This is a genomic window from Microbacterium sp. X-17 (genome assembly GCF_039615055.1).
This window is the reverse complement of the sequence record NZ_JBDHNI010000010.1, coordinates 56,813-112,492: the sequence shown is the minus strand read 5'-3', so window position 1 is coordinate 112,492 and position 55,680 is coordinate 56,813. Positions and strand designations below refer to the sequence as shown.

The window sequence follows — 55,680 nt, the reverse complement described above, 5'->3', positions numbered from 1 at the left end:
TGAGGCGACTGGCGAGGCCGTCGCGCCCGAGGGCTCGGGCGACGAGTTCGCAAACGAGGCTGTGAGCGACGAGCTGGCGGGCGAGGAGGACGCGGTCGGCAAGAACGCGGACGACGAGGCTGCGGCTGACGACGCTGCTGCCGACGAGGTTGCTGCCGACGAGGCCGCTGCCGCCGCGATCGACGACGCAGCCACCGAGGATGCGGTGGCTGATGAGGCCATCGACGGCGAGGCCGCGTCCAGTGAGGCCGCGACCGACGCCGCCCCCACCGACGAGACCACGGAGGACGAGCCGCACGATGGCGCTGTTTCGACGGACGAGTGACGCTGTGACGCCGTTGGCTGGTGTCGATCTGGTGCTGGCCGACCTTGATGGGGTCGTCTACACGGGGCCGAACGCCATCCCGCACGCCGTCGAGAGCCTGAACGGCGTGGCCGAAACTGTCAAGGTCGGTTACATCACCAATAATGCCTCGCGGACGGATGCGTCCGTGGCGTCGCACCTGCGCGAGCTGGGCCTCCACGTCGAGCCGCGCGACGTCGTAACTTCGCCGCAGGCCGCCGTCCGGCTGCTGAGTCAGCACGTGCCGGCGGGATCCACGATCCTCGTCGTCGGCGGGGACGGGCTGGTGGACGAAGTCCAGAAGGGCGGGTTCTCGGTCACGCGTTCGGCCGACGACGACCCGGCCGCGGTCATCCAGGGCTTCTCACCCGACATCGGGTGGGCGCAGCTAGCGGAGGCGTCTTTCGCGCTGCAGGGTCGCACCGATACCGAGCGTCCCTGGATCGCGACGAACACGGACTGGACGATCCCGGTCGAGCGCGGCATCGCGCCGGGCAACGGGACGCTGGTCTCCGCCGTCCACACCGCTGCCGGGCGGCTCCCGCTCGTCGCTGGGAAGCCCGAGGTGGCGATCTTCGAGGAGGCCGTCGCCCGGTTCGAGGCGACGAAGCCGCTGTTCATCGGCGACCGGCTCGACACGGACATCCTCGGCGCGAACCGTGCGGGGATCGACTCCGTGCTCGTGCTCACCGGGATCGACCGCGCCAAGCAGCTCCTCGCGGCGGACGCCGACTCGCGGCCGACCTACATCTTGGGCGATCTGCGCGGGCTGGATGAGCCGTATCCGGAGGCGAAGACCGCGAGGAACGGCGCGGTCACGGTCGGGAAGTCCACCGTCGCCGTCGAAGGCAACGATGTCCGTATCGTCAGCGAGGGCGACGACGAACTCGACCTGCTCCGGGCGGCGTGCCGCGCGATCTGGGATTCGGGGCGCGCGATCTACGGGCTCGAAGTGCCGGAGCGGCTGTACGGCTGACGCCCGGGGTGCCTCGGCGCGTCGTCAGAGCGCGGCGGCGTGCTCCACGATGCGGTAACACCGGCGCACGCGGTCGAGCCACCACTCCCGGCGGTCGTCCGGCGCGGCGAGGCGGTCGAGCTGTGCCGTCGACACCCGCGGGCGGGTGACGGGGATCGCGCCGTCCACGGGGACGAGCGGCGTCTCGGCGACGTCGTGCTCGAACATCGCGACGGTGCCGAGGCCGCAGTCGAATTCGAGGCCGGGCACAGCGGCGGCGAGGTGCGCGCCCATCGCGATGCCGACCGATGTGTCGAGTGCGCTGGAGACGACGACCGGGAGGCCGGCCTCCGCCACGATCCGCAGCGCCGAGTGGATGCCGCCGAGAGGCTGGGCCTTAATGACGAGCAGGTCTGCGGCGCCTGCTCGCGCGACCTCCAACGGGTCGCTCGCCTTGCGCACGCTCTCGTCGGCGGCGATCGGGATGTCCATGTAGCGCGTTCGGCGGCGAATCTCGGCGAGCTCCTCCACAGTCGCGCAGGGCTGTTCGACGTACTCCAGGTCGAACGGGGCGAGCGCGTGGATGGCGTGCTCGGCCTCGTCCACATTCCACAGTGCGTTCGCGTCGACGCGGACGCGGCCCTCCGGACCGAGGTGCTCGCGGACCGCGCGGACGCGGGCGACGTCGTCGGCCAGGGTCAGGCCGGGCTCGGCGACCTTCACCTTGGCGGTGCGGGCGCCCGGGTATCGGTCGAGCACGGCGGGCACTTCGGCGGCCGCGACGGCCGGGACGGTGGCGTTGACGGGGATTCTGTCGCGCAGTGTCGCAGGGGCGGTGCGCCAACCGAAGTCGATGGCGGCGTGCAGCCAGGCCGCGGACTCCTGGTCGTCGTACTCGACGAAGGGGGAGAACTCCGTCCAGCCTTCCGGGCCCTCGAAGAGGACGGCCTCCCGGACGGTGATGCCGCGGAAGCGCGAGCGCATCGGGAGCCGGACGACGCGCGCTGTCCCTAACAGGTCGGTGAGTTCGGGCAGCATTCCACAAGTTTGGCACGCGACCCGAATTCGTATTGCGCTCGACCGTAGGCTTGTGGCATGTCTTCGGCAGTATCAGACCTCTTCGACCCCGCGGTGTGGACGGACGTCCCCGGATTCGGGGAGCTCACCGACATCACGTACCACCACGACGTCAGCGGGCGCATCGCGCGGATCGCGTTCGACCGGCCGGAGGTGCGCAACGCCTTCCGCCCGCACACGGTCGACGAACTGTACGCGGCGCTGGACGACGCCCGCACGAACCCGAAGATCGGCGTCGTGCTGCTGACGGGCAACGGGCCGAGCCCGAAGGACGGCGGCTGGGCGTTCTGCTCCGGAGGCGACCAGCGCATCCGGGGCCGGGACGGGTACAAGTACGCCGAGGGTGAGACGGCGTCCGGCATCGACGCCGCGCGCAGCGGCCGGCTGCACATCCTTGAGGTGCAGCGGCTGATCCGGTTCATGCCCAAGGTCGTCATCGCCGTCATCCCGGGGTGGGCGGCAGGTGGGGGACACTCGCTGCACGTGGTGTGCGATCTCTCGATCGCGAGCGGGGAGCACGGCAGGTTCAAGCAGACCGACGCCGATGTGGGGTCATTCGACGCCGGCTACGGGAGCGCGTACTTCGCGCGGCAGGTCGGGCAGAAGTTCGGGCGCGAGGTGTTCTTCCTGGCCCGCGAGTACTCGGCGCAGCGCGCGTACGAGATGGGGGCGGTGAACGCGGTCGTCCCGCACGCCGAGCTGGAGTCGACGGCGGTCGACTGGGCGCAGGAGATCCTGACGAAGTCGCCCACGGCGATCCGGATGCTCAAGTTCGCCTTCAACGCGGTGGACGACGGGATGGTCGGGCAGCAGGTGTTCGCGGGGGAGGCGACGCGGCTGGCGTACGGGACCGACGAGGCGGTGGAGGGGCGCGACGCGTTCCTGGAGAAGCGGGAGCCGGACTGGTCGCCGTTCCCGTGGCAGTACTGAGCGGGAGCGGGAGCGCGTGAGCGGAGGGTGTGGATGGGTTCAGCGGTGAGGACGAGGTGACGCGGCCGTATCGCGTGGTGGACGCTCGCCGGACGGGGGAGGTCTTCGCGGCGTTGAGGGAGGCGCTGTCAGAAGGGGGAGCGGCTGTCGTGCCGCGGAACGTGGGGGCGGAGGACGCGCGACGGGACGACGCGGGCGGCGCAGACGGCGCGTGGCCCAGCGCTACGGACCAGGCTCCGCAGAACGTCGCGCTCGTCATCGAGACGTCCGGCTCGACCGGGGTGCCGAAGCGGGTCGCCCTCTCCGTCGACGCGTTGCTCGCCAGTGCGGCGGCCTCCGCCGGTGCGATGGGAGGCCAGGGACAGTGGCTGCTCGCCCTCCCGGCGCACTACGTGGCAGGGGCGCAGGTGCTGATCCGCTCGCTCGCGGCCGGGACGGAGCCCGTCGTCTATGGCGAGGGTCACTTCGATCCGCTGCGGTTCGCTGGACTGGCCGGCGAATTGACCGCTGACTTCCGCTACACGTCGCTCGTCCCGGTGCAGCTCGCGCGGCTCGTCGAGGCGGCCGAAGGCGGAGCGCGCGAGGTCGGGTCCGCGTTGCGCAGGTTCGACGGCATCCTCGTCGGCGGGCAGGCCCTCGACCGCGGGCTTCGGGAGCGGGCCGAGGCGCTGGGGGCGCGGGTCCTGGCGACCTACGGGTCGAGCGAGACGGCAGGCGGGTGCGTCTATGACGGGGTTCCGATCGGGCCGACCGTGGTCCGGGAGGTGGACGGCCTGCTGGAGATCAGTGGGCCGACACTCGCGGAGGGCTATCTCGGCGATCCCGAACGGACGGCGGCGGCGTTCCACGAGGAGGACGGCGTCCGGTGGTACCGCACGGGTGACCTCGGGGAGGTGCGCGACGGGCACGTGACCGTGCACGGGAGGTCGGACAACGTCATCATCTCGGGTGGCGAGAAGGTGCTGCTGGACACCGTCGAGCGGCTCGTCCGCTCGTGGGACGGGCTCGGGGACGCGGTCGTCGTCGCGGCGGAGGACGCGCGGTGGGGACAGGTCCCTGTCGTCGTCACGACAGGCGGCGCCGAGCTCGCCGGACTCCGGCGCCTGGTCGCCGAGCAGCTCGGGAGGGCGGCGGCGCCCGCCCGCATCGTCACCGTCGGCGCACTCCCGCACCTCAGCAGCGGCAAGCCGGACCGGGTCGCGGCCGCACGGCTCGCGCGTGGCGACTCCGCCGAACGGCCTGGGGCATAGCGGTTGTTGTTACGATTCGCACTGTGATGAGCCAGAACAACCCCCGAATGCAGCGGATGGCGCCGCCCCCGGCGCGCGGACCTCGTGGCGGGAGGAGCGGGCGCCCGGGCGCCAAGGCTTCGGCCGTGCGTCCGGCCACGGCATCCGACTGGATCGCCGGTGCGCGACTGCGGACGCTCCCGCTCGCCGTGGCTCCCGTGCTCATCGGCGTCGGCGCGGCGAAGGTCATCGAGGGCGCCGGCATCTGGCACCCGATCCGCTCGCTGCTCTGCCTGGCGGTCGCGGTGCTGCTCCAGATCGGCGTGAACTACGCCAACGACTACTCCGACGGCATCCGCGGCACGGACCAGTACCGCGTCGGGCCGGGGCGCCTGACCGGCTCGGGCAAGGCAGCGCCCAAGAAGGTGCTCAGCGTCGCCCTTACCTTCTTCGGCCTCGCGGCGGTCGCGGGGCTCATCCTCGTCCTCCTCACGCAGCTCTGGTGGGTGCTCATCGTCGGGGCCGCGGCCATCGCGGCGGCCTGGTTCTACACCGGGGGCAAGCGTCCCTACGGGTATTACGGCCTCGGCGAGGTGTTCGTCTTCGTCTTCTTCGGGCTGGTGGCCACGGCGGGGACGACATACATGCTGGCCAAGTCGGTCAACCAGGAGGCCTGGCTCGGTGGCGTGATCGCCGGGCTCATCGCCTGCGCGGTGCTCATGGTCAACAACATCCGCGACATCGAGCCCGACCGGCTCGCCAAGAAGCGCACGCTCGCCGTCCTGCTCGGCGGCATGGCCTCCCGGATCGTGTACTGCGTGTTCCTGCTCGTGCCGTTCGGCATCCTCGCGGTGCTGGCGCTGTTCTACCCGTTCGCGTGGTTCGGGATGTTCGCGCTGCTCGCCGCGCTTCCGGCCTGCGTCATCACGCTGTTCGGGAAGGCGCCGCGCGAACTCATCCTCGCGCTTCAACTCACCAGCCTCACCGGGCTGCTCGTGGCGCTCGCGCTTGGCGCGGCCTACGCCTTCTGACCGGGAGCGCTCTGACCGGCCGCATCGACGCCGGACGCCGGCTGACCAGTGCCGTGGGCCTCGCCCGTGGCGGCCTCCGCCTGCGCGGCGTCGATCGCCTCGTCCTCGGCGTCGTCCGCTGACGGAGCCGGCTTCTCGCGGTGGCGCGCCGCGTACAGGTCGGACGCGACCGCGTGGCGCTGCTTGGCGAGCAGGATGTACGAGAGGCACAGGCCGATGAGGGCGGCGGCGATGACGGACGCGTACCAGACGATTCCGAGCAGAAGCAGGATCACCAGCGGCACCGCGAACAGCACGAGGCGCAGCACGGTGTAGGTCAACCAGGAGGGAATCCGCTTCACCCTCCCAGCTTAGGCAGGCTCGCTGAGAGTTACGATGTAGGCATGGTTCGCCTCTGGATAGTCCTCGGCGTCGCAGCCGCGGTTTTCTACATCTATTCGGTGGCAGACTGCGCTCTCTTCGACCGTTCCAGGGTGCGCGGCCTACCCAAGCCCGTGTGGGTGCTCGTCATCGTCCTGTTCCCGATCATCGGCGGGATCCTCTGGTTCCTGATCGGCCGCGGCCGACGACGCGCGGAGGTCGCCCGGAGGATCAGCGCCCCGGACGACGACCCCGCGTTCCTCGGCAAGCTCCGGATCGACCACGACCAGGAGGAGCGCATCCGCCGGCTCGAGAAGGAGCTGGCCGACCTCGACGACAACGGTCCCGACGACCAGACCGGCCGACGGGATGGGTGACCCGCGGGTCTCGGAAGAGCCCGCGGAGGTCGAGCAGACCGGGAACCCGGCGACCGACTACGCTCTCGCGCTCCTCGCCGGCTTCGTGGAGGCCGGCGTCGCCGACATCGTCGTGAGCCCGGGATCGCGCTCGCAGGCGCTTGCGCTCGCCGCGGCCGAGCTCGAACGTGCGGGGGCCGCACGGCTGCACGTGCGGATCGACGAACGGGTCGGCGGCTTCCTCGCGCTCGGGCTGACCCGGGAGACCGGCGCGCCGACCGTTATCGTCACGACGAGCGGCACGGCGACGGCGAACCTCCATCCGGCCGTGCTGGAGGCTCACGAGGCGGGTGTCCCGATGATCGTCGTCACCGCCGACAGGCCGAGCGAGCTGCGCGGCATCCGCTCGAACCAGACCACGCGGCAGGACGGGCTGTACGGGACCGTCGTGCGCGCCAGCCATGACGTCACGGCGCCCGTGGGCGCGGACGGCGAGTCCGAGGAGGCGCGGGCGCTTGCGCGTTCCGCCGTCGAGGAGGCCGTAGGCGCGGCGACCGCGGATCCCGGGCCGGTGCACCTCAACGTCGGATTCCGTGAGCCGCTGTCGGTCGCAGTCCCGCCTGTGCACGGAGTCGCCCGCGGCGACCTGCCCGCGACGGCCGGACCTGCGGCGCTCGGCCGTGAGGTCGTGGAGTTGCCGGAAGGCCCCTTCACGGTCGTCGTCGCGGGAGCGGACGCCGGAGACGCGGCCGCGGAGCTCGCGCGCGCGGGCGGCTACCCGTTGCTCGCGGAGGTGTCGAGCGGCGCCCGTTTCGGGCCGGAGCTGGTGGTCGCGTACCGCGAGCTGCTGCGGGACGAGTCCTACGGGGGCAGGGTCCAGCGCGCCGTCGTATTCGGGCATCCCACGCTCAGCCGGGAGGTCCCGGCGCTGCTCCTGCGCGACGACGTGGAGGTGTTGGTGGTCGCGCCGACCGGCCGGGAAGCGTACAACCCGGGCCGGCGTGCACGGGTCGTCGGCGGTGTCAGCGCGCCCGCGGACGTCGACCTCCGCAGCCCGGAGGTGCGGTCGTGGGTCGGGAGCTGGGTCTTCGCGAGCAGGCGCCTGACCGAGGAGGCCGAGCGTGCGGCGGACCCCGCGGCGTCCGCCCCGGACGTCGAGAAGGCGCGGTCGTACGAGCCGGCCGACGCGCTCGCGTTCGCCCGCGCCGAGCTGGCCGCGGTCCGCGCGCCGATCACCCGGCCGATGCTGGCGGAAGCGCTCTGGCGCTACACCTGGCCGCACGACCGGCTCGTGCTGGGAGCGTCCCGCCTCATCCGCGACGCCGACCGGCTGGTGCCGGGGAAGAAGATCGTGGTGCACTCCAACCGCGGGCTCGCGGGCATCGACGGGACGATCGCGACGGCCACGGGCATCGCGCTGGCCGCCGAGGCGCGGGCGGTGGAGGCCGGCGCTGCTGCGGGGGTGACCCGTGTGCTGCTCGGCGACCTCGCCCTGCTGCACGATGTGGGAGCGTTGCTCGGCGGGGCGGGGGAGGCGCGCCCGCACCTGCAGGTCGTGGTCGGCAACGACGGCGGCGGGACGATCTTCGACGGGCTGGAGGTCGCGGCGACTGCGCCGGCCGAGGCGTTCGACCGGGTGCTGTACACGCCGCAGACGGTCGACCTGTCGGCGCTCGCGCGTGCGTACGGGTGGGAGTACCGCGTTGCGCGCACCAAGGGCGAGCTCGACCAGGCGCTGTCGGCGCCGCCTGCCGGGGCGAGCATTCTCGAGGTGCCGCTTCCGCGCTGAGTGGGTCCCGACCGTCGGGGCGGAACCCTACAAGCTGTCCGGGTCCAGATTCAGCGCCGTCGACGCGAGCAGGTACTGGTTTCCGCCGTCGCCGGGCAGGTCGGGGTTGAGCCAGAGCAGCCATTCCACCGGGATCCCGAACCGGTCCGCGACCGCCGTCGTCGTGTCGCCCTGGGCGACCTCGTAGCGTCGAGGGGCGCCGCTCGCGGTGGTCGCCGTCACCGCGCCGGCCGCGTTGGTCCTGGCTCCGGAGTCGACCGGGTGCACGTTCGATGGGCGCACCGGGACCGACCAGCGGACCGTGTCCACCGCGAGCACCTTGTTCGGGCCGAGCTCCTGCGGGACGCCGTCGAACGAGGCCGCGGAGGAGTAGGTCACGAGCGTGCCGAGGTACGACGGTTGGCCTGCGCCGGCCAGCAGTGCCGTGGATGCCGGGGCGGCGGCGGAGGTCGGGCCGCCGAGCTGATGGTCCCCGATGCCGTGGTAAGTCAGGCCGTCGCCGACGCGCGGCGCGATGTCGATGAAGGTGACCGACACGGGGACCGGGACCGTCGAGGTGAAGTTCGAGTACTGCGCCGAGTACGTGTTGTCCCCGTTCGAGACCACCCGGTAGTGGAAGTGGATGCTGCCCTTGGGCGACGCGACGCTGGCCTCCGCGACCACGGTGCCGGCCGGGACCGGCGTCAGGGTCGGCGCGGGCACCGGCGTCGGTGTCGGCGTGGGCGTGGGGGTCGACGTCGCCGCCCCGTAGCTGCGGTTCTCCGCCATCGCCGTCGAGGTGGGCTTCGGCGTCCGCGAGTTCGTGGGCGCGGCGCCCGGCTTGCCTCCGCCCGCGAACAGCGCGCAGCCCGCCAGCACCGAGACGACGGCGACGGTGGTGACCGCCACGGCCGCCGCCCGTCGAGCGCGTGCGGCTTTCGACGCAGTGAGACCCCGGAATATTCGATTCAGCACGATTTCCCCCTCGCAGAACCCTAGCGGGGTTGGAGAGGGTCCACAACGAAGATGAGGAGGGCTTGGCGCATCACTAACATGACCGCGTGCACATGATCTTCCGGACGATGCTCCACGCGTTCCTCTCCCGGTTCGGCGCCCGCCTCGGCCACTGGGACGTGGCGCGCACCCGCTTCCGGGTGCTGCCGACGGACCTCGACATCCTCAAGCACATGAACAACGGCGTATACCTGTCGATCGCCGACATCGGGCGGTTCGACCTGCTGCGCAGGAACGGCGTCTGGGCGATCTTCGAGCAACGCGGCTGGTATCCGGTGGTCGCGTCGGAGACCATCTCGTTCCGCAAGTCGCTGGAGCTCTGGCAGTCGTTCGTGGTCGAGTCGCGCATCCTCGGGTTCGACGAGAAGGCCGTCTACGTCGAGCAGCGGTTCACGGTCGGCGGCGAGATCTACACCCAGGCATTCATCCGTGGCCGCTTCCTGAAGCGCGGCGGCGGGGTCGTCTCCATCGAGGAGCTGCTGGAGGCTGTCGGGCCCGCGCCGACCGATGTCACCGTCCCGGAGTGGCTGCTCACGTGGGGCGCGGACGCCGCGCTGCCGTCGACGCGCGCCGAGGCGCCGAGCGTATGGGGCCAGTGAACGGCGCAGCTCAGGCCGGACCGAACGCGAAGACGCCCTCCGGGTCGTAGTCGGCGCGCGCCTCCGTGAGCCGGGCGCCCACGTCGGCGGGCCAGGCGGCTGCGAACGTCGCCGGGTCGGTCAGGTCGGCCGCCCAGTTGACGTTGGTGACGGCGGAGATGCGGTGCTCCAGGGCGCGGGTGATCGCCTCGGCCGCCGCCGGCGCGGTGGAGTCGAAGGTCGCCGGATCGCCCGCGATGGCGCTCAGGGTGTAAGCGCTGTCGCGTCCGCCGACCGCCGTGCCGTCGTTCGTGTCGCGCCGGGCGGCACCGCCGAGCTGTCGGATCTCCAGGGCGAGGAAGGGCGACTCCACCCGCGGGCCGGCGACGTCGAGCAGGGCGTCGGCGTCCGCGGTGTCGAAGTCGTCGAGCATGAAGCCGCGGATCCAGGCCGGGGCGCCCTCCTCCGGGTCGTTGTGGATGGTCGCGACCGCCGTCGTCGGGAGCTCGCCGACGAAGTCGAGGAAGACCGGCGCCGCCGCGCGGATGGGAGCGAACAGTCGCTCGCCCTCCGCGGCATCGCCCGGGTACGCGAACCGCACGCTTAGCACGGTGCGCCCGCGCAGCGGCGGAGGCGGCCCGTCGACGTCGGGGATGCGCAGGAGCACGACGGAGGTCGTGGCCACCTCCCCGAGCGCACCCGCCCAGTCCACCCAGGCGCGGAAGGCCGGCTCGATCGCCTCGCCCTCGAAGAACACGCTGCCCGCGTAGAGGGTGGTGAGCGGCACCAGCTCCAGCGTCATCTCGGTGACGACACCGAGGCCGCCCTTGCCGCCGCGGAGCGCCCAGAACAGCTCAGGGTGCGAGTCGGCGTCGGCCGTCACGACCTCGCCCTCCGCGGTGACGACGCGGAAGCCGCGCACCCAGTCGGCGGTGAAGCCGTGCGTGCGGGCCAGCGGGCCGAGGCCTCCGCCGAGGGTGTAGCCGACCGCGCCGACGCTGGTCGAGGACCCGGTGACCGGGGCCAGCCCGAACTCGGCGGACGCGGCGATGACCGGCGCCCAGCGGACTCCCGCGCCCAGCCGGACGAGCCGGGACGCGGCATCCACGTCGATCGCGTCGAGCGCGCGGGTGGAGACGATGAGACCGCCGATGATCGGTGCCTCGGCGCCGTGGCCGGTGGCCTGGACGCGCACGGGGAGGCCCTGCTCGCGGGCGAAGCGGACGGCCTCCGCGACGTCGTGCTCGTCGGCGACGGCGACCACGACATCCGGGTCGTGGCGGACGGTGGGATTGAAACAGGCGACCTCGGCGGCGAGCCCCTCGTCGCCGCGCACGTAGACGGTTCCGTGGACGCGGTCGCGGAGGCGCGCGACGGCGTCGGCTTCGATGTCGGTTCCCATGAGGCGAACCTACGGGAGTCCACCGACAGGCCGCCAGACCCGTCCTCGGCGCCGGTGTCGGCCGCAGTCAGCCGCGTGACGTAGCATGCCGTGCATGACCGCCGTGCTCCCTGCCGGCGCCCAGTCCGGGCGCGCCGTGGAGACCGTGTACCGTCCGGCCGGGCCGCTGGACCTCTCCGGCACGCTGGGCCAGCTCGGCCGCGGTCCGTACGATCCGACGACCACGTGGGACCTCGGCGGGATGTGGCGCACCTGGCGCACCCCGGAGGGGCCGGCGACGCTCCGCGTCCTCCGGCCCGCTGCCGACGGCAGTGTCGCGGCGGCGGCGTGGGGTCCCGGCGCGCACTGGGTGATCTCGGCGGTGCCCGGGCTGCTCGGCCGCGGCGACGATTGGTCGGCGCTCGACGTCGGCTCGCATCCGCTGCTTCGGCAGAGCCTGCACCGCAACCCCGGGCTCCGGCTGACGCGCACCGGGCTCGTGCTGGAGGCGCTCCTCCCCGCGATCATCGAGCAGCGGGTCACGAGCCTGGAGGCCTACCGGTCGTGGGCGCGGCTGCTGCGCTGGTACGGCGAGCCCGCGCCCGGACCCGCCCCCGACGGCATGCGGGTGGTCCCGACCCTCCACCAGTGGCGCGGCATCCCGTCGTGGGACTGGCATCGCGCCGGCGTCGACCCGCGGAGGGCGCGCGCCGTGCAGGGAGTGCTCGCGGTGGCGCCGTCGCTGGAGCGGGCGATCGGCGCCGCCGCCTCCCTCGACGCCGCCGAGACCGCCCTCCGCACCATCTCGGGCGTCGGGCAGTGGACCGCGGCCGAGACCCTGCAGCGCTCGCACGCGCATCCCGACCTGGTCAGCGTCGGCGACTACCACCTGGCGCATCAGGTCGGCGAGGCGCTCACCGGCTCGCGCGTGGACGACGACGGCATGCTCGAACTGCTGGAGCCGTGGCGCGGCCAGCGTCAGCGCGTCGTGCGGCTGATCCTGGCCAGCGGATTCCGGTTCCAGCGCCGGGGGCCGCGCATCACCCTCCAGGACCACCGCTGGCATTGAGCGGCGGCCCGGCGCGGCGCTGGGGAGTTCAGCCGGTGGTGCCGTTCCGCTGAGCGGTCTGGTGCTCGACGCGGATGTCGTGGTCGAGTTCGCGGCACAGGGTCTCGTAGTGCTCGCGCATGGCCGGGTAGTAGTCGTCCCACTTCGGCAGCGGCTTGCCGTTGTGCGCCGCCACGAGACGGTCGAGGTAGTAGTCCCAGCCGATGCAGTAGTCGGCCGAGGTGCCGATCGCGCGCAGGCGCTGGCCGAAGGTGACGGTGGTGTGGCCGCTGGCCTCCGTCAGGTGCACGAACATCACGAGCGAGTCCGGCGCCTTGCCGACGTCGACGTGGAGGCGGTGCGGGGCGTCGCAGAGCATGACGGCGACGTTCTGCCACTCGGCCTCGTCGCCCTCGGCGTTCATCCGGAACTTGACGGCGCCGGTCGAGCCCGTGCCCGTGTACTCGCCGATCCACTCGGCGAGCCGGGGCGATCTGCTGAAGTAGGTCCACACCTCCTCGATCGGAGCTTTGAAGATGCGATCGAGCACCACGTACACTCCGTCGTCCTTGCGTACGAGTCGTCCTGTCGGCTGCGGCATCATGGTGACCTCCTACAGAGTCCCCCTCGTGATCCACACACTAGTCACCGGTTCGCGATTACGGCAGGGGCCACGCCTGGGTGTCGGGTGCGAGTCCTTCCGGTCCTCGAAGGCGCGGCGGTCAGCCCTCCAGGACGGCCATCGCCGCGTTGTGGCCGCCGAGCCCGCTCACCGCTCCGCCGCGGCGCGCGCCCGAGCCGCAGAGCAGGATGCGCGCGTGCCGCGTCGCCACGCCCCAGCGCTCGGCGGGGGTGCGCAGGTCGTCGTCGTCCTCCGCGAACGGCCAGGAGAGCGGGCCGTGGAAGATGTTGCCGCCCGGCATGTTGAGCGCGTGCTCGAGGTCGCGGGTGGTCTTCGTCTCGATGCACGGGTTGCCGTCGCCGTCGGTGAGCAGGAGGCTCTCGACCGGCTCGGCGAGCACCGAGTTCAGGGAGGCGAGCACGGCGTCCTGGAGCCGCTGCCGGGTGGCGTCGTTGTTGTCGTCGGTCAGCCAGCGGTCGGGGGTGTGCAGGCCGAACACGGTGATGGTCTGCGCTCCGCTCTCGGCGAGCTCGGGGTCCAGGATGCTCGGGTCCGCTAGCGTGTGGCAGTAGATCTCGCACGGCAGCAGCTCGGGCATGACGCCGCGCAGCATCCCGTCGTGCGCGGATTCCAGCTGCGTGAGCGTCTCGTTGATGTGGAAGGTGCCCCCGAACGCCGCGGCCGGGTCCACGGACTCGTCCCGGAGCCGCGGCAAGCGCTTCAGGAGGAGGTTGACCTTGACCTGGGCGCCCTCCGCGCGCGGACGCGGCGGGTCGGCTGGCTCGCCCAGGAGGCGGTCGAGCACGTCCGGGGCGACGTTGACGAGCACGGTGCCGCCGTCCACCCGGCGCTCGTGGCCGTTGCGCGTGTAGGAGACGGTACCGTCCGGGCTGATGGAGGTGACCTCCGCGCCGGTGACGATGCGCGCGCCGGCCTCGCGGGCGACGCGGGCGAGCTCGCCGGTGACGGAGCCCATGCCGCCGACCGGGACGTCCCACTCGCCGGTGCCCTGACCGATGACGTGGTAGAGGAAGCAGCGGTTCTGGGACAGGTCGGGGCTGTCGACGCTGGCGAAGGTGCCGATCAACGCGTCCGTCGCCGCGACGCCGCGCACGAGATCGTTCTGGAGGCGCGACTCGATGAAGCCGCCGATCGGCCGCTCGATGAGCGCGTCCCAGAGCTCGTCGTCGCCGACCAGGGCCTTCGCCTCGCTGCGGGTGAGCAGCGGCTCGGTGACCGTGGGCCAAAGCGCGCGGGCGACGGCTCCCGTCGACTCGTAGAAGCGGTCGAACGCCTCGGCGTCGTCTGCGGCGCCGATCCGGGCGAAGGACGCGGCGGTGGCCTCCGCGTCGGTGTTGTCGATGAGGAGGCCCGCGCCGTCGGGGTCGCCGGGCACGGGCGTATAGGAGGAGTAGCGCCGCCGGGCCAGCCGGATGTCGAGGCCGAGGTCTTCGATGATCCGCTGCGGCAGCAGGCTGACGAGGTACGAGTAGCGCGACAGCCGCGCCTCCACACCCGGGAACGCCTGGGCGCTGACGGCCGCGCCGCCGACGTCGTCCAGCCGTTCGAGCAGGATGACGCTGCGCCCTGCCTTGGCGAGATAGGCGGCGGCGGTGAGGCCGTTGTGCCCGCCGCCGACGATCACGACATCGTGGCTCGCGGCTGCGGGGGAGGCTGCGGGGTCGGTCATGGCTCAGAGCCTAAGGGATGTGCTCGGGCGGCACCTCGTCGTCTGCAGACGCAACTTCGCGAATTGCGAGGCTGCTCGCGCGCCGCCACTCCCGTGAGCGTCTGGCGACTATCGCCCACAGCTCATCGTCTACCCCACTAGCATTAGAGTTTTAGGTTCTCGATGCAAGATGTGTGAGCTCGGTGGTCGAGGTGTCGTTCTGAGTGTGAGAGGGAGTTTCAATGAAGTTGCACGTGCGAGGGGTAAGAATTCGCACCCGAAGGGCAAGCGTCGACGTGTGTTGAGGCCCGTGGGGATTGGCGTAGTCTTGGCCGCTGTGGCAGCCATTGGGGTGTCACTACCAGCGCAAGCGGTTGTGGGTTCGCGGTGCGGTTTCGCGACCCTTATCGGTGTGCGGGGTAGTACCGAGCCCGCGGGTTCAGGAACCACTAACGGAGGACGGACCTACGCTTCGGACGGGTTGGGAAATGTGATTCGCAACTTCGCGATTGGGATGCAGTCTGACCGCAACATCCCGGTCCATGTGGAGGCGCTGAACTACCCGGCTGTCGTTCTCGACCCAGGGAACACACAAGCAGCGTCCTATGTCGGTAGTCTCAGCGTCGGCCAGGCCAATCTCATGGCAGAGATCGAGAACCTTGCGGCAGCCTGTCCTCAAAACGAATATTCTGCTGGCGGGCTATTCGCAAGGCGCTGAAGTCATCAGGCTCGCTTTGACTGGTGGATCTTTGTCCGCCTATGCGAAGTCGCACATTCGATCGGCTGTTCTCTTCGGCGCGCCGACCTTTCACGCGGGTGAGGCATGGAACGCGCCCGGCTCCGGGTCATCGAGCGGTCTCCTCGGCGCAGCTGGGAACCCTGGCTACGCTTCGTACAAACAGCTGACGTACGTGCCTCCCTCGTACAACCTGGGTTACCTCCCGGTCATTCGTTCGTACTGTCTTCCGGGAGACTATTTTTGTCAGACGAATCTGACAGGCCAGGGCATGTCGGTTCACGAAAGCTATCTCACATCCGCGTTCCTGCTTCAGGCCCAACTCTTCATGATGGGATGGCTCACCGACAACAACTAGACCAACGTCCACCATTCATTTGACAGACCTGCCGGGACAGTGCGGTCTCTACACGGTCTGGGGTGGCTCAGCCGTTTTGATGAGGGGAGAAGGCGATGTCTTTCGACATGGAGGATGACCTCTTTCGAGCAAGAGCCGAACCTGCGGTTCGTCGTCCTGCTGGTGCGGGGAATCTCGTTGCGACGATCTTGTTGCTGATTCTCTTGATCGTCGTCGGCGCTGTGCTCTCGTTTTTCGTGATTCTTCAGCAGACGGGGATTGCTGCGTGCAGCGCCAACCCGGCAGTGTGCGACCATGAGCTCCTCGGAGTCACGACCTGGATTACGCCAGCTGTTGTCCTCGTCGGAATCGTTCTCTCGATTGTCTCGGTCGGTCTTCGTAGACCCGCCTCCCAGCGGCGCACATGGTGGGTGCCCCTTCTTGGCCTTGGGCTCACCGTCATTGCCTTCGTGGTTGCCTCGATGCTGGTGGCCGAAGCCACTCGAGGCGCGACTGGTTGATCGTGACGGTGTTTGACGGGCACGCAGCTAGGGCGCGTGCTCCGGCGGCACCGCGTCGGCCAGCGCACTGCGTGCGGCGACCACGCCGGGGGCCGACGCCGACGAGCGCCGCGCCGACGTGAAGATGGTCCGTCGCGGCGACCCGGGGAGGGGGAGCAGCGCCACCTCGGGGCGGGCGCCGGCCCAGACCAGGTCGGGCAGGAGGCCGATCGCGTTGCCCGACGCGACCAGGCGGATGTGCGTCACCAGGTCGGCGGTCTCGAAGCGCACGTCCGGCTCGAAGCCGGCGGCGCGGCAGAGTTGGACGGCCCAGGTGCGCGACACCGTGCCCTCCGGCTCCAGGACCCACGGGAGCTCGGCGGCGTCCGTGAGCGAGGTCGCGCGGATGCGCGCGTTGCGGTCGGCCGAGGTGGCGAGGTGGATGCCGTCGGCGGCCAGCGGAGTGCGGTCGAGATCGGCGCGGAGCGGTCGGGTGCTGCCGGGGTACTGCTCGGCGACGGCGAGGTCGAAGTCCCGCGCGGAGACGTCGAACAGGCCCTGCTCGGGCTCGCTCTCGGTGACCTCCACCCGCAGTTCGGGGTAGTCGCGGGCAAGGGCGGCGACGGCCGCGGGGAGGATCGCGTGGGCGGCGGACTGGAAGACGGCGACCCGGACGACACCGGCGACGGTGGCGCTGGAGCCGGCGACAGCGGCCTCCGCGGCGTCGAGGGCGTCGAGGATCGCGGCGGCGCGCTGGGCGAGCAGCTCGCCCTGCGGCGTGAACTGCAGGCGGCGGCCCGACTTCACGAGGAGGACGGCGCCGGCCTCCTGCTCCAGCGTGGCCAGCTGCTGGGAGACGGAGGACGGGCTGTAGGAGAGGGCCGCCGCGACGCCCGCGACGGTGCCGCGGATCCTCAACTCGTGGAGGAGGCGGAGCCTGCGGATGTCGAGCATGCCAACCATTCGGTCCAGGTGAACGATATTGTTCGGAAACGTTCGCTATTGCCGATGGTAAACCACATCGAGAATGTATCCACAGGCAGTGGCGACTGCGACTTATCCACGGATTCCCGGACATCCCGCGTCGCCCCAGGAGCGAGGAATACAGTCGTGGACATGGTTGAAGACACGGACGACGCGCGCACGCTGCGCGCAGAGGTGCCGCCCGCGCAGCTGGCTCAGGAGGCCGTCGAGCTCGTCCGGAGCTGGCTCGCCGAAAGCGCCCGCAGCGGTCAGGACGCCCCGCGCGATCCGGCCGCCGAGCGTCTGGCCGGGGTGCTGCGCGACCCGCGCGGGCTCGACTTCGCGGTCGGGTTCGTCGACGGCGTGGCGCGCCCGCAAGACCTGTTCGTGGCCGGCTACAACCTGCAGCGGGTCGCCAAGAGGATCCCGGCCTTCCTGCCCTGGTACATGCGCGCGGCCGTCTGGCTCGGCGGCGTGTTCGGGCCGGTGCTGCCGTGGGTCGTCATCCCGATCGCCCGCCGCGTGCTGCGTGGCATGGTCGGGCACCTCGTGGTCGACGCGACGCCCGAGAAGCTCGGGCCGGCCATCGCGCACCTGCGCTCGCCGAAGGACCCGGAAGGGCACGGCGCCCGCCTCAACCTCAACCTGCTCGGCGAGGCCGTGCTGGGCGAGGAGGAGGCCGCCCGGCGGCTGGAGGGCACGCGTGCGCTCCTGTCGCGCGACGACGTGGACTACGTCTCCATCAAGGTGTCGTCCATCGCCTCCCAGCTCTCGATGTGGTCGTTCGACGAGACGGTCGACCGGGTCGTGGAGCGGCTCGTGCCGCTGTACGAGCTCGCCGCGGCCTCGCCGTCGCCCAAGTTCATCAACCTCGACATGGAGGAGTACCGCGACCTCGACCTCACGATCGCGGTCTTCGAGCGCATCCTCGGCCGTCCGGGGCTGCTCGGGCTGGAGGCGGGGATCGTCCTCCAGGCGTACCTCCCCGACGCGCTGAACGCCCTCCAGGGGCTGACCGAGTGGGCGGCGCAGCGCCGTGCCCAGGGCGGCGCGCCCATCAAGGTGCGCGTCGTGAAGGGCGCGAACCTCGCGATGGAGCGGGTGGACGCCGCGATCCACGGCTGGCCGCTCGCGACCTACGGGAGCAAGCAGGCGACGGACACCAACTACAAGCGCGTCCTCGACTGGGCGCTGACGCCGGAGCACACCGACGCGGTCAAGATCGGCGTCGCCGGCCACAACCTGTTCGATGTCGCCTACGCCTGGCTGCTCGCGTCGCACCGCGGCGTGACCGGCCGCATCGACTTCGAGATGCTGCTCGGCATGGCGACCGAGCAGGCGGAGGCCGTCAAGCGCACGGTCGGGCAGCTCCTGCTCTACACGCCCGTGGTGGACCCGGGCGAGTTCGATGTCGCGATCTCGTACCTCATCCGGCGGCTGGAGGAGAACGCCAGCCCCGAGAACTTCATGTCGGCCGTGTTCGAGCTGGGCTCGGATCGCGGGCTGTTCGACCGGGAGCGGGACCGCTTCCTGGCGTCGGTCGCCGACCTGGCCGCGGACTCCTCGCCGCGCGGAGCGGCACCGCTTCCCAACCGGCAGCAGGACCGCTCGCGCGAGTGGGAGCAGGAGACGGCGGAGTCGTTCACGCGACCGCCTGCGGTGGACGCCGAGGCGTCGCTCGGCGGCGCCAACGGTGCCGGCGGACCGGAGGAGGGGCTCACCAGCGTCGTGCTCGGGCTGACCCGGGGGTCGGGTGGCATCACGCTGGAGCCGCCGGCAGCCGCGGGCAGCGCAACGACCGGATTCCAGAACACCGCGGACACCGATCCGTCTCTCGCGGCGAACCGCGCGTGGGGACGCCGCATCCTGGCCCGCTCGGCCACGAGCGACCTCGGCGTGAACACCATCGCGGCGGCGGAGGTCACCGACGCCGGTCACCTCGACCGCATCCTGACCGCCGTCCGCTCGTCGGGCGTCGCGTGGGGGACCAGGTCGGGCTCCGAGCGCGGAGCCGTCCTGGACCGGGCGGGGCACGCGCTCGAAGCCAACCGCGACCGCCTGATCGAGGTCATGGCGAGTGAGACGGGCAAGACGATCGCCGAGGCGGACGTCGAGGTGAGCGAGGCCGTCGACTTCGCGCACTATTACGCGTCGCTCGCGCGCGAGCTCGACGCGGTGCAGGGCGCGGTGTTCGTGCCGTCCGCGCTGACGGTCGTCACGCCGCCGTGGAACTTCCCGGTCGCGATCCCGGCCGGCGGGGTGCTGGCGGCGCTCGCCGCGGGCAGCGGCGTCGTCATCAAGCCGGCCCCGCAGGCGCGTCGCGCTGCCGCCGTCATGGTGGAGGCGCTGTGGGAGGCCGGAATCCCGCAGGACCTGCTGGCGCTCGTGGATGTCGCGGAGAACGACCTCGGGCGGCAGCTCGTGGCGGACCCGCGCGTGGATCGCGTCATCCTCACCGGCTCCTACGAGACGGCCAAGCTGTTCCGCTCCTGGCGGCCGGAGCTCCCGCTGCTCGCCGAGACGAGCGGCAAGAACGCCATCATCGTCACGCCGAGCGCCGACTACGACCTCGCCGTGGCCGACATCGTGAAGAGCGCCTTCGGCCACGCCGGGCAGAAGTGCTCGGCGGCGAGTCTGGTCATCCTCGTCGGCTCGGCGGCGCGCTCCGAGCGCTTCCGCAACCAGCTGGTCGACGCGACGAAGAGCATGCGCGTCGGCTACCCGCAGGACCCGGTGAGCCAGATGGGGCCGCTGATCGAGCCCGCGTCGGGCAAGCTGCTGCACGCGCTGACCACCCTCGGCGCCGACGAGGAGTGGCTGGTCGAGCCGCGCCCGCTGGACGACGCGGGCCGGCTCTGGTCGCCGGGCATCCGCACCGGCGTGCAGCCGGGGACCTACTTCCACCTCACCGAGTTCTTCGGGCCGGTGCTCGGGATCATGACCGCGCGCACGCTCGAGGAGGCGATCCGCTTCCAGAACGCGATCGAGTACGGCCTCACCGCCGGCCTCCACTCGCTCGACTCCGACGAGCTCGCGCAGTGGCTCGACACGGTGGAGGCCGGCAACCTGTACGTCAACCGCGGCATCACCGGTGCGATCGTGCGGCGGCAGCCGTTCGGCGGCTGGAAGCGCTCGTCGGTCGGCGCCGGCACCAAGGCCGGCGGCCCCAACTACCTGCTCGGTCTCGGCTCCTGGCAGCCGGAGTCGGGCGCGTCCAGCTCCAGCCTGCACCTGCGCGGTCTGGAGCCCCGCGTCCAGGACCTGATCGAGTCCGGGCAGTCGTCGATGGACTACCCCGCGTTCGACCTCGTCCGCCGTTCGGCGCTCAGCGACGCGATCGCCGTGGCCACCGAGTACCACCAGGCGAAGGACGTCTCCGGGCTCGGGGTGGAGCGGGACATCTTCCGCTACCGGCCGGTCCCGGTCGCCATCCGGCTCTCGGAGGGCGGCGGGCTGCCCGAGCTGCTGCGCGTGATGGCTGCGGCGACGGTCGCGCGGTCGTCGTTCACGGTCAGCACGAGCATCGCGCTGCCGCGCGGGACGCAGCAGCTCCTCAAGGGGCGTGAGGTGGAGGTCGTGGTCGAGACCGACGAGCACTGGCTGTCGCGGGTGCGCGGCCGCCGCGTCACGGCCCACCGCATCCGTCTCATCGGCGGCGACCCGGTGGCGCTCGCGACGGCGCTCGGCGGGACGCCGGATGTCGCGGTCTACAGCGGGGCGGTCACCCCGTCCGGGCGGATCGAGGTGCTGCCGTTCCTCCACGAGCAGGCCATCTCGATCACCAACCACCGCTTCGGCAACCCGACGGCCTTCTCGGAAGGGGTGATCTAGGGGGCTACCGGGCCGTCCGGCACCTCCCAGGAGTGCGACTGGGGCCAGCGCGGCGGGATGCTACCCGTGGTGCGGCGATGGAGGTCGCCGGACTCCGTGACCCAGACGTGCATGCGGCGGTACACGGTCGGGTACGTCGGGCCGCCGTCGAGGAAGCCCGCTGTGAGGAGGGCAGGGATCCAGACGAGTGGGTTGATCACCTCCAGGACCAGGCGCCAGGGCGGCGGCATGACGACGTGGCGCAACCACATCTCCTCGGCGCGCAGGTCGCCGTCGAGATGCCAGTCGTCGTTCATGCGGCGCATCAGCTCCGTGCGGAGCTTCTGCTGCGCTCTCGTGTGCATGGTGACGATCATGCCGCAACGGGCGACTACTCCTCTTCCTCCTCGAGCTCCAGGAGCTCGTCGGCGGCGTCGGTGTTGCCGAGAGCCGCCAGACGGCGCAGCTCCTCCAGGTCGCCGCGCTCGGCGGCGAGCTCGACCAGCGCGTCCTCGGCGTCGGAGCTGCCGGCGTCGGCGAGGCGGCGCAGGAGGGCGAGGTCCTCCGCCTCGATCGCGGCCTCCACCGCGAGGGCGACGGCGTCCGGGTCGGTCGGCAGGGCGGGGTCCGACGGGGGTGTGGCGGGCATGGCACTCCTTCCGATGAGCGCCACCTTACCCGGGGCTACGCTGTGACGCATGACCGAGAATCTGCCTGCCGCCGCCGTGCCCGCGATCGCCCTCAACGCGGGGACCAGCATCCCGCAACTCGGCCTCGGGACCTGGCCGCTGGATGACGCGGAGGTGGAGCGCGCCGTCGTCGCGGCCGCCGAGCTCGGCTACCGCCACGTCGACACCGCGGCCAAGTACGGCAACGAGACCGGCGTCGGCCGGGGCGTGCGCGGCAGCGGGCTCGACCGCGAGGAGTGGTTCGTCACGACCAAGCTCGACGGCGGCTACCAGGGCGACGACCGTGCCGTCGCCGGGCTCGACGCGAGCCTCGAACGGCTCGGGCTCGACTACGTCGACCTGCTGCTCATCCACTGGCCGCTGCCCGGGCGCGACCAGTACGTGTCCACCTGGGAGACCTTCATCCGGCTCCAGGAGAGCGGCAAGGCGCGCGCGATCGGCGTCTCCAACTTCAAGCCGGCCCACATCGACCGCCTCATCGCCGAGACCGGGGTGACGCCCGCGGTCAACCAGATCCAGCTCAGCCCGGCCATCCAGCGCCGCGAGCAGCGCGCGTACGGCGCCGAGCACGGCATCGTGACCGAGTCGTGGAGCCCGATCGGCGGCTCGGGCGACCTGCTCGCGGCACCGGTGCTCGCGGAGGTCGCGGCGAAGCACGACCGGACCGTGGGGCAGATCGTGCTCCGCTGGCACGTCCAGAACGGCCTCGTCGCCATCCCGAAGTCGCGCAACCCCGAGCGGATGGCGGAGAACCTCGCGGTCTTCGACTTCGAGCTCGACGCGGACGACCTCGCGGCGATCGACAGCCTGGACGAGGGGCCGGACGCGGGAGTGGACTCCGACCGCACCGGGCACTGACCCGCGGCGGCAGGTCCCGGCGACGACCCGCGTCAGACCCGGACGAGCGGCAGCCGCACCGTCACCACGAGGCCGCCGGTCGGCGCGTTCGCGAGCTGGACCGAGCCTCCCGCCGCGCCCGCCAGGGCCGCCACGATCGCGAGGCCGAGACCGCCGCCTCCGCCGGCGCGGGACGTGGTGCGGGCCCCGTCCGCGCGGGTGAAGCGGTCCAGGGCGACCGGGATGAACTCCTCCGGCATCCCCGGGCCCGAGTCGTGCACGGTGAGCACCACCCACTCCGGCTCCACGCGCAGCGCGGCGCTCACGACGTCCTCCACTGCGGCCGGCCGCGGCTCCGCCGGCAGGACCTCGACCGGTCCGTCCACGGCGTCGCTCAGCCGCGGCACCGGCCCGGTGTCCGAGCGGGCGTCGCGGGCGCGGATCGCCGTGATCGCGTTGCCGAGCAGGTTGTCCAGGATGCGCCCGAAGTCCGTGGGAGAGAGCGCCACCCGGGCGTCCGCGCTCGGTCGCCGCTTCGGGTCGTACTCGAAGTCCACGGAGATCGAGCCGACGTCCTCGGCGCTGCTGACCAGGAGGCGGGCGCGGTCGATCGCGTCGGTCAGCTCGTCCACCAGCGTGCGCCAGTCGATCCGGCCGCTGGACGGCCCGGCCTCGATCCGCGAGAGCTCCAGCAGGTTGTTCGCGAGCGTGCCCAGCCGCAGGGCGGTCGAGTGGGAGGAGCGGATGTCGTCCAGCAGCGCGTCCGCGTCGCCCGCATCCAGCTCGGCCAGCTCCAGCTGCCCGCGCAGCACGGCCAGCGGGGTGCGCAGCTCATGGCTGGCGTCCGACACCATCTGCCGCTCGCGGTCGGCGGACGCCCGCAGCCGGCGGATCAGGTCGTTCAGCGTGGTCGCCAGCTCGGACAGCTCGTCCTGGGCCGGGCCGACGGTCAGCAGGCCGGCGGCGTCGTCGGTCCCCGTCGGCTCGCCGCCGGCGATCCGGTCGGCCTGCTCGCGCATCCGGCTCACCGGTCTCAGCGCCGTGCGGGCCAGCAGCCACGACGCCCCGCCGAAACCGAAGATGAGCACACCGGCGCCGATCAGCAGCGCGAGGGTGAGGCGGTCGAGGATGAGCGAGGTCGTCTCGTCGTTTCGGGCGGCGATCACGTGCATCGTGCCGCGCTTGGTGATGACGGGCTTGACCAGCACCTCGTAGGTGTCGTCCGCGATCTGCACGGTCGTCGCCGAGGGCGGGAAGGACAGCAGGTGGTCGATCCGGTTCTCCAGCGCCGTCGGCAGCGTGGAGTCGAGGATGACGCCGTTCGCGTCGACGATGGCGAGCTCCTGGCCGCCGCCGGGCAGGTCGAACGGCCCCGACGGGTTCGCCAGCACCGACGCGGCGGGCGCGGTGACATCGTTGTTGAGGAGCGTGACGGTCGCGTTGTGGAGGATGGAGGACACCCCCACCCGGATCACCACGACCGCGACCAGGCCGAACAGGGTGGCGACGATGAGACTGCCGATCGTGATGCGCGCGGAGATCGACAGGCGCCGCAGCCAGGTCACGGCGCCGGCGTCTCCGTCGTCGCCTTGGCGTCGGCCTTCTCGCCCTTCGACTCCAGCGCGTTCTTGGCGTCCAGGCGGTAGCCCCGGCCGCGCTCGGTCACGATGGACAGTCCCGCACCGGCCAGGTCGAGCTTCTTACGCAGGTACGAGACGTACTGGTCGATGACGTTGGTGCCGATGTTGTCCGTCGTGCCCCACACCGATTCGAGGATGTCGGCGCGCGACAGCGTCTTGTCCGGGTTCGTGGCGAACAGCCGCAGCAGAGTGAACTCCCGGCGGCTGAGCGGCATCTCGTGCCCGGACACCAGCGCCTGGTGCTCGTGCGAGTCGATGGTGAGCCGGCCGACGCTGACCTGGGGGCGCATCCCGCTCGGCTCCCTGCGGAGGAGCGCGCGCACGCGGGCAGCGAGCTCGGCGAACGCGAACGGCTTGGTGAGGTAGTCGTCGGCGCCGGAGTCGAGGCCGTGCACACGGTCCTCGATCGCGTCGCGCGCGGTGAGGAGCAGGATCGGCATCGGGTTCGCGGCCTCGCGGATGTGCCGGCACAGCTCGAAGCCGCTCATCCCGGGCAGCATGACGTCGATCGCGGCGGCGGAGAACGCGTCCCCGCGCAGCGCGATGAGGGCGTCGACGCCGTTGGTGACCAGGGTGACGTCGTATCCTTCGGCGGCGAGGCCCCGCTCGACGAGGCCTCCCATGTCCGGATCGTCTTCGACAACGAGCAGCTTCATGGGCCCATCGTGCCACTGATCGCCGTGGTCGCGCTCGGATGGAGGGGTTCGACGCTTGACGTCTGCTGAACGTTTTCGCAGAACGGCCGTCAGGTTTCCTCCACCACGGACTTGAGCGATCCCAGCGTCATGCCCCAGTTCTCGCTCATCCGCTCGGCCTCCGCGGTGTCGGCGCAGCCGTCCTGGGTGATGGTCACCTCGGTTCCGCCGGCGTGGTCGGCGAGCAGGTAGGAGACGGTCTGGTAGCTCTCCGGCACGTCCGGTTTGCCGCTGAGTGGGCTGTAGTAGCTGGAGACGAGGCGTTCGCCAGGGACGACCTCCAGGATCGTGCCCTTGTCCTCGTAGGGCTTGCCCTCCCACTCGCCGCGGTAGACGATCGGGCTGCCCTCCTGCCAGTCGGTCTCCACGCGGCTGCCGAACAGGTAGCGCGCGATCGTGTCGGGGTCGGTGATGGCGTGCCAGACGTCGACCCGTGGGACATCGACGTGGATGGTCGCTCGTGCTGTCGTGGTCATGGGGACAGCATCCTCCCGCCGGGGACGGACGGATAGAAGATTCGCGACGTCAGCTGTTGCCCCGGTTGATGAGCCGGGAGAGCACGATGGCGCTGCGGGTGTGGTCGACGTTCGGCGCCAGGCGCACCTTCTCGAGCGCGGCCTCCAGGCTCGGGATGTCGCGCGAGCGGATGTGGACGATCGCGTCGGCGCTGCCGGTGACGGTGCCCGCGTCGACGACCTCCGGGACCGCGGAGAGGATGCGCAGCAGCTCCTCGGGCGAGACGGTGCCGCGGCAGAACAGCTCGACGTAGGCCTCGGTGCTCATCCCGTCGATGGCCGGGTCCACCTGGATGGTGAAGCCGCGGATGACGCCGTCCCCGACCAGCTTGTCGACCCGGCGCTTGACCGCCGAGGCGGACAGGCCGACGACTCCGCCGATGTCGCCGTAACCGGCGCGCGCGTTCTGACGGAGCAGGTCGAGGATGCTGCGATCGAGGTTGTCCACGGCGCAAGCATACGGTGAATCGTTGCGCGGAGGTGGAGGTGACGCGGGAATCGTGCGCGGGGGCGCAATGGATGAGCGCGAGGGCGAGCCGGGTTGTGTCCGGACCTCGGTTCGCGCACGAATGCTGCGCCTTGTGGGCGTCTGTGGCGATTCCGTGCGCGAACACGCAGCCAATCGCCGACATCCGCGTGTGAGACTAGCTCCGAGCTTCTGGGGGTGAGCGCGCTTCACCCGTGATGACCCAGAGAGGACGACCATGACCGACACCGTCGCCCACCGCATCCACCCCTCCACCCCCGCGCCGACGGAGCGCCAGGCGCAGGCGATCGCACTCGAGGACGAGCATGCGGCGCACAACTACCATCCGCTCCCGGTGGTAATCGCCGAAGGCCAGGGCGCGTGGGTCACGGACATCGACGGCCGCCGTTACCTGGATTGCCTGGCCGCGTACTCCGCCGTCAACTTCGGCCACTCCAACCCGCTGCTGCTGGACGCCGCACGGGCGCAGCTCGACCGGATCACGCTCACCAGCCGCGCCTTCCACAACGACCAGCTCGGCCCGTTCGTCACGGAGCTCGCCGCGCTGGCCCGCAAGGACATGGTGCTGCCGATGAACACCGGCGCGGAGGCCGTCGAGACCGCGATCAAGGTGGCGCGGGCCTGGGGCTACCGGGTGAAGGGCGTGCCGGACGGGCGCGCGAACATCGTCGTGATGGCGGGCAACTTCCACGGCAGGACCACGACGATCGTGAGCTTCTCGGACGACCCGGACGCGCGCGACGGGTTCGGGCCGTACACGCCCGGATTCCGCACCGTGCCGTACGGGGACGCGTCCGCGGTCGCAGACGCGATCGACGAGGACACGGTCGCGGTGCTGGTGGAGCCGATCCAGGGAGAGGCGGGCGTCGTCGTGCCGCCGGCGTCGTTCCTCCCCGCGCTGCGCTCGCTGTGCGACGAGCGACGCGTCCTCCTGGTGGCCGACGAGATCCAATCCGGGCTCGGCCGCGTGGGCGCGACCTTCGCCTGCGATCTGGTGGGGGTCGTGCCCGACCTCTACCTGCTCGGCAAGGCGCTCGGCGGCGGGATCGTCCCGGTGTCGGCCGTCGTCGGGAACCGCGACGTGCTGGGCGTCATCCACCCGGGCGAGCACGGGTCGACGTTCGGCGGCAACCCGCTGGCCGCAGCGGTCGGCCGCGCCGTCGTCGCGCTGCTCGCGACCGGAGAGCCGCAGGAGCGCGCCGACCTCCTCGGCCGCCGCCTCCACGGCGACCTGACGCGGCTGGTCGGTCACGGCGTGCGGGAGGTGCGCGGCGCGGGCCTCTGGGCGGGGATCGACATCGACCCTGCGCTCGCGACGGGGCGCGAGGTGTGCGAGTTGCTGATGGAGCGCGGGGTGCTCGCGAAGGACACGCACGGCTCGACCATCCGGCTGGCGCCGCCGATCGTGGTGGAGCCGGGCGACCTGGACTGGGCGGTGGAGCAGCTGGAGGCGGTGCTGCGGGAGCTGGGGGAGCGGTGAGAGGCGATTTCGGGAAAGCCGGCGGTGTGGGCTAGACTGAAATAACACCCCCGGATGCTTCGGCTACCGGGCGCGGGGCCCCGAAAGGGGCCCCTGTTTCGTTTCCGGACCATTCCTCCGGTCGTTGGAGCACGCCGTGATCCGTGGAACGGATTTCGTCGGGGAACTGACTCGCCAGAAGCGCGCCGCGGCGGATCCTCTTGATGAGCACGGGGTCGCGCGCCAGCAGGCTCTGATTCGGATTGTCGACCGGGCTCAGAAGCGCCCACTGCTTGTCCAACTCCCGGGTGAGCAGCGTCAGCATGGCCGCGAAGTCCGAATCGTTCGAGACCAGCACGAAGAGGTCGGCGTCGTCACGGCACGCGTCGAACACCATGTACGACGCCAGGTTCACGTCGGAGCCCTTCTCCTCCGTCTTGCGCACCTTGACGCGCGTGATCCGCCCAGCGTCATCGAACGTGATCGGGAGCGAGGGCATCATCCGGGCGTCGTTGCGATACTGACCCTCGTGGATCGTGACCTTCGGGTTGGTCCGCAACGCCCGCACGTACGTCTGCTGCCGGATCGGCGCCCGCGGATCGGTGCCGAGCGCCGGTCTGATCAGCGCGGTGAAGTACCTGACCCGTTTGATCGTGTGCGTGGGGATGAGCAATGACGCCACCGACCGCTGGCGTCTTGCGTGAGAAATGTCTATACGACCACAACCCCAGCGTTCACCTCCGCCGTCGGCAGTGGGAGCATGGGCGCCATGAGTGACACCCACAGCTCCAACCCTCCCGACGGCGACGCGGAGAAGGGCGGAACCACCGCCACCACCACCGCCCCCACCGACGCCAGCCACGGGTTCTTCGGGCAGCCTCGCTCGCTCGCCAACATCTTCGGCGTGGAGATGTGGGAGCGGTTCTCGTTCTACGGGATGCAGGGCATCCTCCTCATCTACCTCTACTACAGCGCGGCCAAGGGCGGCCTCGGCATCGACCAGGCGACCGCCGCGGGCATCGTCGGGGCGTACGGCGGGGCCGTCTACCTCTCCACGATCCTCGGCGCGTGGCTCGCGGACCGGCTGTTCGGGTCCGAGCGGGTGCTGTTCTGGAGTGCGGTCGTCATCATGGCGGGGCACATCTCGCTCGCCGTGCTGCCCAGTTTCGCCGGCGTGATCGTCGGCCTCCTGTTCGTCGCGGTCGGCAGCGGTGGCCTGAAGGCGAACGCGACGCGCATCGTCGGGACGCTCTACGACGAGCACGACTCCCGCCGGGACGCAGGCTTCTCGCTCTTCTACCTCGGCATCAACCTCGGTGCGTTCTTCGGGCCGCTGCTGACCGGGCTGCTGCAGTCCACGCTCGGGTTCCACTGGGGGTTCGCGCTCGCCGCGGTCGGGATGACCATCGGCCTCATCCAGTACTCGCTGGGTCGCAAGCGCCTCCCCGACCTCGCGCGCGAGGTGCCGCACCCGCTGCCGCGCAAGCGCCTCCCGCTGGTGATCGGGATCGGCGTGGCCGGCGTGATCGTCATCCTCGGGCTCGTCCTCACCGGGGTCATCAACGCGATCAACCTCGCCCTCTGGGTGATCGGCATCACCATCGTCGCGGCGATCGCGTACTTCGTCGTCATCCTCAGCTCGAAGCTGCTGAGCGGGACGGAGCGCAGCCGGATCGTCGCCTTCATCCCGCTGTTCATCACGAACGCGGCGTTCTGGTCGCTCTACCAGCAGCAGTTCACCGTGGTGACGATCTACTCGGACAAGCGGCTCGACCGGATGCTGTTCGGGTGGGAGTTCCCGGTCTCGTGGGTGCAGTCCATCAACCCGATCTTCATCATCATCCTGTCCGGCGTGTTCGCTGCGATCTGGACCAAGTGGGGCGACCGCCAGCCGTCGACGCCGCTGAAGTTCGCGGCGGGGACGGTTGTGATGGGCCTGGCGTTCTTCCTGTTCCTGTTCTGGGCCGGCGGCGGAGCGAACAGCACGCCGCTGCTGGCGATGATCGGCATCCTGCTCGTGTTCACGATCGCGGAGCTGCTGATCTCGCCGGTCGGTCTGTCGGCGTCGACGAAGCTGGCGCCGCACGCGTTTCAGGCGCAGATGGTCGCGCTGTACTTCCTGTCGGTGGCGCTCGGGACGGCGATGTCGGGGCAGCTCGCGAAGCTGTACTCGCCGGCGACGGAGGGCGTCTACTTCGGGGTTATCGGCGCGGTCGCGGTGGTGATCGGCGTGGTGCTCGCAGTGCTGAGTCCGTGGGTGCTGCGGATGATGCGCGGGGTGCGGTAGCGCGCGTCGGCAACGGAGGAGATCGCGCACGGCGCGCCGGTCGGCGGCGGTGAGCGGAGGAGATCGCGGGGTGGAGTGGGCGGATCTCCTCCGTTGGCTGCGGGCGGGATGAAGCGGCGGGGGTGCGGGGGCGCGGCATACTGGGGGCATGGTCAGGGATGCGGGAGCTCGGGTTGTGGCGGTGTGCCGGGTTGCGCAGCTGCGGCCGGATGACGGCAATGTGGGCGTGACGGCGATCGACAAGCAGCCGGTGGAGTCGCGGCTGAAGGTGCGCGGGCTCGGGCTGTACGGCGACATCCAGGCAGACCGCAAGCACCACGGCGGCGCCACGAAGGCGCTCTACGCGTACGCCGACGAGGCCGCCGCGTGGTGGGCTGCAGAGCTCGGCCGGCCCATCCCGCCCGGGCTCTTCGGCGAGAACCTGCGCACCGCCGGCCTGGACGTCGACGGCGCCGAGATCGGCGAGCGCTGGCGGATCGGCGAGAAGCTGGTGGTGGAGGTGACCTGCCCGCGCACGCCGTGCGCGACGTTCCAGCGCCGGATGCGCGAGCCGCAGTGGGTGCGCCGGTTCACCGAGGCGGGACGCGTCGGCGCGTACCTGTCGGTCGTGCACACGGGGACGGTGGGCGCGGGCGACGCGGTGGAGGTCGTGCGGCGGCCGGGACACGGGGTCACGATCGCGTCGTGGTTCACGGCGGCGGACGCCGAGCAGGCCGACGCACTGGTGGCGGCGGAGGAGGCCGGGGAGCTGGAGCTCGCGCGGGAGATGCGGGAGTCGATCGCGAGGGTGCGCGGCCGCGCGGCGTGAGCCGGCCCTACTCCTCCTCCAGCCCCAGCTCGCGCCGCCAGTGCGCCAGGAACTCCGCGCCCGCGGTGTCGTGCACCGCGTCGCCGATCGTGATCACCTCGTACGGCCGTTCCAGCACGCCGTCGGCCGGCCGCACGTCCACGTGGGCGACCTCCCGGCCCGTGCTGTGGACGTAGTCCGCCATCTTGTAGTCGCTGCGGGAGTCGCCCACGGAACGCCAGCGGTGCGGCAGCGGGCCGCGCTCGGCGAAGTAGTCGAACGCGCGCTGGGCGCCGCGGTCCTTGTCGAGCAGCACGGACTCGATGTCGGTGGAGATGATCGTCGGGTCGATCCGGAACGGGACCTCCCCGGCCGCGTCCGGGGTGACGCGCTCGCCGTAGCGCAGCCCGAGGCCGAGCCCGGTCAGGAGGTCGAAGGCGGCGTCCTCGAAACGGGTCTGGGCCTCCCGGTACGTCGCCGAGTCCACGTCGGTGCGCTGCTCGACGGAGATCATCGCGCGCTTCGTCTCGTCGAAGAACATCGTGTCGGCGAACCGCTCCCGTACCAGCGTCCGGATGCCGTCGACCGCCGCCTCGGGCAGGGCGACCGACGCGTCGACCGCGACCTCACCCATCCCCTCACCCGTTATCGGCGCCCACGCGCCGCCCTTCTCGAACACGCCGAACATCCGTGCGCCGTGCGACTCCAGCGCCTCGCCCAGGCCGGCGTCGCACAGCGGCGCGACCACCTGGTGACGGATGAAGTCGCCCGAGCGGCCCGTGATGAACGCGATCGGCACGCCCGCAGCGGTCATCGCGACCAGGTCGGTGACGATGCTGCGGATGGCGATGGTCCGGGTGACGGGGCTGGCGATCGGGCCGTCGACGTCGAAGAGGAGTCCGAGGTTGTGCACGCTCCATTCTCCCGTGCGGGACGACACCGCCCGGAACAGCGGGACAATGGATGCAGGCCACGAAAGGAACGTCCCGTGCTCCGCACCATGTTCAAGTCGAAGATCCACCGCGCCGCCGTCACCCACGCCGACCTCCACTACGTCGGCTCGCTGACCGTCGACCTCGACCTGATGGAGGCCGCCGACCTGCTGCCGGGCGAGCAGGTCGCCGTCGTCGACGTGACCAACGGCTCCCGGTTCGAGACCTACCTGATCGCCGGTGAGCGGGGCAGCGGCGTCATCGGGGTGAACGGGGCGGCGGCGCACCTGGCGGAGGTCGGGGACACCGTCATCGTCATCTCCTACGCCCAGCTCGACAACGCGGAGGCGAAGAGCTTCGTGCCGACCGTCGTGCACGTCGACGCTGGGAACCGGATCCTCGCGGTCGGCGACGACCCGGCCGAGGCGCTGAGCGACGGAGTGAGCGTCCCGCCGTTCGCGGTGCCGTCCGCGGCCGGCACCGTGGTCGCGTGACGTACCGCGCCACCGAGCGCATCCACACCGTCGAGGCGCGGCGCATCGAGCTGGAGGCGGAGGTGCCGTTCGCGCAGCTCCGGCGCGCGTTCGAGGAGCAGGTGCCCGAGCTCGACCGGAGGCTGCAGAGCGGCCTCCTCGACCAGGGCGCGGACTGGTCCACGCTGACGCGCATGCTCGAGGGGCCAGGGATGCACGGCCTGGTCCGTTTCTGGACCGGCGACCCGCGCCCGGTCATGCGGGTGGGCGGCGTCGACACGTCGAGCGTGAGCTACCTCGTCGGCGACTACGCGACGGCCGCGCGGATGTACCGGCACGACGCGGGCGCGCTGCTCTACTCGCCGATGCGCGTCGAACTCCACGACGTCGGTGGAGGCCGCACCGTGCTCAGTGTGGAGCAGCCGAGCGCGCCGTTGCGCGGGTTCGGCAACAACAAGATCACGCAGGCGGGGTACGAGCTGGATCGGAAGCTGGGGGACCTGCTGGAGGATCTGGGGTTGCCGCGCCCGAGCGTGCTGCGGCTGTAAGGGTCACGGCTCCCGCAGCCCCCACGTCTGCCCGTAGCCGCCCTCCGCCACCGACCGCTCCATCAGCTCCAGGAACGGCCGCGCCGGGAACGCCTCCGGCCCGAGCACGCCGGTGCCCGTCCATGTCCCGCTCGCGAGCAGCTCCAGGGCGATCACCGGGTTGAGCGCCGTCTGCCAGACCACGCACTGCGCGTCGTACTCGCGCATCGTCCACTCGTTGTCGGCCACGTGGTACAGGTACACGCTGCGCGGGAGGCCGTCCTTCCCCGTGCCGGTCACCCAGACGCCGGCGCAGGTCTTGCCGGTCATCCGCGGCCCGATGCCGGCCGGGTCGGGGAGGGCCGCGGCGACCACGTCGCGCGGGGCGACCTCCACCGGTCCCGCCGCGCTGCGCACGCGGAGGGGCGTCGTGGAGTCCAGCCCGAGCAGGTGCAGTGTCTTGAGGACGCCGATGAACTCGGCGCCGAGACCGTACTTGAAGGTCACGCGCTCGGCGTCCAGCCAGCGCGGCATCAGCAGGACCTCCTCGTGCTCGACGTTGACGCACTCGACCGGGCCGATGCCCTCGGGGAAGTCGAAGATCTCCGGCTCGCTGAACGGCGGGGTGGTGAACCAGCCGTCGCCGTCCTCGGTGAGCCGGCGCTTCTCGAAGATCACCGGAGGGTTGAGGCACTCCTCGATCGTGGTCCAGATGCTGAAGGAGGGCGCGAAGATCTCGTTGCCCTCGTCGTCCCGGACAACGAGGTTCGCGCCGTCGCGCGTGCCCAGCTCGTCGATGTGTGAGAACAGCTCGTCGGAGGCGTACCGGGCGAACACATCGGACAGGCCCGGCTCGACGCCCATGCCGACCAGGGCCAGGCGGCCCGAGGCCTCCCAGCGCTGGTTCTCGGCGAACTGCGCGTCGCCGAGCTTGACGCCGGTGCGGCTGTAGGGCTCGGTCTCGTGCGGATGGGAGAGGCTCATCGCCATGTCGAGGTAGTCGGCGCCTGCCGAGAGCGCGCCCGCGAAGATCGACTCCACGAAGGAGGGCTCGACGGCGTTCATCACATGGGTGGCGCGGTGCTCGCGGGCGACGGCCGCGACCGAACTCGGGTCGGACGCGTCGATGCGGGTCGCGGTGAAGCGGCGGGCGACCTGCTCGCCGTGCTTCTCGCGGATCCACGCGACGGTGGCCTCCGCGCGGGACAGGTCGTAGTCGCTGACGACGATCGACTCGAAGAACGACCGGCGCGCGGCGATCTTCGCGATGGCGTTTCCGACGCCGCCGGCGCCGATCAGCAGGATGCGCATGGTGCTCATTGTGCCCGCGCGCCACAGATTCGGCACGAATCGCGCGAATGGTCCGCTCGGAGTCGCCATTCGGCACGAATCCTGTCAGCTGTCGTGGTGATGGGAGGCGCGTGATTGACACGTATTATTGCTGAATGGAACTTCGCCAGCTCGAGCACTTCGTCACCGTCGCGGAAGAGCGGCACTTCACGCGCGCGGCGGAGCTGCTGCAGATCTCCCAGTCCGGGCTGTCGGCCTCGATCCGCTCGCTGGAGCAGGAGCTGGGAACGTCGCTCTTCATCCGGAGCACCCGCCGCGTCGAGCTGACGACGGCCGGCCAGGCGCTGCTCGCGGACTCCGTGCGGACGCTGGCCAGCGCCGCCGCCGCCCGCAACGCCGTGGCCGCCGTCCGCGGCCTGCTGCGCGGACGCCTGACGATCGGCGCCGAGCCGTGCCTCGGGTCGGTCGACCTCCCGGCAGAGCTCGCGGCTTTCCGCACGGCGAACCCCGGCGTGGAGGTGCGGCTGCGGTACTCCGGCTCGGAGGAGCTGGTGGAGGCCGTCGCCGGCGGCCGGGCGGACGTCGCGGTGGTCGTCGACACCGGCCACGCGCCGAGCGGCGTGCGGCTGCGCCCGCTGAGCACCCAGTCGCTGCTCGTGCTCTGCCACCCGGAGCACCGGTTCGCGGCGGAGGACAGCATCCCGATCGAGGCCCTGCGCGGCGAGCCGCTGGTCGGCTTCCAGGAGGGCTGGGCCGCGCAGACGCTCGCCAGGCGCGCGTTCGCCGCGGCGGGCTTCGACTACCGCGCGGCGATGGAGGTCAACGACGTCCACCCGCTGCTCGACCTGGTCGGCTACAACCTCGGCATCGCGGTGGTCCCGGCGAGCTTCGCGCGCAAGCGCCCGGAGCAGCTGCGGGCGGTCGCCCTCAGCGGGGACGTGCCGGAGTGGACCGTGGCCGTGGCGGTCTCGGACGAGCCGAGCCCGGCGGCGGCGGCGTTCCTGCGGCAGCTCGCACGGGTGGAGGCGCCGACTCCTGTCGACGCCTCCACGACCGCCGCCTGACGGCTACGCCGCGTTCAGCGTCGCCAGCTCCTCGGGCGTGAGTTCGACGTCCACTGCCGTGAGCGAGTCCAGGATCGTCTCCGGTCGCGACGATCCCGGGATCGGGATGACGCGCGGGCTCTGGGCGAGATGCCAGGCCAGCGCCACGACCTGCGGGCTCACGCCGCGGGCGGACGCGACGTCGGCGAACGGGGCGAACCGGTCGCCGAGGCCGCCTGCGTTCGAGATGCCGCCCAGGGGACTCCAGGGCAGGAACGCGATTCCGCTCTCGTCGGCCAGGCTCAGCTCGGGCTCGCTCGACCGGAAGGCCGGCGAGAACTGGTTCTGCACGGACGCCAGCCGACCGCCCAGGATGTCCTGCGCCTGACGGATCTGGTCGGGGTCGGCGTTCGAGATCCCGGCGTAGCGGATCAGCCCCTCGTCGAGGAGGTCGCGGACGGCGCCGACCGACTCTTCGTACGGGACGCTCGGGTCGGGCCGGTGGAACTGGTACAGGCCGAGCGCGTCGCCGCCGAGCCGGCGCAGCGACTCGACCGCGGCCTCCCGGATATGCTCCGGGCGTCCGTCGACGGTCCAGCTGCCGTCGCCCGGGCGCAGGTGGCCGCCCTTCGTGGCCACCAGGACAGTGGACGCGTCGCCGCTCCAGCTACGCAGCGCCTCGGCGATGAGCTCCTCGTTGTGCCCGACCTCGTCTGCGTGGACGTGATAGGCGTCGGCCGTGTCGATCAGGGTGACGCCGGCGTCGAGCGCCGCGTGGATGGTCCCGATCGAGCGGGAACGGTCGGGGCGGCCCTCGATCGACATGGGCATTCCGCCGAGGCCGATCGCGGACACCTGCAGGTCACCAAGTGGTCGGTACTTCATGCGTTCTCCTTGCGTATACGAGTTGTGTCGAGGCGCGAGGGGCACGTCGTTGTCGCTTTTCAGGCGTGAAAGTGACAACAACGCGCCCCTCGGCGAGAGGGGAGGGGGAGGGGGCGGGGTTACCAGGCGTAGTGCTCGGGGGCGGTTTTGTGGCCGGGGAAGATCTCGTCCAGGCGCGCGAGCGCCGCGTCGTCCAGGTGGACGTCGAGGGCGCGGATGCCGGCGTCGAGCTGGTCGCGCGTGCGCGGGCCGATGATCGGGCCGGTCACGCCGGGGCGGGTGAGCAGCCAAGCGAGGGCGATGTCGCCGGGCTCGTGGCCCAGCTCGGCGGCGAACGACTCGTACGCCTCGATCGCGTCGCGGTGGGTGGCGAGCGTCTCCGCGGCGCGGCCCTCCAAGCGGCGCCGGCCCTCGTTCTGCTTGCGCAGCACGCCGCCGAGCAGGCCGCCGTGCAGCGGAGACCACGCGATCACGCCGACGCCGTTGGCCTGAGCGGCGGGCAGGACCTCCAGCTCCACCTGGCGGGTGAGGAGGTTGTAGATGGACTGCTCGCTGACCAGGCCGAGGAGGTCGCGCCTGCGGGCCTCCGCCTGGGCCGTCGCGATGTGCCAGCCGGCGAAGTTGCTCGACCCCGCGTAGAGGATCTTGCCCTGCGCGACGGCGACGTCGATGGCCTGCCAGATCTCGTCCCAGGGGGTGTCCCGGTCGACGTGGTGGAACTGGTAGATGTCGATGTAGTCGGTCTGCAGCCGCTTCAGGCTGGCGTCGAGGGCGCGGCGGATGTTCAGCGCGGACAGCTTGCCCTCGTTGGGCCAGTCGCCCATCGCGCCGTAGAGCTTGGTGGCGAGGACGGTCCGCTCGCGACGGCCGTCGCCCTGCGCGAACCAGTCGCCGATGATCGTCTCGGTCGCGCCGTGGCCCTTGCTGCGGCCGTAGACGTTCGCGGTGTCGAAGTAGTTGATGCCCGCCGCGTGGGCGGCGTCCATGATCCCGTACGAGTCCTCGGGCGTTGTCTCCGGTCCGAAGTTCATCGTGCCGAGCACGAGGCGCGACACCTTCAGTCCGGAGCGGCCGAGCTGCGTGTACTGCATGTCTGTCATGGCGCCAGCCTCCGCCGGAAGCGACAAGAAGTCCAACAGGAGGTGTGGATGGGATTGTGCGGTCCGACTCATGGATCGCTGGACGCTCAGAGGCCGTGGAAGCGTCCGGCCTCGGCGATCACGTCATCCGCGACGGCGAGGTCGGGGCCGCCCATGAAACCGTGGGCGGCGCCGGGGACGATCCGCAGCCGGGCCGGGACGCCCGCGTCGCCGCACGCGGTGGCGAGGCGCTCCGCGTCGGGGAGGAGGGAGTCATCCGAGCCGACGGCGACGTACGCAGGCGGGAGGCCGCGGGCGTCGGCCGCGAGGTCCGGTGCGTCCGCGAGGGCTCCGCCGCCGGCCCAGCGGGCGAACGACCATTCCGAGAGCGCGCGGCCGGGACCTCCCGGCGCCGCGTCGTCGTACGAGGCGAGCGTGAGGTCGACGTTCGGGTTGGTGAGGACGAGCCCGTCCGCCCGGGCGTCGCGCGCGGCGGCGAGGGCGACCGTGCCGCCGGCGGAGTCGCCCCACAGCAGGATGCGGGAGAAGCCGTCCGCGCGGAGGAGGTCCGCCGCCGCGACCGCGTCGGCCGCCGACTCTGCCAGCGTCGCCTCGGGGGCGAGGCGGTAGGCGACCGAGAGCACGACGACGTGGAGGGCGCCCGCGATGCGGCGGCTGTAGCCGTCCTGCAGTTCGAGGTCCCCGAACAGGCCGAAACCGCCGTGGAGGAAGACGACGGCGGTGCTCGGTGCGGGTCGCGCCGGCTGGTAGCGGCGCGTCGCCACCCCGGCCACGCCCTCCGACACCGTGCCGTCGAACGGCCACCGCGGACGGGCGAGCGCGCGCTCGCGGGCCTCGCGTCTCAACGCGGCGATGTCGGGAGTCTGCACGCGGACTAGCATCCCACTCATGCGCGAAGTGATCCCCGGAGTCCATCGGCTGCAGTCCGCCCGCGCCGGAAACACCTACCTGATCGAGGAGGGCGACCGCGCGGTGCTCGTCGACACCGGGCTCCGGTCGAGCGCGGAGGCCGTGGTGGCCGAGCTCGCTGGAGCGAGCATCCCGAGGGTGACCGACGTCGTCCTGACGCACTACGACCCCGACCACGTCGGCGGCGCGGCGGCCGTGCAGCGTGCGACGGGCGCCCGGGTGTGGCTGGGCGCCGCGGACGCGCGGATCCTGCGCGGCGAGGAGCCGCCGCCCACGCGCATGCGCCGTGCGATGTTCCGGACGGGATGGCTGGGCCGCCCCGAACTGCCGGACCTCACCGAGCTCCCCGACACGTTCGAGACCGAGGTCACGCCCGGTGTCGTCGCGGTTCCTGCGCCCGGTCACACGCCCGGGCATCACCTGGTGCGCTGGCGCGGGGTCGCGTTCATCGGCGACGCCGGCCGCGTTTCGAACGGGCGGCTCGTCCACCTCCCGGGCCTGCTCCTCAGCGACCGTGCGGCGGCCGACGCGACGCTCGCCGCGATCACGGCCTCTGCTCCCCGCCTGATCTGTCCCGGCCACGGAGCCCCTGCGCGACTGGTGTGACGCTTTCCCCCTGCATTTCCAGGATACGGGAGGGCAGGGGGCTTGCCGCAAGGCCCCGGTCAGGGCGGAGAATCGTCGATCGTGACTGCCTCCTCGCCTGCCTTCGCCCTGCCCGAAACCCTCCGCGCCAAGTCCGTTCCCGCCCTCATCGCCGCCGACGAACGGCACTTCGCCGCCATCCACCACACCCTCCGCAGGACCGTCGCCGAGCTGTCCGATCAGCTCGCCGCCGAGCTGCGCGCGCCGGGCGGTCACGGGCAGAAGGCGCTCGACCGGGACACCGAGGTCCGGCGGCTGAGCGCCCGCCTGCGCGCGCTCGGCCGATTCGGGATCGACGTGTGCCTCGGGCGGATGGTCACCGACGACGCGGAGACCGTCTACATCGGGCGCTTCGGGCTCACCGGCGACGACGGCGAGAAGCTGCTCGTGGACTGGCGGTCGCCCGCCGCCGAGCCGTTCTTCGGGGCGACGCTCGGGGACCCGATGGGACTGGTCAGCCGGCGGCGCTACCGCTGGGCGAAGGGCCGGGTGGCCGACTACTGGGACGAGGTCTTCGCCGCCGACGCCTGGGACGACGCCACCGAGCGCGCCGCCCTGGACGACCAGTCGGCCTTCATCGCGAGCCTCGGCGCGAGCCGGTCGCCGCGGATGCGGGACGTGCTCGCGACCATCCAGGCCGACCAGGACGCCATCATCCGGGACGGCTCCCGCGGCGCGCTCGTGGTCGACGGCGGGCCGGGTACCGGGAAGACGGTCGTCGCGCTGCACCGTGCCGCCTACCTGCTGTACTCCGACCCGCGGCTGTCGCAGGGGCACGGCGGCGTGCTGTTCGTCGGACCGAGCCCGGCCTACCTCGCCTACGTCTCCGACGTGCTGCCGAGCCTCGGCGAGGAGGGGGTGCAGCTCTGCACGCTGCGCGACCTGCTGCCGGAGGGCGCGGCGGCCGAGCCGGAGACCGACGAGGAAATCGCCCGGCTCAAGGCGTCGGCCGCGATGGTGACCGCGGTCGAGAGGGCCGTCCGCTACCACGAGGTCCCGCCGTCGCGCGGAATGGTCGTGGAGACCGAGTGGGCCGACCTCCCGCTGACGCCCGACGACTGGGCGGACGCGTTCGACGCGGCCGGGGCGGGCGTCCCTCACGACGAGGCGCGCGACGAGGTCTGGGAGGAGCTGCTGACGATCCTGACGGCGAAGGCCGGCGACGCGATCCCGGAGGGCGCCCTGCGCCGCCAGGTCACGCGGAACGACGGGCTCCGCGCGGCGTTCACCCGCGCGTGGCCGCTCCTGGACCCGGCCGGAGTGCTCGGAGACCTGTTCTCGGTGCCCGCCTACCTGCGGGCGTGCGCGCCGTGGCTGACCGACGAGGAGGTGCGAAACCTGCAGCGGGACGAGCCTCGGGCATGGTCGCTCTCCGACCTCCCGCTGCTCGACGCCGCCCGGCAGCGGATCGGCGACCCGGCCGCGAACCGGGTGGCGCGCCAGCGGGAGGCCGTCCTCGCCTTCGAGCGCGAGGGCCGCAACCGGGTGGTCGACGACCTGATCGCCGCCGACGACGGCGAGGGGCTCGTCACGATGCTGAAGGTGGAGGACGCGCAGCGCTCCCTGATCGACGAGGCCGCCCTCCCGAGCCTCGACCCCGACCTGCTGGCGGGGCCGTTCGCGCACATCGTCGTGGACGAGGCCCAGGAGCTCACCGACGCCGAGTGGCGGATGCTGCTACGACGCTGCCCGTCGCGCAGCTTCACGATCGTGGGCGACCGGGCGCAGGCACGGCACGGGTTCACGGACTCGTGGGCGGGGCGGCTGGCCGCGGCGGGCATCCCGGACGTGCGCGTCTCCACGCTGACCGTCAACTACCGGACGCCGGAGGAGATCATGGCCGAGGCCGCGCCGGTGATCCGGGCGGCCATCCCCGACGCGAACGTGCCGACGTCGGTCCGCAGCAGCGGGCTGCCGGTGGTGCGTGGCCGGCGGGACGACCTGGACGGGATCGTGGCGCGCTGGCTGGGGGAGAATCCGGCGGGGATCGGGTGCGTGATCGCGGCCTCGCCGGGTTGGTCGTCGCCGTCCGACCGCCTCCGCGTCCTCACGCCCGCGCAGTCGAAGGGGCTCGAGTTCGACCTGGTGGTGCTGCTCGACCCGGACGGGTTCGGGGACGGGATCGAGGGAGCGGTCGATCGGTATGTGGCGATGACGCGGTCGACGCGGGAGTTGGTGGTGCTGGCCCGCTAAACCCCCAGCGCCGCCTGCAGCTCCGCGTCGCTCGGCTCCACGAGGTGCCGCCCGTCCGGGAACACGATCACCGGGATGTTGGTGCGGCCGCTGATCGCGTGGGCGCGGTCGGCCTCCTCCGGGCGGGCGACGAGGTCGATGTACTCGTAGTCGGCGCCGAGGCGGTCGAGGAGGGACTTGGAACGGATGCAGTCGCGGCACCAGTCCGCGCCGAACATCGTGACGGTGTCGAAAGTGTCGGTCATCGTCCCAGCCTAAGCAGCGCCGACTGGGAGTCCGCCGTCCACGATGAGCGTCGCGCTCGCCGCGGTCGGCTCGATGAGGCGGGCGTTGGCGCCGTCGACGTCGCGCGCCCAGGCGAGGGCGGCCTCCGGGGTGCGGCCGTGGCGGGTGTGCCGGTCGACCAGCCGGCGCAGCCGCTCCTCCTCGGGGGTGGCGATGAACCATGATTCGGCCAGCAGGCGTGGGATGCGCGACCACGGGTCGGACGGCGCCAGCAGGTAGTTGCCCTCCACGACGATCAGCCGCGTGCCGGGCAGGACGGCCAGGCTCCCGGCGATGGGCTCCCCGACCGCGCGGTCGAAGGCCGGCGCGTACACAGGATGGTCGCGCTCGGCGAGGACGCGCTCCAGCAACGCCACGAAGCCCCAGCCGTCGAAGGTGTCGATCGCGCCCTTGCGATCCTGGCGCCCCAAGGCCTCCAGGGTGGCGTCGGCGAGGTGGAAGCCGTCCATCGGGAGGTACGCGGCGACCTGCTCGCCCGCCTGGCGGTCGGCGGCCTCCACGACGGCGCGCGCAAGCGTCGTCTTGCCGGAGCCCGGGCTGCCGACGATCCCGACGATCACGCGGCCGGCGCCTGCGGCCAGGCGGAGGGCGCGTCGCGCGAGGAGGTCCGGATCGGCGGGGTGCGGAGAGGGCTCCATAGGGACATTGTCCGCGGAGGGGCGAAGCTCCTCGTTCAGTACTGTCGTGAGGAAATCAAGTGCTATGCTGCGGACACCACACGTCGTTCGAAGGAGATCGTCGATGCCCGCAGAAGACCCGTCCGCACCCGGCCGGCCCACCCTCGACGCCCACCGCGGCCCGCTGCTGGACCCGCCGATCGAATACCGGCCCGAGCTCCGATGGTGGCTGGCGGAGGGCCTCCACACCGACCGCACCCTGCGGTTCGAGATCGACGCGGCGCACCGGCTCGGCTTCGGCGGCATGGAGTTCCTCGCGATGGACGAGCAGGCCATCGACCACGCGCGGTACGGCTGGGGCTCCGAGGAGTGGGTGCACGACTCGCGGATCGTGGTCGAGGAGACGACGGCGCGGGGGATGTCGGTGAGCTTCACCTCCGGCACCAACTGGTCGAACGCGAACCTGCCGACCATCGACCCCGACCATCCGGCCGCGGCACGCGAGCTGAACGTCGTGGTCGAGGAGGTCAAGGCCGGCGCGGGCCGCCACGGCGCGCTCAGGCGGATCGACCTGGATGCGCAGCGGGGGGAGAGCCTGCTGCCCGGGCACCGCGTCGCGCCGAAGACGCAGGAGTTCGTCGCCGCGGTCGCCGCGCCGGTGGTCGCGCCCGGCGAGGCGGGCGAGGCTCCCGTACTCGACGTGGACGGCGTCCTCGACCTCACCGCGCTCGTCGCGGACGGCCGCCTCGATTGGGAGCCCGCCGACAGCCGCGAGTGGCGGCTGTTCGTGTTCTGGTCGCACGGCACCGGGCAGACGGCCTCCCCGTCGGCGAGCGTCAACTTCACGGTCAACTACCTGGAGCGCGCGGGCGTGGACGCGGTGATCGAGTACTGGGGCTCGACCGTCTTGACGCCCGAGCTGCGCGAACTGATCGCCCGCAACCCGCGCGCGCAGATGTACATGGACTCGCTGGAGCTGAACACCTGGGGCGAGGGCGGTCTGTTCTGGGGCGCGTCGGTGGCGCGGGAGTTCCGTGAGCGCCGCGGGTACGACATCACCCCGTGGCTGCCGTTCCTCACCCGCAGCGTGCTGCTGATGGCCTCCGCCACCACCTACCGTTACCAGCCGCCGGAGGACCAGCGCGGCATCGTCGAGAAGGTGCGCCACGACTACGTGGAGACGCTGACCGACCTCTACGTCGAGAACATGCTGCGGCCGTTCGCGGCCTTCCTGCACGAGAACGGCATCCTGCTGCGCTCGGAGATCAGCTACGGCCTCCCGTTCGAGCTGACCCGTCCCGGCCCAGAGGTCGACGGGATCGAGACCGAGTCGCTGGAGTTCGGCTCCCAGATCGACGCGTACCGGTTGCTCGCCGGGCCGGCGCACCTGTTCGGCAAGCAGTACTCGTCCGAGACCGGCGCGACGACGCGCAACCACATGCTCGACCACCGCTTCTACGACCAGATCATCGCGACCCAGCTGGCCGCGGGCATCACCAAGACCGTGCTGCACGGCTGGGCGAGCACCGCGGGGGCCGAGGGCGCGACGGAGTGGCCGGGGCACGAGGGGATGTGGCCGGGGTTCTCGGAGCGGTTCGACCTCCGCCAGCCCGCGAGCGAGTTCTACCCGCAGTGGAACAAGGCGGTCGGCCGGTTCCAGTACCTGCTGCGGCAGGGCCGTCCGCGCATCGACGTCGGCATCCTGCGCACCGACCACTTCGTGGACAACATGTCCGGGATGTTCTTCCTCGACGAGAACGGGGAGCGGATCCCCGACGAGGTCGCCTACGGCCGGATGTGGATGCGGAACCGCGAGAACCACTGGTGGCAGGACCTCGGCATGCAGGATGCGGGCTGGAGCTACGAGTTCCTCGACGGCTCGCTGCTGCTGCGCGACGAGGTGGCCTTCGGCGATGGGCTCGTTCAGCCGGACGGCCCCGGCTACCAGGCGCTGATCGTGTACCAGGAGGCGCTGAGCGCCGACGTCGCGCGGCACCTTGTGGACTGGGCCAAGCAGGGCCTGCGCGTGCTGATCGTGAACGGCGCCCGGGAGCTCAAGCTGCTGATGACCGGCGAGCACATCGTCAACGCGCACGCGGCCTCCCGCACGCCCGGCCTCGACCACCGCGACGACGTGCTCGCGGCGACGATGGCCGAGCTGCGCGGCCTCCCGACTGTGGCGGAGGTGGACGACCCGGCGCGGACGGTGGCGGCGCTGCGCGATCTCGGTGTGGTCGGTCGCGCCGAGTTCACGGCCGAGAACCGCAACGTGCTCGGCTATCTGCGCGAGGACGGCGACCTGCTGCATGTGTACCTGTACCACTTCCTCTACGAGACGGGCGAGGACACCGTGGTGGAGGTCGCGCTGCCCGGCCTCGGGACGCCGCACCGGGTGGACGCCTGGAGCGGCACGGTCGCCGAGCGCCGGGGCGTGCGGGCCGAGGGGGAGCGGACCGTCCTGACCGTCGCGCTGGCGCCCGGTGAGACCGCGCTGTTCACCGTCGACCGCTCGCAGCCTCCGGCCGACTCGGCGCCCGCGGCCCGCGAGGTCGTGCAGGAGGTCGGCGGCTGGGCGATCGCCGTGGAGAGCTGGGACGCCGGCGAGGACGAACCGATCGTGGAGGACCGCGGCCTCGGCTACGAGAGCCGGGAGGTGCGGCCGACGACGGCGGTCGACGTGCTGCCGGTGGCCGGCTCCGAGTTGCTGCCGTGGGCCGAGCTGCCCGGTGTCGGGCCAGAGGTGTCAGGGGTGGCGGAGTACCGCACGTCGTTCATGCTCGACGCGCTCGCGGCGACCGGCGAGCGACTGCTGCTCGACCTCGGCTCGACGGCGGGAGGTCTCGGCTCGGTGGCCGTCAACGGCGGAGAGGCCGTGGGTTTCGACACGTCGCGGCCGGTGGTCGACATCACCGATGCAGCGCGCGCGGGCGAGAACACCGTGGTGGTCCGGGTGGCCAGCTCGCTGAACAATCGGCTGATCGCGCGCGGCTACTACGACGGCATCCCGGACATGGGGCTGTTCCTGCTGGGGCGGCAGGAGCCGCACGTGACGGTGGTGCGTCCGCACGGTCTGCTCGGCCCGGTGCGCGTCGTGCGGGAGGTCTGAGCGGCGCCGGCTGCGATACTGGGCACGACGCGACGAAGAGGAGGTGGCAGCGTGTCGGAGGACCCCGACCTCTCGCCGGTCATCGAACAGGACCCCCTCGACCTGCGCCTGTCGATCGCGTCGATCGTGCACTGGGCCGACAGCCGGGACGTGCGGGTGCGCGTGATGGAGCAGATCGGCTTCCCGGTGGACGACATCCCGATGTTCGTCGTCGTCAACCAGCTCGCCTACCGCGGAGCACTGCGCCCGACCGACCTGGCGGCGACTCTGGGCACGGGCAAGGCGAACATCTCGAAGATCGTGCGCCGCCTGGAGGAGATCGGCCTGGTGGAGCGGGTGCCGTCGCCGCGCGACGAGCGGAGCGTGCTCGTCGCGCTGACCGACGCCGGCCGGGAGCTGGGCGAGCGCATCATGGCGGTGGCCCAGGCCCAGGTGGACGAGGTCACCCTCGGCTGGGACCCGCAGGAGGTCGAGAACCTCCGCCGGTACGTCGCGCGCTTCGCGCGGCACGCCTTCGCGGGGCTGTCGATGACCTCAGGGCTGCGGGAGCGGTCCTGATGGGCGGCGTCGGCTCGGTCGGGCCACCGACGTCGGGGGCGGGTCGGATCGGGCGCGCGATCGCGCTCGTCGTCGTCGCGCTGATGGCGGCGTTCATCGTCGGGATCGGCCCGGTGATGACCTGGTCGGATGCCGTGACCCTGCCCAAGATCCACGAGCGCGTCACCAACGACACCAGCGCGGCCATCACCTGGAAGTGCTGGGGCGGCGACGTGACGATGAAGCATGGCGAAACCGCCTCGCTCTCCTTCGCCACACAGCCCGAAGACATCGGAGGGTGCGACTACGCCGGCGATGTCGAGATGTGTGTCAACGAGTTCTTTCCGGCCTCCGGTCAGCACGTGACCGCGTCGTACGCGATCCGCGAGTGGGCCTGCAAGTGACCCCATGCGACCCCACGCGGGCTACTGCGGGGGTAGCCGGTATGCGCGCAGTGCGGCGTGCGTGAGCACGTCGGCGCGTTCGTCCGCGGAGAGCCCCGCAAGCAGCGCATCCGCCGTCGCCCACGTCTCCGCATAGGGCCCGGCCAGCGTCGACACCGGCCAGTCGCCGCCGTACAGCACGCGTGCCGGTCCGAAGGCCTCGAACGCGTGCGCGACATACGGCCGCAGCCGCGCGGCGTCCGAGCCGCCACCGAGCGTGGTCAGGCCGGACAGTTTGACCGACACGTTCGGCCGGCGGGAGAGCTCGGTGAGGAGGCTCGCCCACGGCTCCGCTGAGTAGGCGCCGACCGGCGGCGTCCCGAGGTGGTCGATCACCAGGCGCAGCGACGGGAGCTCGCCCGCGATCGACACCGCGTGCTCCAGGTGCCGGGGGAGCACGCCGATCACGTCGAAGGCGAGACCGCGCGCGGCGAGCAGCGCGAGCGACGCGCGCACCTCCGGTCGCCCCAGCCAGTCGGCGTCCGGCTCGTCGTGGATCAGGTGCCGCACCCCGACGAACGACGGCTGAGACGACCACTCATCGAGCTGACGCGCGGCAGCCGCCGGGTCGAGCAGGTCGACCCAGGCGACGACGCCGGCGACCAGCGGGGAGGACACGGCGAACATCGCCGCCGAGTCCTCCACCGAGTTCGCGGCCTGGACCAGGACGACCCGGTCGACGCCCGCCGCCTCCAGCTGGGGCGCCACCTCGCCGAACGCGAAGGTCCGATTGATCGGCGCGAGCGCGTCGGTCAGCCACGGGTACGCGACCCGGTCCAGGTCCCAGAGGTGCAGGTGGGCGTCGACCGTCATCTCAAGCGGCCAGGTCGAAGCGGATGAGCGTCGGGCCGGCGACCGAGGGCTCCGGCAGCGTCACGAGGATCGCGTCGCCGTCGCGGGAGGCCGCGACCGGGGTGCCGTCGGCGAGGCGGGCGCTCGCCGCGTCCACCTGCGCCGAAGCCGGGAGGCGAACCGAGCCGGTCGCGTCCACGAACGCGTTCGCGGTGTCGCCGGTGCGGGTCCAGCGCACCCACGGCTCGTCCGAGGCGGAGGCGACAGAGGCGTCCAGTGTGGTCGACCCGAACACGGCCGAGCCGTTCACGGCGTTCCACGCCGCCAGGTGCTCCAGCGTCCGCCGCTGCAGGTCCGGCACCGTGCCGCGCGCGGTCAGTCCCACGTTGAGCAGGAGGTTGCCGCCGCGGGAGACGATGTCGACGAACGACTTGACGGCGTCCGGGCCGCTGAGCAGGTGCGTCTCGTCCTCCACCTGGTTGTAGCCGAACGAGAAGCCGATGCCGCGGCAGTTCTCCCAGGCGCCGGAGGCCTCCACGTCGGTGCCCTGCTGGTACTCGCTGGTGCGGAAGTCCCAGTGCGTCTCGCCCCAGCGGTCGTTGGAGACGCCGTCCGGGCGCGCGGCGTAGAACTTCTCGAACAGCTTCTCCATGCTGAACGGGCCGGACGGCTTGCCGGCGTCCGGCCACTCGATGTCGCCCCAGAGGATGTCGGGGGAGTAGCGCTCGATCAGGTCGTCCACGTGGTTGTACGCGTACTCGGCGTAGGCCGCGTCCACCGGGCGGCCGAACGCCTGGCCCTCGGAGGTGATCGGCGGCAGCTGCGAGAAGTGCCAGTCGAGGCCTCCCGAGTAGTAGACGCCGAAGCGGAGGCCGGCGTCGCGGGTGGCCTTCTCGAACGCGCCCACGAGGTCGCGGCGCGGCCCGCGCGCGACGGTGTTGCGGCCGTCGGTGCCCGGTGCGTCCCACAGCGTGACGCCGTCGTGGTGCTTCGTGGTCGGCACGAAGTAGCCGGCGCCCGTGCTCTTCACCAGCGCGATGAACTCGTCCGGGTCGAACTCGGCCGGGTCCCACTGGTCGAGGAAGTCGTCGTACGGGGCGCCGCCGTAGACCTCGCGCTGGTGCTCGGCCGCGGGGCTGCCTTCAATGCGGATGGTGTTGTAGTACCACTCGGCGTACGGGTTGTGGCGGAACCAGTACTCCTTCTCGATGGTGCCGAGCTCGCCGATCGGCTCCGCCCAGGCGGGAACGGAGTACGGGCCCCAGTGCACGAAGACCCCGAGCTTGGCGTCTCCGAACCACTGGGGGACCTCGCGCTCGAACCGGCGGTAGTTCTCGGGGCGGACGGGGTCGTCTTTGAACATGGCCACGCTGAGGCTCCTTCTGCGCTGAATGGATGTGGTGGGGCGGGGCGATTGTGGATCGAACCCCGTGCAGATATCCTATAGGCAATAGGCTTGGCTCTGAAAGACCTACTCGAAGGAGAGTTCGTTCCGTGACCCCCATCCTCACCGCGGCGCCCGATTCGTTCGTGCGCACCGACCTCGTGAAGCTGCCCGGCGGCGAATGGTTCACCGGCGCCGGCTTCGGGCTGTTCGTGCACTGGGACCACGCCAGCCAGCAGGGGATCGAGATCTCCTGGCCGCTGGTCGGTCGTTCCATCATCCCCGGTTCCGACCGCGTCGAGGACACTGTGACGGTCGAGCAGTACCAGTCGACGGCCGCGACGTTCGACCCGGTCGAGTGGGACGCCGTCGCCCTGGCCCGGCTCGCCAAGCAGGCGGGCGCGCGTTACGTCGTCTTCACGGCCCGTCACCACGCGGGCTACTCGATGTTCCACACGGCGCACTCCGAGTTCGGCATCCAGCACTCGCCGTTCGGCCGCGACATCACCAGGGAGTTCGTGGAGGCCGTCCGTGCGGAGGGCATCCGCGTCGGCATCTACTACAGCCTCCCGGACTGGAACCACCCGGACTACCCGGCGTTCACGATGGACGACCGGCCGTATGCGCTGGAGCACTGGCCGGCGGCCGGCGATCCCGCCAACGCGGGCACCCCTGTCGCCGACGACCGCCACCGCCGCCCGACGCCCGAGCAGTGGACGCGCTACCAGGACTACCTCCGCGGCCAGCTCACCGAGCTGCTCACCGGCTACGGCACGATCGACCTGCTCTGGTTCGACGGCGAGTGGGAGCGGTCGGAGGAGGAGTGGGACAGCGCCGGGCTGCGCGCGCTGATCAAGTCCCTCCAGCCGGACGTCGTGATCAACGACCGGCTGCTCGGCCAGGGCGACTACAAGACGCCGGAGCAGGGCTTCCCGGTCAGCGCGCCGGAGGGCCCGTGGGAACTCTGCCTCACCATCGGCCAGATGTGGGCGTGGCGTCCGGGCGACACCAAGAGCAAGAGCACGGTGTCGCTGCTGACGACGCTGATCGAGGTCGCCTCCCGCGGCGGCAACCTCCTGCTCAACATCGGGCCGAAAGGCGACGGCAGCCTCAACGGGTGGCAAGTGCGGACGCTGGAGGAGATCGGCGCGTGGATGGACGCGCACTCGGAGAGCGTCGTCGGCGTCTCGCCCACCAGGGGCGTCGACTTCTACGGTCCGTCGACCGCGCGGCAGGGGACGCTGTACCTCCACCTCGTCATGCGGCCGATCGAGCAGGTGATCGTGCGCGGCATCCCGGTCGGGCGGGTCCGCTCGGTGCGGCTGCTGGCGACGGGCGAGGAGCTCCCGTTCGAGGTCAACGTGGAGGTCCACGAGCAGGCGGAGCAGAGCGGCGAGGCGCTCGGGGAGCTGCACATCCCCGCGCCGGCCGCGTCGGGAGCGCCGATCGACGTGATCGCGATCGACTTCGAGCCGTTCGCGGACTAGACCGTCCGGACTACTTGAAACCTATATCAAACACCCTATAGGATCGCGCCAACACGGCGATCACCTTGATGAATCCAATGGAGGAGGCACAGCAAGTGACACCACGAACCAAGCGCGCAGCGGTACGGGCCGGTACCGCCATTCTGCTGGCAGGAGCGCTCACCGCGCTCGCCGGTTGTGCGGGCGGCGGAGGCGGAAACGCCGCCGGCGGCCCGATCAGCATGTACACCTGGGTCAGCAGTCAGAGCGACCGCGACCAGTGGCAGGGCTTCATCGACCTCGGCAAGAAGGTCGACCCCAAGCTGGACGTGACGATCGAGGGCCCGAGCTTCAACGACTACTGGACGAAGGTCAAGACCCGGCTGAGCGGATCCAACCCGCCCTGCCTGCTGACCACGCAGGCCGCACGCGCGCAGGAGCTCTCCGGGCTGCTGATGCCGCTGACCGATCTGATCACGAAGTACAAGCTCGACACCACGAAGTTCGACTCGTCCATGCTCAAGGGCATGACGGTGGACGGCAGCATCCGCGCCATCCCCTACGACGCCGAGCCGATCGTCCTCTACTACAACGTGGACGCGTTCCAGAAGGCCGGGCTCGCCCTGCCGAGCGCGACCTACACCCGCGACCAGTTCCTCTCCGACGCGAAGAAGCTGACCACGGCTGACCACAAGGCGCTCGCCATCGAGCCGGGCTTCTTCATCCCGAACGCGTGGGCCATCGCCGACGGCGCCGAGGCGGTCAAGGGCGGCAAGCTCGACCTGACCAACTCCAAGCTGGTCGACTCGGTGCAGTCGTACTTCGACCTGGTCTCCAAGGAGGGCATCGCCAAGGCTCCGGAGGCTGCGGACGGCAGCGACGTCGCCCAGTCGGCGTTCACCTCCGGCGCGAGCGACATACTCATCGAGGGGCCGTGGATGTACGGCACCTTCGCCGCCGCCGCCAAGTTCAAGCTGGGCGTCACCATCGTCCCGACCGCGTCGGGCGACGCCAAGGGCATGACGGCCGGCTCCGGCTTCGGCATCGCCAAGAACTGCAAGGACCCGGACAGCGCGTTCAAGGCGATCATGGCCATGACCGACACCAGCGTCCTGAAGGGCCAGGCCGAGAAGCGCGGCATCGTCCCGTCGCGTCCGGACGCGCAGTCGGCCTGGGCGGACGGCAAGTCCGCCGAGGCGTACAGCGCGGTGCAGGCACTGCTGAAGGACGCCAAGGCGCAGCTCACCACCCCGACCTGGAACCAGGTCGAGACCCTCTTCACCCAGTACGGAGTCGAGGGCTACCGGGGTGACAAGACCGCCAAGAATGTCATGACCACCATCCAGAACTCGGTGGGGCAGTAGGCGGATGTCCTCGCCACTGATCACGGGCGCCGTCGTCTCGGAGGAGACGGCGGCGCCCGCCGCGCCCGCGACCCGGCCGTTCCACGTCCCGCATCCCACGCCGCCGCGCGGCCGGAAGAAGCGCAGGGGCGACGGCCTCACCGCCCTGGCCTACCTGTGGCCCGGGCTCGCCGGCTTCACGTTCTTCATCGTGGTGCCGCTGCTCGGGTCGCTCGTCATCAGCTTCTTCGAGTGGCCGCTGTTCGGCTCGCCGACCTTCGTCGGCTTCGCCAACTACCAGAAGCTGTTCAGCGACCCGACGTTCTACACGGTGCTCCTGAACACCGTGATCTTCGCGTTCGTCTACACCGCGCTGAACGTCGCGCTCGCGCTCGCGGTCTCGCTGTGGCTGAACACGCGCGTCAAAGGCGCGGGCTTCTGGCGGGTCATTTTCTTCCTGCCGGCCATCACGCCGATGGTCGCCAACGCGCTGGTCTGGCGGCTGCTGCTCAGTGACAACGGGATCGTCAACTCGACGCTGCACTCGATCGGCATCCAGGGGCCGAGCTGGCTCTCCGACTCCCGGTTCGCGCTGGCGTCGGTCATCGCGATGTCGGTGTGGCAGTCGTTCGGCTACAACGTGATCGTGCTCTCGGCGGGCATCGCGGGCATCCCGAAGGAGCTGCTGGAGGCCTCCCGGATGGACGGCACGAACGCCTGGCAGCGGATGCGCTCGATCATCCTCCCGATGATCTCGCCCGCGCTGTTCTTCACCATGACCATGACGATGATCGGCGCCTTCCAGGTCTTCGTGCAGCCGCAGATCCTGACGCAGGGCGGACCGGGCGAGTCCACGAACACGTTCGTGCTCTACCTGTACCGCAACGGCTTCGTGTTCGACCGGCTCGGCTACGCGTCCGCTCTCGCGTGGATGCTGTTCATCGTCGTCATGCTCATCACCGCGCTGCAGTTCGCCGGACAGAAGAGGTGGGTCAACTATGACAAGTGAGGCGACCCGGGTGCGGCGACGACTGCGCCCGGCCCAGCGCAAGGCCGTCGCCACGACCTGGCTCAACACGGGCGCGGTCGCGGTCGTGGCGCTGCTGTTCACGTTCCCGTTCATCTGGATGTTCTTCTCGGCGCTCAAGCCGGAGTCGGAGGTCTTCTCGCCGACGCCGTCGTTCATCGGCTCCGAGGTCAAGTGGTCGAACTTCGTCGACGCGTGGACTCTCGTGCCGTTCGGGCGGTTCATCTTCAACGGCTTCTTCGTCGCGCTCTGCGGCTCGCTGCTCTCGGTGATCGTGGCGGTGCTGTCGGCCTACGCGTTCTCGCGGCTGCGGTTCAAGTACCGCGACCGGCTGTTCCTGCTGTACGTGCTCACGCTCGTGCTGCCGCAGGAGGTCCTGGTCGTGCCGCTGTTCATCATGATGAACCAGCTCGGCCTGGTCGACAGCTACGTGGCGCTCATCATCCCGTTCGCGTTCACGGCGTTCGGCACCTTCCTGTTGCGGCAGTTCTTCCTGACCATCCCGATCGAGTACGAGGAGGCCGCGATCATCGACGGCGCCTCCCGGTTCCGCACGCTGTGGTCGGTGCTCCTGCCGCAGCTCGCGGCGCCCATCTCGGTGCTCGGCGTGTTCTCGTTCGTCGGGTACTACAACTCGTACCTCTGGCCGCTCATCATCATCAACAGCCAGGACCTCGCGACCGTGCCGCTCGGGCTCTCCATGTTCACGGGCGAGCACGGGACGCAGTGGAGCCTGATGATGGCCGCCGCCACCATCGCGATCATCCCCTCGCTGATCATCGTCGCTGTGCTGCAGCGGCAGCTCATCAAGGGCGTCGCCCTCGGCGGCTTCGGCGGGCGCTGACAACGCATCGCTCCGGCCGCCTCCCGACCATCCACCAGAAAGCAGGACACGCATGACCCTCGCCCCGCCCTCCGCCCGCACCGCCGTCGACGGGACCATCGTCAGCGCCGAGGCGTGGCTGAGCGACCTCGAGGTCGAGACCGTCCGCACCGACGCCGTGCAGTCGTTCCTCAAGCAGGAGACGATCTTCGTCCGCCTCCGCACCGCGGGCGGCGTGGAGGGCATCGGCTACAGCTACACGATCGGGACGGGCGGCGAGGCTGTGCTCAGCCTGCTGCGCACCTGCCTGCTCGACGTGCTGGTCGGGATGGATGCCACTCGTCCGGAGGCCGTGTGGCGCGCTCTCTTCTCGGCTACGCGAGCGACCACAGTCGGCGCGATCACGTCGCTGGCGCTCGCCGCCGTGGACACCGCCGTGTGGGACGCGCGCTGCAAGGCCTCCGGGCTTCCCCTCTGGGTCGCGGCGGGCGGATCCCGGCCCAGCATCCCGCTCTACGACACCGAGGGCGGCTGGCTGCACTTCGACACGGACGAGCTGGTCGCCCAGGCGCTGGAGTCGCAGCGGCGCGGGCTGAACGGCGTGAAGATCAAGGTCGGCAAGCCGCGCGGGCACGAGGACGCCGAGCGGCTCGCCGCGGTGCGGGCCGCGGTGGGGCCGGGCATGGACATCATGGTCGACGCGAACCAGTCGATGACCGCCGCGGAGGCGATCCGACGGGCCGCGCTGTTCGAGCCGCTGGACATCTTCTGGTTCGAGGAGCCGCTGCCCGCCGAGGACGTCTCCGGCCACCGCCGGCTCGCCGAGTCGACCACGCTGCCGATCGCGGTGGGGGAGTCGATGTACTCCGTCGGGCACTTCCGCGAGTACCTGCAGGCCGGGGCTGCCTCCATCGTGCAGGTGGACGTCGCGCGCGTCGGCGGCATCACGCCGTGGCTGAAGGTCGCGCACCTCGCCGAGTCGTTCAACGTGGCCGTGGCGCCGCACTTCCTCATGGAACTGCACGTGTCGCTGTGCTGCGCCGTGCCCAACGCGCTCTACCTGGAGCACATCCCGCAGCTGCGCGCGGTGACGAAGCGCGAGCTGGTCGTCCGCGACGGCCACGGCGTCGCCTCGGACGCGCCGGGCCTCGGGATCGAGTGGGACCTCGACGCGATCGAGGACCGGAGGGTGGCGTGATGACGCACGTCGAGCGGGGGCCGATCGGCTACGGCGTGGCCGCGCTGGGCAACCTGTACGCGGCGCGACCGGACGACGTGTGGCCGGCGATCGTGCCCGCGGCGTGGGAGGCCGGCATCCGATACTTCGACGTGGCGCCGCACTACGGGCTGGGGCTGGCGGAGGAGCGGCTCGGCGAGGGGCTGCGCGGCCTCCCGCGCGAGGAGTACGTGGTCTCGACCAAGGTCGGCCGGCTGCTGGAGCCGAACCCGGAGTATCGGCCGGGCGACACCGACATCGCCAACCTGTTCGACGTACCGTCGACGCGGCGGCGACGGCTCGACTACTCGCGCGACGGCGTCCTGCGCTCGGTGGAGGACTCCCTGAGCCGGCTCGGCCTCGACCGCATCGACATCCTCTTCGTCCACGACCCGGACGAGCACGAACGGGAGGCGCTGGACGGCGCGTTCCCGGCGCTGGAGGAGCTGCGCTCGCAGGGCGTCATCCGCTCCTACGGCGCCGGGATGAACCAGTCCGCGATGCTGGAGCGCTTCGTGCGGAACACGGACCTCGACGTGGTGATGTGCGCGGGCCGCTACACGCTGCTCGACGGGACGGCCGGGGCCGACCTGCTCCCGGCGGCGCTGGAGCGCGGGGTGGACGTGGTGATCGCCGCCGTCTTCAACTCGGGCATCCTCGCGACCGACCGTCCCGGCGTCGGGGCGACGTTCGACTACGGCGCCGCGCCTGCGGCCCTGGTCGAGCGCGCGGGACGGATCGCGGACGTCGCGCGGCCGTACGGGTTCACCCTCCCGCAGCTGGCCGTCCAGTTCCCGCTGCGGCATCCCGCGGTCTCCACGGTCGTGCTCGGCGCCGACACCCCGGAGCAGATCGTCCGCAACGCCGAATTGGCCGAGCCGCGGGTGCCGGACGCGCTGTGGGCGGAGCTGGACGCCGCGGGGCTGACGCCGTCGAACATCCTGCATCCTCTTTCCTCTATCTAGCAGGCCCGCAAGCCTAGGATGTGCACATGAGCATCGAACCTTCCCCCAGCGAACACTTCCTGCCCGCGCGGCGGGCGCTGGCCGACGACGTCTACGACGCGGTGCTCGGCCTGCTCATGGACCAGGTGATCGAGCCGGGCAGCCGCGCCAGCATCGACGGGATCGCCCGCCAGCTCGGCGTCTCGCCGACCCCCGTGCGCGAGGCGCTCGCGCGGCTGGAGTCCGAGGGCCTCGTCGTGAAGAAGGCGCTCAAGGGCTACACAGCTGCGCCGCTGCTCGACGCCGACGGCCTCCGCGAACTGTTCGAGATGCGGCGCCTGCTGGAGCCGTACGCCTCCCGCAACGCCGCAGGGGAGATCGACGCCGAGACGCTGGACCAGCTGGAGCAGCTCTGCGAGGACATGCACCGCAGCGGTGAGGCGGCGCAGACCGGCGACGACCGGTTCAAGGACTACAAGGACTTCGCCAACGCGGACGCCGACTTCCACCGCCTGATCGCCGCGCACTCCGGCAACGCGCTGCTGGCCGACGCGATCTTCCGGCTGCGCTCGCACATGCACCAGTACCGCATCTACTTCAAGCACGGCGTGGTGGACGAGACCTCCGGCGAGCACGAGGCCGTCCTGGAGGCGCTGCGGGCCGGCGACGCCGCGGGCGCCGAGCAGGCGATGCTCGACCACATCACGAAGTCGTACACGCGCATCGCGACCAGCCTCGACGCCTAGCCCCCGCACATTCGTTACAAATGGCGCTTTTGCGCGCCCGAAAGCAGCCATTCGGCACAAATGTGAGGCGGCTGCGGTGGCGATGAGGACCTATATCCAATAGGATGTTTCCTATGAGTACCGTGACCGGCTTCGAGACCCTGGACGTGCGCTTCGAGACGTCCGCCCTCCTCGACGGCTCCGACGCGATGAACCCCGACCCCGACTACTCCGCCGCCTACCTGCGCGTGAGCACCGACGCTCCCGACGGGCTGGAGGGCCACTCCTTCGTCTTCACGATCGGCCGGGGCAACGACGTCCAGGTCGCCGCGATCGAGGCCGTCGCCCACCGTGTGATCGGGCGCGACGTGGAGGCGATCCTCGGCGACCTCGGCGCCTTCTGGCGCGAGTTCGTCCACGACTCCCAGCTGCGCTGGCTCGGCCCGGAGAAGGGCGCGATGCACATGGCCATCGGCGCGGTCGTCAACGCGTTCTGGGACCTCAAGGCCAAGCGCGCCGGCCTCCCGCTCTGGCAGCTGCTCGCGCGCATGACGCCGGAGGAGCTCGTCGACCTGGTCGACTTCCGCTACCTCAGCGACGCCCTGACCCGGGAGGACGCGCTCGCGATCCTGCGTGCTGCCGAGCCCGGCCGGGCCGCGCGCGAGGCCGAGCTGCTGGCGATCGGCTATCCCGGTTACACCACGACCCCCGGCTGGCTCGGCTACTCCGACGACAAGCTGCGCCGCCTGGCGAAGGAGGCCGTCGATGAGGGCTTCCAGCAGATCAAGCTGAAGGTCGGCGACCGGCTGGAGGACGACCTCCGCCGCCTCCGCATCGCCCGCGAGACCGTCGGCCCGGACATCCGCATCGCC

At 71.2% G+C, this 55,680-nt stretch carries 54 protein-coding genes (2 of these 54 only partly in view); 31 read left to right on the top strand and 23 right to left on the bottom strand.

The window, feature by feature from the left end; genetic code table 11:
• Positions 1-325: the 3' portion of a hypothetical protein gene (locus ABCS02_RS33060; RefSeq protein WP_345839965.1), read on the top strand. It extends 818 nt beyond the left edge of the window; the window shows 325 of its 1,143 coding nt (coding positions 819-1,143); its start codon lies beyond the left edge, outside the window; its stop codon occupies positions 323-325.
• Positions 300-1,319, top strand: coding sequence for an HAD-IIA family hydrolase (locus ABCS02_RS33055; RefSeq protein WP_345839964.1), 1,020 nt, complete (start codon positions 300-302; stop codon positions 1,317-1,319). Before ABCS02_RS33060 ends, ABCS02_RS33055 begins: the two co-directional genes overlap by 26 nt.
• Positions 1,320-1,343: 24 nt before the next feature.
• On the opposite strand, the gene ABCS02_RS33050 is transcribed toward ABCS02_RS33055, so the two are convergent.
• Positions 1,344-2,336 (bottom strand): o-succinylbenzoate synthase, encoded by a 993-nt coding sequence (locus tag ABCS02_RS33050; protein WP_345839963.1) that lies wholly within the window; start codon positions 2,334-2,336, stop codon positions 1,344-1,346.
• A gap of 57 nt (positions 2,337-2,393) precedes the next feature.
• Between ABCS02_RS33050 and ABCS02_RS33045 the strand changes: the two genes are divergently transcribed.
• The 3 genes from ABCS02_RS33045 to ABCS02_RS33035 are packed head-to-tail and all read left to right on the top strand — an operon-like array spanning position 2,394 to position 5,565.
• Positions 2,394-3,305, top strand: a complete 912-nt coding sequence (locus tag ABCS02_RS33045) for a 1,4-dihydroxy-2-naphthoyl-CoA synthase (RefSeq protein WP_345839962.1) — start codon at positions 2,394-2,396, stop codon at positions 3,303-3,305.
• Positions 3,306-3,334: 29 nt separating this feature from the next.
• A complete protein-coding gene (locus ABCS02_RS33040) occupies positions 3,335-4,555 on the top strand; it encodes an AMP-binding protein (protein ID WP_345839961.1) in 1,221 nt (406 codons plus the stop codon).
• 26 nt (positions 4,556-4,581) lie between these two features.
• Entirely contained in the window at positions 4,582-5,565 is a 984-nt protein-coding gene (locus ABCS02_RS33035; RefSeq protein ID WP_345839960.1) for a 1,4-dihydroxy-2-naphthoate polyprenyltransferase, read from the top strand.
• On the opposite strand, the gene ABCS02_RS33030 is transcribed toward ABCS02_RS33035, so the two are convergent.
• Positions 5,553-5,906, bottom strand: a complete 354-nt coding sequence (locus ABCS02_RS33030) for a DUF4229 domain-containing protein (RefSeq protein WP_345839959.1) — start codon at positions 5,904-5,906, stop codon at positions 5,553-5,555. The two genes, ABCS02_RS33035 and ABCS02_RS33030, sit on opposite strands and share 13 nt — an antisense overlap.
• A 42-nt stretch (positions 5,907-5,948) precedes the next feature.
• Between ABCS02_RS33030 and ABCS02_RS33025 the strand changes: the two genes are divergently transcribed.
• A complete protein-coding gene (locus ABCS02_RS33025) occupies positions 5,949-6,302 on the top strand; it encodes a PLD nuclease N-terminal domain-containing protein (RefSeq protein WP_345839958.1) in 354 nt (117 codons plus the stop codon).
• Positions 6,295-8,070 (top strand): 2-succinyl-5-enolpyruvyl-6-hydroxy-3-cyclohexene-1-carboxylic-acid synthase, encoded by a 1,776-nt coding sequence (gene menD / locus ABCS02_RS33020; protein ID WP_345839957.1) that lies wholly within the window; start codon positions 6,295-6,297, stop codon positions 8,068-8,070. The genes ABCS02_RS33025 and menD overlap by 8 nt, the downstream gene beginning before the upstream one ends.
• 27 nt (positions 8,071-8,097) lie before the next feature.
• Here the strand turns inward: menD and ABCS02_RS33015 are convergent, their stop codons facing one another.
• Entirely contained in the window at positions 8,098-8,958 is an 861-nt protein-coding gene (locus ABCS02_RS33015; RefSeq protein ID WP_345839956.1) for a LysM domain-containing protein, read from the bottom strand.
• Between the two features lie 158 nt (positions 8,959-9,116).
• Here ABCS02_RS33015 and ABCS02_RS33010 point away from each other — a divergent pair, with 158 nt between their 5' ends.
• Positions 9,117-9,662, top strand: coding sequence for an acyl-CoA thioesterase (locus ABCS02_RS33010; protein ID WP_345839972.1), 546 nt, complete (start codon positions 9,117-9,119; stop codon positions 9,660-9,662).
• A 10-nt stretch (positions 9,663-9,672) separates the two neighbouring features.
• Here ABCS02_RS33010 and ABCS02_RS33005 read toward each other — a convergent pair whose 3' ends face one another.
• The gene (locus tag ABCS02_RS33005) at positions 9,673-11,043 is read right to left on the bottom strand and encodes an FAD-binding oxidoreductase (protein ID WP_345839955.1); all 1,371 of its coding nucleotides are present in this window, start codon (positions 11,041-11,043) and stop codon (positions 9,673-9,675) included.
• 94 nt (positions 11,044-11,137) lie between these two features.
• Between ABCS02_RS33005 and ABCS02_RS33000 the strand changes: the two genes are divergently transcribed.
• Positions 11,138-12,091 (top strand): DNA-3-methyladenine glycosylase 2 family protein, encoded by a 954-nt coding sequence (locus ABCS02_RS33000; protein ID WP_345839954.1) that lies wholly within the window; start codon positions 11,138-11,140, stop codon positions 12,089-12,091.
• Between the two features lie 28 nt (positions 12,092-12,119).
• Here ABCS02_RS33000 and ABCS02_RS32995 read toward each other — a convergent pair whose 3' ends face one another.
• Complete coding sequence (locus ABCS02_RS32995; RefSeq protein ID WP_345839953.1) at positions 12,120-12,674, bottom strand: SRPBCC domain-containing protein; 555 nt, start codon at positions 12,672-12,674, stop codon at positions 12,120-12,122.
• 118 nt (positions 12,675-12,792) lie between these two features.
• Positions 12,793-14,382 carry an NAD(P)/FAD-dependent oxidoreductase gene (locus ABCS02_RS32990; RefSeq protein ID WP_345839952.1) on the bottom strand — a complete coding sequence of 530 codons (1,590 nt, stop codon included), beginning with the start codon at positions 14,380-14,382 and terminating at the stop codon, positions 12,793-12,795.
• A gap of 1,168 nt (positions 14,383-15,550) precedes the next feature.
• On the opposite strand from ABCS02_RS32990, the gene ABCS02_RS32985 reads away from it, so the two are divergent.
• Positions 15,551-15,955: a DUF6264 family protein gene (locus tag ABCS02_RS32985; RefSeq protein ID WP_345839951.1), complete on the top strand. Its 405-nt coding sequence runs from the start codon at positions 15,551-15,553 to the stop codon at positions 15,953-15,955.
• 27 nt (positions 15,956-15,982) lie between these two features.
• Here the strand turns inward: ABCS02_RS32985 and ABCS02_RS32980 are convergent, their stop codons facing one another.
• Positions 15,983-16,888: a LysR family transcriptional regulator gene (locus tag ABCS02_RS32980; RefSeq protein WP_345839950.1), complete on the bottom strand. Its 906-nt coding sequence runs from the start codon at positions 16,886-16,888 to the stop codon at positions 15,983-15,985.
• Positions 16,889-17,050: 162 nt separating this feature from the next.
• Here ABCS02_RS32980 and ABCS02_RS32975 point away from each other — a divergent pair, with 162 nt between their 5' ends.
• Positions 17,051-20,728: a bifunctional proline dehydrogenase/L-glutamate gamma-semialdehyde dehydrogenase gene (locus ABCS02_RS32975; protein WP_345839949.1), complete on the top strand. Its 3,678-nt coding sequence runs from the start codon at positions 17,051-17,053 to the stop codon at positions 20,726-20,728.
• Here ABCS02_RS32975 and ABCS02_RS32970 read toward each other — a convergent pair.
• Together ABCS02_RS32970 and ABCS02_RS32965 are read right to left on the bottom strand one after the other, a co-directional pair.
• Positions 20,725-21,072: a hypothetical protein gene (locus ABCS02_RS32970; RefSeq protein ID WP_345839948.1), complete on the bottom strand. Its 348-nt coding sequence runs from the start codon at positions 21,070-21,072 to the stop codon at positions 20,725-20,727. The two genes, ABCS02_RS32975 and ABCS02_RS32970, sit on opposite strands and share 4 nt — an antisense overlap.
• 26 nt (positions 21,073-21,098) lie before the next feature.
• A complete protein-coding gene (locus tag ABCS02_RS32965) occupies positions 21,099-21,356 on the bottom strand; it encodes a hypothetical protein (RefSeq protein WP_345839947.1) in 258 nt (85 codons plus the stop codon).
• A gap of 49 nt (positions 21,357-21,405) precedes the next feature.
• On the opposite strand from ABCS02_RS32965, the gene ABCS02_RS32960 reads away from it, so the two are divergent.
• Complete coding sequence (locus ABCS02_RS32960) at positions 21,406-22,254, top strand: aldo/keto reductase (protein WP_345839946.1); 849 nt, start codon at positions 21,406-21,408, stop codon at positions 22,252-22,254.
• Between the two features lie 32 nt (positions 22,255-22,286).
• On the opposite strand, the gene ABCS02_RS32955 is transcribed toward ABCS02_RS32960, so the two are convergent.
• The 4 genes from ABCS02_RS32955 to ABCS02_RS32940 all read right to left on the bottom strand — a co-directional run bounded on the left by ABCS02_RS32955 (position 22,287) and on the right by ABCS02_RS32940 (position 25,531).
• Positions 22,287-23,798, bottom strand: a complete 1,512-nt coding sequence (locus ABCS02_RS32955) for a HAMP domain-containing sensor histidine kinase (RefSeq protein ID WP_345839945.1) — start codon at positions 23,796-23,798, stop codon at positions 22,287-22,289.
• On the bottom strand, positions 23,795-24,529 hold the full coding sequence (locus ABCS02_RS32950) for a response regulator transcription factor (RefSeq protein WP_345839944.1): 735 nt from the start codon (positions 24,527-24,529) through the stop codon (positions 23,795-23,797). The genes ABCS02_RS32955 and ABCS02_RS32950 overlap by 4 nt, the downstream gene beginning before the upstream one ends.
• Before the next feature lie 89 nt (positions 24,530-24,618).
• Complete coding sequence (locus ABCS02_RS32945; protein ID WP_345839943.1) at positions 24,619-25,044, bottom strand: SRPBCC family protein; 426 nt, start codon at positions 25,042-25,044, stop codon at positions 24,619-24,621.
• 49 nt (positions 25,045-25,093) lie between these two features.
• On the bottom strand, positions 25,094-25,531 hold the full coding sequence (locus tag ABCS02_RS32940; RefSeq protein WP_345839942.1) for an Lrp/AsnC family transcriptional regulator: 438 nt from the start codon (positions 25,529-25,531) through the stop codon (positions 25,094-25,096).
• Between the two features lie 256 nt (positions 25,532-25,787).
• On the opposite strand from ABCS02_RS32940, the gene rocD reads away from it, so the two are divergent.
• Positions 25,788-27,050, top strand: a complete 1,263-nt coding sequence (gene rocD, locus ABCS02_RS32935; protein WP_345839941.1) for an ornithine--oxo-acid transaminase — start codon at positions 25,788-25,790, stop codon at positions 27,048-27,050.
• Between the two features lie 31 nt (positions 27,051-27,081).
• Here the strand turns inward: rocD and ABCS02_RS32930 are convergent, their stop codons facing one another.
• A complete protein-coding gene (locus ABCS02_RS32930; RefSeq protein WP_345839940.1) occupies positions 27,082-27,702 on the bottom strand; it encodes an NYN domain-containing protein in 621 nt (206 codons plus the stop codon).
• Positions 27,703-27,798: 96 nt separating this feature from the next.
• Between ABCS02_RS32930 and ABCS02_RS32925 the strand changes: the two genes are divergently transcribed.
• Positions 27,799-29,316, top strand: coding sequence for a peptide MFS transporter (locus tag ABCS02_RS32925; protein WP_345839939.1), 1,518 nt, complete (start codon positions 27,799-27,801; stop codon positions 29,314-29,316).
• 148 nt (positions 29,317-29,464) lie between these two features.
• Positions 29,465-30,124: an MOSC domain-containing protein gene (locus ABCS02_RS32920; protein ID WP_345839938.1), complete on the top strand. Its 660-nt coding sequence runs from the start codon at positions 29,465-29,467 to the stop codon at positions 30,122-30,124.
• 7 nt (positions 30,125-30,131) lie between these two features.
• Here the strand turns inward: ABCS02_RS32920 and ABCS02_RS32915 are convergent, their stop codons facing one another.
• On the bottom strand, positions 30,132-31,016 hold the full coding sequence (locus ABCS02_RS32915) for a hypothetical protein (RefSeq protein ID WP_345839937.1): 885 nt from the start codon (positions 31,014-31,016) through the stop codon (positions 30,132-30,134).
• Between the two features lie 75 nt (positions 31,017-31,091).
• Between ABCS02_RS32915 and panD the strand changes: the two genes are divergently transcribed.
• Both panD and ABCS02_RS32905 read left to right on the top strand, forming a co-directional pair.
• Positions 31,092-31,529, top strand: coding sequence for an aspartate 1-decarboxylase (gene panD / locus ABCS02_RS32910; protein ID WP_345839936.1), 438 nt, complete (start codon positions 31,092-31,094; stop codon positions 31,527-31,529).
• Complete coding sequence (locus tag ABCS02_RS32905; RefSeq protein ID WP_345839935.1) at positions 31,526-32,056, top strand: hypothetical protein; 531 nt, start codon at positions 31,526-31,528, stop codon at positions 32,054-32,056. Before panD ends, ABCS02_RS32905 begins: the two co-directional genes overlap by 4 nt.
• 3 nt (positions 32,057-32,059) lie before the next feature.
• Here ABCS02_RS32905 and ABCS02_RS32900 read toward each other — a convergent pair whose 3' ends face one another.
• Positions 32,060-33,346: a saccharopine dehydrogenase C-terminal domain-containing protein gene (locus ABCS02_RS32900; RefSeq protein ID WP_345839934.1), complete on the bottom strand. Its 1,287-nt coding sequence runs from the start codon at positions 33,344-33,346 to the stop codon at positions 32,060-32,062.
• Between the two features lie 134 nt (positions 33,347-33,480).
• Here ABCS02_RS32900 and ABCS02_RS32895 point away from each other — a divergent pair, with 134 nt between their 5' ends.
• Positions 33,481-34,389 (top strand): LysR family transcriptional regulator, encoded by a 909-nt coding sequence (locus ABCS02_RS32895; RefSeq protein WP_345839933.1) that lies wholly within the window; start codon positions 33,481-33,483, stop codon positions 34,387-34,389.
• Positions 34,390-34,392: 3 nt separating this feature from the next.
• Here the strand turns inward: ABCS02_RS32895 and ABCS02_RS32890 are convergent, their stop codons facing one another.
• From ABCS02_RS32890 to ABCS02_RS32880, 3 genes are all read right to left on the bottom strand, one after another.
• Entirely contained in the window at positions 34,393-35,253 is an 861-nt protein-coding gene (locus ABCS02_RS32890; protein WP_345839932.1) for an aldo/keto reductase, read from the bottom strand.
• 119 nt (positions 35,254-35,372) lie between these two features.
• Positions 35,373-36,344 carry an aldo/keto reductase gene (locus tag ABCS02_RS32885; protein ID WP_345839971.1) on the bottom strand — a complete coding sequence of 324 codons (972 nt, stop codon included), beginning with the start codon at positions 36,342-36,344 and terminating at the stop codon, positions 35,373-35,375.
• Positions 36,345-36,439: 95 nt separating this feature from the next.
• Positions 36,440-37,243: an alpha/beta hydrolase gene (locus ABCS02_RS32880; protein WP_345839931.1), complete on the bottom strand. Its 804-nt coding sequence runs from the start codon at positions 37,241-37,243 to the stop codon at positions 36,440-36,442.
• Here ABCS02_RS32880 and ABCS02_RS32875 point away from each other — a divergent pair.
• Entirely contained in the window at positions 37,242-37,868 is a 627-nt protein-coding gene (locus ABCS02_RS32875) for an MBL fold metallo-hydrolase (protein WP_345839930.1), read from the top strand. The genes ABCS02_RS32880 and ABCS02_RS32875 overlap by 2 nt on opposite strands.
• Before the next feature lie 78 nt (positions 37,869-37,946).
• Positions 37,947-40,100, top strand: a complete 2,154-nt coding sequence (gene helR, locus ABCS02_RS32870) for an RNA polymerase recycling motor ATPase HelR (RefSeq protein ID WP_345839970.1) — start codon at positions 37,947-37,949, stop codon at positions 40,098-40,100.
• Here the strand turns inward: helR and ABCS02_RS32865 are convergent.
• Positions 40,097-40,345, bottom strand: a complete 249-nt coding sequence (locus tag ABCS02_RS32865) for a glutaredoxin family protein (protein ID WP_345839929.1) — start codon at positions 40,343-40,345, stop codon at positions 40,097-40,099. The genes helR and ABCS02_RS32865 overlap by 4 nt on opposite strands.
• Positions 40,346-40,354: 9 nt before the next feature.
• Positions 40,355-41,023 carry a nucleoside/nucleotide kinase family protein gene (locus tag ABCS02_RS32860; protein ID WP_345839928.1) on the bottom strand — a complete coding sequence of 223 codons (669 nt, stop codon included), beginning with the start codon at positions 41,021-41,023 and terminating at the stop codon, positions 40,355-40,357.
• Positions 41,024-41,126: 103 nt separating this feature from the next.
• Here ABCS02_RS32860 and ABCS02_RS32855 point away from each other — a divergent pair, with 103 nt between their 5' ends.
• The 3 genes from ABCS02_RS32855 to ABCS02_RS32845 are packed head-to-tail and all read left to right on the top strand — an operon-like array spanning position 41,127 to position 45,049.
• Positions 41,127-44,108, top strand: coding sequence for a glycosyl hydrolase (locus tag ABCS02_RS32855; protein ID WP_345839927.1), 2,982 nt, complete (start codon positions 41,127-41,129; stop codon positions 44,106-44,108).
• 51 nt (positions 44,109-44,159) lie between these two features.
• The gene (locus ABCS02_RS32850; protein WP_345839926.1) at positions 44,160-44,666 is read left to right on the top strand and encodes a MarR family transcriptional regulator; all 507 of its coding nucleotides are present in this window, start codon (positions 44,160-44,162) and stop codon (positions 44,664-44,666) included.
• On the top strand, positions 44,666-45,049 hold the full coding sequence (locus ABCS02_RS32845) for a hypothetical protein (protein WP_345839925.1): 384 nt from the start codon (positions 44,666-44,668) through the stop codon (positions 45,047-45,049). Before ABCS02_RS32850 ends, ABCS02_RS32845 begins: the two co-directional genes overlap by 1 nt.
• A 21-nt stretch (positions 45,050-45,070) precedes the next feature.
• Here the strand turns inward: ABCS02_RS32845 and ABCS02_RS32840 are convergent, their stop codons facing one another.
• Both ABCS02_RS32840 and ABCS02_RS32835 read right to left on the bottom strand, forming a co-directional pair.
• Positions 45,071-45,901 (bottom strand): amidohydrolase family protein, encoded by an 831-nt coding sequence (locus ABCS02_RS32840; protein ID WP_345839924.1) that lies wholly within the window; start codon positions 45,899-45,901, stop codon positions 45,071-45,073.
• Between the two features lies 1 nt (position 45,902).
• The gene (locus tag ABCS02_RS32835) at positions 45,903-47,243 is read right to left on the bottom strand and encodes an alpha-L-fucosidase (protein ID WP_345839969.1); all 1,341 of its coding nucleotides are present in this window, start codon (positions 47,241-47,243) and stop codon (positions 45,903-45,905) included.
• 131 nt (positions 47,244-47,374) lie between these two features.
• Between ABCS02_RS32835 and ABCS02_RS32830 the strand changes: the two genes are divergently transcribed.
• The 8 genes from ABCS02_RS32830 to ABCS02_RS32795 all read left to right on the top strand — a co-directional run.
• Entirely contained in the window at positions 47,375-48,751 is a 1,377-nt protein-coding gene (locus ABCS02_RS32830) for an alpha-L-fucosidase (protein ID WP_345839923.1), read from the top strand.
• A 95-nt stretch (positions 48,752-48,846) separates the two neighbouring features.
• Positions 48,847-50,094, top strand: a complete 1,248-nt coding sequence (locus ABCS02_RS32825) for an extracellular solute-binding protein (protein ID WP_345839922.1) — start codon at positions 48,847-48,849, stop codon at positions 50,092-50,094.
• Positions 50,095-50,098: 4 nt separating this feature from the next.
• A complete protein-coding gene (locus tag ABCS02_RS32820) occupies positions 50,099-51,082 on the top strand; it encodes a sugar ABC transporter permease (protein WP_345839921.1) in 984 nt (327 codons plus the stop codon).
• Positions 51,072-51,944 (top strand): carbohydrate ABC transporter permease, encoded by an 873-nt coding sequence (locus tag ABCS02_RS32815; RefSeq protein ID WP_345839920.1) that lies wholly within the window; start codon positions 51,072-51,074, stop codon positions 51,942-51,944. Before ABCS02_RS32820 ends, ABCS02_RS32815 begins: the two co-directional genes overlap by 11 nt.
• A 52-nt stretch (positions 51,945-51,996) precedes the next feature.
• The gene (locus ABCS02_RS32810) at positions 51,997-53,121 is read left to right on the top strand and encodes a mandelate racemase/muconate lactonizing enzyme family protein (protein ID WP_345839919.1); all 1,125 of its coding nucleotides are present in this window, start codon (positions 51,997-51,999) and stop codon (positions 53,119-53,121) included.
• Complete coding sequence (locus ABCS02_RS32805; RefSeq protein WP_345839918.1) at positions 53,121-54,104, top strand: aldo/keto reductase; 984 nt, start codon at positions 53,121-53,123, stop codon at positions 54,102-54,104. The genes ABCS02_RS32810 and ABCS02_RS32805 overlap by 1 nt, the downstream gene beginning before the upstream one ends.
• 26 nt (positions 54,105-54,130) lie before the next feature.
• On the top strand, positions 54,131-54,829 hold the full coding sequence (locus ABCS02_RS32800) for a GntR family transcriptional regulator (RefSeq protein WP_345839917.1): 699 nt from the start codon (positions 54,131-54,133) through the stop codon (positions 54,827-54,829).
• 113 nt (positions 54,830-54,942) lie between these two features.
• Positions 54,943-55,680, top strand: the 5' portion of a protein-coding gene (locus tag ABCS02_RS32795; protein WP_345839916.1) for an enolase C-terminal domain-like protein. It continues 561 nt past the right edge of the window; only the first 738 of its 1,299 coding nucleotides appear in the window; the start codon lies at positions 54,943-54,945; the stop codon falls past the right edge of the window.

Excerpts from the sequence above, each read along its gene's own strand:
- ABCS02_RS32855 (WP_345839927.1), top strand. The coding sequence starts at position 41,127 with ATGCCCGCAGAAGACCCGTCCGCACCCGGCCGGCCCACCCTCGACGCC.
- ABCS02_RS32820 (WP_345839921.1), top strand. The coding sequence starts at position 50,099 with ATGTCCTCGCCACTGATCACGGGCGCCGTCGTCTCGGAGGAGACGGCG.
- ABCS02_RS32895 (WP_345839933.1), top strand. The coding sequence starts at position 33,481 with ATGGAACTTCGCCAGCTCGAGCACTTCGTCACCGTCGCGGAAGAGCGG.
- ABCS02_RS32990 (WP_345839952.1), bottom strand. The coding sequence starts at position 14,382 with ATGACCGACCCCGCAGCCTCCCCCGCAGCCGCGAGCCACGATGTCGTG.
- ABCS02_RS33000 (WP_345839954.1), top strand. The coding sequence starts at position 11,138 with ATGACCGCCGTGCTCCCTGCCGGCGCCCAGTCCGGGCGCGCCGTGGAG.
- ABCS02_RS32950 (WP_345839944.1), bottom strand. The coding sequence starts at position 24,529 with ATGAAGCTGCTCGTTGTCGAAGACGATCCGGACATGGGAGGCCTCGTC.
- rocD (WP_345839941.1), top strand. The coding sequence starts at position 25,788 with ATGACCGACACCGTCGCCCACCGCATCCACCCCTCCACCCCCGCGCCG.
- menD (WP_345839957.1), top strand. The coding sequence starts at position 6,295 with ATGGGTGACCCGCGGGTCTCGGAAGAGCCCGCGGAGGTCGAGCAGACC.
- ABCS02_RS33050 (WP_345839963.1), bottom strand. The coding sequence starts at position 2,336 with ATGCTGCCCGAACTCACCGACCTGTTAGGGACAGCGCGCGTCGTCCGG.
- ABCS02_RS32920 (WP_345839938.1), top strand. The coding sequence starts at position 29,465 with ATGGTCAGGGATGCGGGAGCTCGGGTTGTGGCGGTGTGCCGGGTTGCG.
- ABCS02_RS32965 (WP_345839947.1), bottom strand. The coding sequence starts at position 21,356 with ATGCCCGCCACACCCCCGTCGGACCCCGCCCTGCCGACCGACCCGGAC.
- ABCS02_RS32890 (WP_345839932.1), bottom strand. The coding sequence starts at position 35,253 with ATGAAGTACCGACCACTTGGTGACCTGCAGGTGTCCGCGATCGGCCTC.
- ABCS02_RS32985 (WP_345839951.1), top strand. The coding sequence starts at position 15,551 with ATGTCTTTCGACATGGAGGATGACCTCTTTCGAGCAAGAGCCGAACCT.
- ABCS02_RS32945 (WP_345839943.1), bottom strand. The coding sequence starts at position 25,044 with ATGACCACGACAGCACGAGCGACCATCCACGTCGATGTCCCACGGGTC.
- ABCS02_RS33035 (WP_345839960.1), top strand. The coding sequence starts at position 4,582 with ATGAGCCAGAACAACCCCCGAATGCAGCGGATGGCGCCGCCCCCGGCG.
- ABCS02_RS32880 (WP_345839931.1), bottom strand. The coding sequence starts at position 37,243 with ATGAGTGGGATGCTAGTCCGCGTGCAGACTCCCGACATCGCCGCGTTG.
- ABCS02_RS32885 (WP_345839971.1), bottom strand. The coding sequence starts at position 36,344 with ATGCAGTACACGCAGCTCGGCCGCTCCGGACTGAAGGTGTCGCGCCTC.
- ABCS02_RS32960 (WP_345839946.1), top strand. The coding sequence starts at position 21,406 with ATGACCGAGAATCTGCCTGCCGCCGCCGTGCCCGCGATCGCCCTCAAC.
- ABCS02_RS32865 (WP_345839929.1), bottom strand. The coding sequence starts at position 40,345 with ATGACCGACACTTTCGACACCGTCACGATGTTCGGCGCGGACTGGTGC.
- ABCS02_RS32840 (WP_345839924.1), bottom strand. The coding sequence starts at position 45,901 with ATGACGGTCGACGCCCACCTGCACCTCTGGGACCTGGACCGGGTCGCG.
- ABCS02_RS32970 (WP_345839948.1), bottom strand. The coding sequence starts at position 21,072 with ATGCACACGAGAGCGCAGCAGAAGCTCCGCACGGAGCTGATGCGCCGC.
- ABCS02_RS33045 (WP_345839962.1), top strand. The coding sequence starts at position 2,394 with ATGTCTTCGGCAGTATCAGACCTCTTCGACCCCGCGGTGTGGACGGAC.
- ABCS02_RS32995 (WP_345839953.1), bottom strand. The coding sequence starts at position 12,674 with ATGATGCCGCAGCCGACAGGACGACTCGTACGCAAGGACGACGGAGTG.
- ABCS02_RS33055 (WP_345839964.1), top strand. The coding sequence starts at position 300 with ATGGCGCTGTTTCGACGGACGAGTGACGCTGTGACGCCGTTGGCTGGT.
- ABCS02_RS32975 (WP_345839949.1), top strand. The coding sequence starts at position 17,051 with ATGGTTGAAGACACGGACGACGCGCGCACGCTGCGCGCAGAGGTGCCG.
- ABCS02_RS33025 (WP_345839958.1), top strand. The coding sequence starts at position 5,949 with ATGGTTCGCCTCTGGATAGTCCTCGGCGTCGCAGCCGCGGTTTTCTAC.
- ABCS02_RS32800 (WP_345839917.1), top strand. The coding sequence starts at position 54,131 with ATGAGCATCGAACCTTCCCCCAGCGAACACTTCCTGCCCGCGCGGCGG.
- ABCS02_RS32810 (WP_345839919.1), top strand. The coding sequence starts at position 51,997 with ATGACCCTCGCCCCGCCCTCCGCCCGCACCGCCGTCGACGGGACCATC.
- ABCS02_RS32845 (WP_345839925.1), top strand. The coding sequence starts at position 44,666 with ATGGGCGGCGTCGGCTCGGTCGGGCCACCGACGTCGGGGGCGGGTCGG.
- ABCS02_RS32875 (WP_345839930.1), top strand. The coding sequence starts at position 37,242 with ATGCGCGAAGTGATCCCCGGAGTCCATCGGCTGCAGTCCGCCCGCGCC.
- ABCS02_RS32805 (WP_345839918.1), top strand. The coding sequence starts at position 53,121 with ATGACGCACGTCGAGCGGGGGCCGATCGGCTACGGCGTGGCCGCGCTG.
- ABCS02_RS32925 (WP_345839939.1), top strand. The coding sequence starts at position 27,799 with ATGAGTGACACCCACAGCTCCAACCCTCCCGACGGCGACGCGGAGAAG.
- ABCS02_RS33010 (WP_345839972.1), top strand. The coding sequence starts at position 9,117 with ATGATCTTCCGGACGATGCTCCACGCGTTCCTCTCCCGGTTCGGCGCC.
- ABCS02_RS32900 (WP_345839934.1), bottom strand. The coding sequence starts at position 33,346 with ATGCGCATCCTGCTGATCGGCGCCGGCGGCGTCGGAAACGCCATCGCG.
- ABCS02_RS33005 (WP_345839955.1), bottom strand. The coding sequence starts at position 11,043 with ATGGGAACCGACATCGAAGCCGACGCCGTCGCGCGCCTCCGCGACCGC.
- ABCS02_RS32815 (WP_345839920.1), top strand. The coding sequence starts at position 51,072 with ATGACAAGTGAGGCGACCCGGGTGCGGCGACGACTGCGCCCGGCCCAG.
- ABCS02_RS32835 (WP_345839969.1), bottom strand. The coding sequence starts at position 47,243 with ATGTTCAAAGACGACCCCGTCCGCCCCGAGAACTACCGCCGGTTCGAG.
- ABCS02_RS32860 (WP_345839928.1), bottom strand. The coding sequence starts at position 41,023 with ATGGAGCCCTCTCCGCACCCCGCCGATCCGGACCTCCTCGCGCGACGC.
- ABCS02_RS32980 (WP_345839950.1), bottom strand. The coding sequence starts at position 16,888 with ATGCTCGACATCCGCAGGCTCCGCCTCCTCCACGAGTTGAGGATCCGC.